We start from the raw sequence: 57,671 nt of genomic DNA, 5'->3' as shown, positions 1-57,671 counted from the left end.
GCCTGCCTGTACACTCCCGTTAACCGGGGTGGGTTGTGTTAAAAAAGTCGTGACAGAGCTTGCTGTATTGGATGTGACACCCGCCGGATTTAGGTTATTGGAAAGAGCACCTGGTGTTTCGGTGGAAGAAATTGTTCAGAAAACTGCAGGTCGGTTGGTGGTAGAAGGGGAAATCCCTGAAATGCGACTGGACTGATTGGACTCAATCAATCAGATTGTTTTTAACCGCGTAGAAAACGAGTCCGGCTGTATTTTTAGTGCCGAACTTTTCCATCAGGCGGTCTTTAATGGCTTCAACTGTACGTGGACTCACTTCCATTTTCTGAGCAATTTCCGATGCAGTGAATTCCATGCAGATATATTTGATAACATCCCGCTCTCTATCTGTAAGTGTTATCTCACTGCTCAGGCTGGGAATTACTTTTTGTTTGGCGTGTGATTTTTTTAGAAGGATGCGGTTGACGAAGTTATTCAGGTAATACCCCTTCTCAAATACTTCCATGATAGCTCTCCGGATTTCTGAGGGATCCGCACTTTTTAATAAATACCCATTAGCGCCGATTTCCATTAAATGACTCACAAATCGCTCATCCTCGAACATGGTGAGTACAACGATATGAATGTTGGGGTAGGTTTTAGCGATGTGTTTGGTTGTTTCGATTCCATCCTTTACCGGCATTCTGAGGTCCATCAAAATGACATCAGGGGCTGATTCAGCCAGTCCTTCAATCAATTCGTTACCGTTCTCGGCCTCCTGTACAAATTTGATATTGGTGAAGGGGCGAAGGGAAAGTATAACTCCTTTCCTGAAAATCTTATGGTCGTCAGCAATGGCTACTTTGATCACTCTCATAGGAATCTTGCACTATTCGCGAGTAGTAAAAATAAGCATTCCTCACTGATTATCCTCTCTGTTTAGCTCAATGGTAACCTTGTAATAGGTTTGGGATGCATCTTTTTCAAAGAATATCCTGCCGTGCAGCACTTTAAGGCGACTTTGGATGTTTTTTAATCCCAGTCCAGCTGCGCTTTTATTCATCCGTTCAAAGTCTGCCTGGGTGATGCCCTTTCCATCATGGTGCATCCGTATATAGAATTTATTCCCATTGGTATTTTGGGTCAGATGGATAAAACTGGCGTTGCTGTGTTTGAGAATATTATTGATCAATTCCTGGATCACCCTGAATACAATCAGTTCATTATCAGTTTGCAGGCGTTCTTTGTAATCATGAAAACGGCAGCTGGCATTGATGATTCCGGAGCTGCTGATCTTCTGAAACTGATCATTCACGGCGGATTCAAGCCCAAAGTTTTTCAGGGTAGGGGGCATCAGGCTATGAGAGATATTCCGGATCAGCTGGATGGTATCGTCAATGATTTGTTTGGCATTGTAGATACTCTGGAGCTGGGTCGTTTTGTCCAGGTTTACCAGGTTTTCATTCAGGTAAAGTCGGGCTGTGGCAAGGAGTGGTCCGGCATCGTCATGCAGGTCGGCAGCTATGCGTTGGCGTTCTTCTTCCTGCAGGCGGATGGAGGCATTCAGTAACATTTTCTGTTGTTCCTGTTCCATTTTTTGCAGGGTCATCTGGTATCGGATAACCTTTCGCTGGTGGAAAATGATGAAAACGATGAGTCCGATTGTTAATGCGAGCATCCCAATAGTGCCAAAAAAGAGCACTAGGGACACATTTGCACCTGAGGTATTTACCTGTAAAAGCAACATTTAGGGGGTAGGGTTAGCTGGTTGTTTTATTCTATTTTGTTTAAATAATAATCATCAACATTCGAAATTTGTTGATTCTCAGGTTTTAAGATAAACGATATTGAAAAGAAAATATTTTTCAGGATGAAGCAAATCATATTTATTATCCAAAATGATTTTTTATCGCTATCTGAAAGGTTCTCATATTGTAGAAATAGGAAAAAGGTTCCAGAGAAATAAATCATTATGCCCACAACAACCCAAAAGCTTGGTTTACTGTAAATAAAATCAATATCTGGGTTTTGAATTGATTCAAATAAGTAAACAATTGATTCGATTATCAAAATAATTGAACTAACAGCAATCAGAATAGTATCAACAGATTTGAAACTCTTGAAATTGTTTTCAAAGAAGTTATAAGCTGCAATTACAAAAAATATAACTGCGGTTATCAATAGAAATTTTTTTATTCTACTTTCTTTTAGAAATAAAAATAAATAAATGAATAGTAGTAGAAATTCAATGATTGTAAAAACATATAATAAAAAGTTGGAATCTATCCCAATTTTTGAGAGTATATGTTTTTCAGTCAAAATATCATTAGTAAGCGAGTATAAAATGTATGAGAATATAATAATAGAATTAGTATTCCTATTTCGATTTAAGAATATAAGGAATATTATAATTGTTATTATATATGTTATATATGTTATGTCTAATAAAAAAAACACAAAAGCATTGTTATATCAAATATAACAATGCTTTTGTTTAAAATTCAATCTTCAATTACTTGAACGTAGAATTTAAGACCACCAGTCCAGTCCTGTAGAAGTTTCAGTCGTTTTTACATTTCCCCAATTTTTTCTATCAGCAACAATTGCAGGGTATTTCGCAATATTTCCTGAAGGGTCGATAACAGTTATCTTATCTATAATATTACCTGTTGAGTCAATTCCTACTGAAACTAATGTTTTGTTACCATTTTCGTCCAAAGCATGATAAAATCTAATTCCAGAGCAATCTGGTTGATTAAGAATCTTTTGAATGATATCCTTCCCGCAAAAAAGCCATGGATTCTCATTGGGGAAAGCATCCTGGAAGTCCTTAACCATTTTGGCACCCAGCTCAGGACCGATGTCTTCTCCTACAGCTGCCAGGGAGGTGTTCAAAATTTCATTTTGCATCATAGTAGTAAGTTTTTAGTGAAGGGTTGGTTTAAGCCGTAATAACCTTTAAAAAAAAACTAGTGGCAATGGGGTGTTTCTTGCCCGATTTGTTATAAATTGGCTAAAATTCAAGCTGGTAGTAGGTTTACGAAAAATAAATTAGTTAAAATACTATTAAAAAAAGAGTAAAAATACTATACTTTTATAGTAAAAACCACAATTAAGTCATAGTTAATATACTAAGATAATTTACTTAAAATTGAGGATTTTAGAGAAGTGTATATTTATATGTTAAAAAAAATATACATGTATTATTTTAAATTAAAATTGAAATTCTTACTTGAGAATTCATATTAGAGAAATAAAATGTCGTAAAAAAAGAAAGTGTAATTACGTTTAATTAAAATAATTTGAGTGAAAGTACGATAATAACATTTGGATCGTTATTAGACTACTTTAACGAAATCCACAAACTCCCTAAAAACCATGAGTTCCGAGTTAAGCATAAAGGTTAGTATAGCAGATGACCATAAAATATTTCGGGATGGTATAAAGATGGCCCTGAAGAATAAAGAATACCTCAAAATTTTATGGGAGGCTGAAGATGGAAAAGATCTGATGCATAAGATGCAGCTAAAAAAGCCGGACGTGCTTTTAATGGATATTCGGATGCCTGAAATTGATGGAGTCAATGCCATTAATCTGTTGAGAAAAGAATATGATGACGTGAGAATCATTGTTCTCACAATGTATGATGATCAGGAAATGATTTCCAAAATGATGGAAATGGGGGCAAATGCCTATTTAACAAAAACAACTGATCCCGAGGAAATTTATCAGGCTATTTTGACCTGCATGAATGACGATTTCTATTTTAATGATTTGGTAAATAAGGCTGTATTATCAAAACTTCAGACCAAGAAGGCCGTAAAACAATTTTACCCTAATCCTGTAAAATTCTCAGAAAAAGAGGTTCGTATTCTTAAGCTGTTAGCTGAAGATAAGACTACAGAAGAAATATCAAAGGAAGTTTTTTTAAGTCCACGCACAATAGAAACCATTCGTCAAAATATGAAATCAAAGGTTGGTGCCAAAACAATCGCAGGCTTAATCATGTATGGAATGCGGAATAAAATTATTGATTAGTCCGAAGTTTTTTTATACTAATTTTTGTTCCCGAATTGATTTTTGATTCTATGGAAAAATCAGCATTTAAAATGGAAGCTCTGCGTTGCATGTTTTTTAGTCCTTGGTGAGAGCCTAACTTATTTTTTTCGATGAACTCATTGTTGTCTAGATTAAAGCCTTTTCCATTATCAGATATTTCAAAAATAAATTCGAAGTCATCAGTTTGTTTAAAATTAATATTTATGGAGTTTGCCTGGCCATGTATTATTGAGTTCCTTGTTCCTTCCTGGAAAATTCTATATAAAATTATTTGATCTTCTGTATTGATGTTGTTATTTTCAATGTTACTTTCAATTAAAATTGTTATATTTTTTATTTTCATTATCCTATAACATTCGATTTCTAAGCTTCGAATTATTCCAAGATCTTTAACCTGCTGTGAGCTGAGGCTATTTGATAAATTCGATAATTCATTTATTGCATTCGTAATAAGGTCCTTTGAAACATTTATCTTGTCGATCTTAATTTCGTTATTTAAATCGTTTAGGTTTAGTTTTGCTAAAGTCAGAATTTGATTAACATTATCATGTAATTCTTTAGATATTTTTTCAATAGTTTCTTCTTGAACATCAATTCTTGTCTTTAGTATTTCTTTCTCTTTTTCTAAATTTCTCAATTGTAATTGTGTATTAAATTCAATGTTTTTTTTATTATACAATGTAATTATATAATTTATGAATAAGATGAAAGGTAGGATCGTAAGTACTGAACTTAATATTGTCCAGAATAGGACTTCAGAAATTTTTTCTTGCATAAAAATGCTTTAATAAAAAAAAAGTACATTGTTACATTAAGTATAATAAATGTCGAATGAAATGTGCTTGAAATTTCAGAAAAAACTTCTATGGACTCGAATTTTATAATTAATACTTCAGAAAGATAATAAGGAATAGATCCTGTAAAGCATATACAAATGCCCATAATTATCCAATAATGGGGTGTATTCTTTAAATCTAGTTTTTCATTATTCCTAAATAACCATATAAAGTATTTACCTGAACAAAGGGTTATATATAGGTTGCTAAATAAATATATTAGGGTTGTAGGATTTTGAAAAAAGTAATTGGATATCATAAATGAAGTAAAACAAATTCCAATTTGAGTAACAATTTGTTTCTTGTTACCCATTATTGTTGATATGTAATTTGGAATAAGTAGAATTTCACTACATCCAGCAAAATACATTAATGCATATATGTAGGAATGAGAAGCATAAATTAAGTTTGCATGTGTTAATAAACACATGAGTATCGCACTAATAATGCAATACGGCAAAATATAACGTTTTTCCTTTTCACTTACATTTTTAGAAAATAGAAAACATATTATTGTTCCTGATGTTATTATAATTGTTTGAAAAATGTATAATGGTAGAAGTGGCGTCATATCCATCCTTTAAGCACCAAATTAACTTGTAAATCGGATAATCAAGAGGGTGTTTTCACCCTTTTTAACTGTCGGGTTTTTGAAAAGACCATTTTAACGCCCGATTAAAATAAAATTTGGAAATATACTATTTCAGAAGAGATCCGGAATGCCGTCAAAAAAATTACTGATTGTGTCAATTTTTATCTCTGCAACCCCTCCGAATAATTTTGTAAATCTACCTCCAACCCCATTACATCTACCAATCTCCCAATCACTTTTTCCACAATGGCATCCGGGCAGGAGGCACCACTTGTCAGCAGCACCTTAACAGGAGTTACAGAGCCCAGGAACCCTGCAATTTCTGATTCCGTTTTTGTATGAATATTGAAGCTCCGGATGAGAGATTCATCCAGAATATTTGAATCATCCTTGATAAAATAGGTGGGCAGTTTAGTTTCCAATATTTCAACCAGGTGAGTTGTATTGGAAGAGTTATATCCTCCCACTACAATCGCCAGATCAGCTTCTGTATCCAGCATACCTTTTACGGCAGTCTGATTATCATTGGTAGCATAACATAAAGTATCCCTGGTGTCTGCAAAACGATCCTGAACCGTTTCAGCGTTTAATCCAAACTGTTGGATCATTACTTCCTTCAGGTATTCGGCAATTGCCTGGGTGTCGGTGGCCAATTGAGTAGTCTGGTTGATGACACCAAATCGTTCCAGGTCTTTTTCAATATTGAAACCTTCCGAATACCGGCCTTTGAATTCCTCATAAAACTGATCTGCCGGTTTCTCATTTTTTATGTAAGCAGCCAATTGTATTGCCTCTTCCATATCATTAACAATCACAGCAGGAGCATTTGCCGCAGCATGTGAAAAAGTGGCCCTGGTTTCTTCGTGTTTGGGTTTACCGTGTATTACTATACTATATCCTTTTTTTGCTATCTGCTCCCCGCGATTCCAAACCTTTTCCACAAATGGACAGGTAGTATTGTATTTGTCAGTAGGAATTCCCTTTTCCTGCAACATGCGCTCAATGTCACGCGTTGTTCCAAATGCCGGAATTAATACCACATCCTCACGGGTTATGGTGTCAAAAGGAATTAATTGCCGTCCATAAGTATCCTGCAGAAACTGCACACCCGCTTCCTGCAGGTCCTGGTTAACCTGTGGATTATGAATCATTTCACTCAGCAGAAATATCCTCTTGCCAGGATTTTCATGCACCGTCCGAAAAGCAATTTCAATAGCATTCTCTACACCATAACAGAACCCAAAGTGCCGGGCCAGGTAAACATGCAGCTTGCCAAAATCCAACAGGGTAGGACTGAAATCTTTTTTCAGCCTGTCTTCCTGTTTTCTTTTTTGCTTAATTGCAGTTATCAACGGACTACGGTATTCTGCTGGAACCTCAAATTGCTTCATAGTGCAAATGTACTTAGTTTGATGAGCACGCCGCTAAAGGCATTTTTATCTTATTTTCACTAATAACCTCAGAAATCAACAACGGTTCAGTCAGGTATTTATTTATTAGAAAAAAGTTTCAAATGTCGAGATTGCCTTTTACGCCTTTTAGCTGGTCGAGAAACAGTAATGTTTATGAAGTGAATCTGCGTCAATATTCGCCTGAGGGTAATTTTGCAGGTTTTGCCAAAGCATTGCCCAGACTGAAAGATATGGGGGTAGAAGTGTTGTGGTTCATGCCTATTACACCTATCGCTCTAAAAGAACGAAAAGGAACCCTTGGTAGCTATTACGCCAGCAGCGATTTTTATTCTACCAATCCGGAATATGGAACCCTTGAAGATTTTAAGGCCCTGGTAGAAGAAGCCCATCAATACGGATTTAAAGTGATCATCGATTGGGTGGCCAATCATACCGGTTGGGACCATACCTGGACTGTTTCCAATCCGGAATACTATAAAAAAAATGCTGCCGGACATTTTTTTGATTCCAATGGCTGGGATGATGTGATCGACCTCGATTATTCCAACTCAGCCATGCGCTCCGCCATGATAAAGGCCATGCGCTTCTGGGTGCAGCAATGTAACATTGATGGTTTTCGTTGTGATATGGCGATGCTTGTTCCACTGGATTTCTGGGTGGAAGCAAGAACCATACTCGATAGAGAAAAGCCATTGTTTTGGCTGGCTGAATGTGAAGAACCTCATTATCACGAGGCTTTTGATGTTACCTATACCTGGGAATGGATGCATAAAACCAGTGATTTCATCAAGGGGCACACCGATATCAATGGCCTGGAAAATCAATTGTGGAAATACAATCATCAATTTCCAGCAGGGGCCATGCGACTTTATTTTACCAGTAATCACGATGAAAATAGCTGGAATGGTACTGAGTTCGAAAAATATGGTCCTGCTCACCAGGCACTGGCAGTATTCAGTGCCACCTGGAATGGCATGCCTCTTATATACAGCGGACAGGAATTGCCCAATAAAAAAAGACTCAAATTTTTCGACCGGGACCCTATTGAATGGACAGAACAACCCGAATACCATGAGTTTTACCGCAAACTGCTCAGGCTAAGAAAGGAATACAATTGCCTTCAGGCCGGATCTCAGGACAACTATACATTCAGGGTGAAAACAAGTGCCAATCAACATATTTTCGCCTTTCTGCGTACCTCGGAAAATGACCAGGTACTGGTTATGCTTAATCTATCTCCACATGACAATGTAGGCTTTGGGTTTCAGGATGCAGCTGTTGATGGCTCCTATGAAGATGTATTCGACGGAGGTAATTTTGTTTTTCACCCGGGATACCGCTATTTCCAGCTAGATGCCTGGGGTTACAAAGTTTTCGCCTTAAAACGTTAAGTAAAAAAAAGGGCGATCCAACCAGGATCGCCCGAATTAATTACCTTCTCCTTTTTTCCTTTCCTCCATTCCTCCTTCTTCCATTCCTCACTCCACTATCTTCATCGGATACCGGAACACGCCCTCATAACCAGGATACATTCCATCCAGCGTTACCGAATTACCCGCTTTTTCCAATTCTGCCCGGAACTGATCAATACTGCTCACTTCCTTTCCATTTACTTTCAGGATAACAAAACCAGCTTCCATCCGGGTCTTGCTAAAGGCGCCACTTTCGGAAATGCTTTTCACAATCACGCCACCACGAACTCCCATTTCCTTGGCCAGTTTCGCATCGATATTACCAAACTCAGCACCCAGTTTATCCAGTACACTTACTTTTACTATCTCAGTGGTTCCACTGCTGTTACGCAGGGTTACTTCCTTGATCATTTCTTTGCCATCGCGAACAAAACCAATTTTCACCCTGTCGCCAGGACGATATGTCGCAATCTGTCCTACCATTTCAGCACCAGATGTTACAGGAGCATTATTGATGCGGGTGATGATGTCCCCTTTTTTAATGCCGGATGCAGCAGCTGCTCCATCCTTCGTTACATCCAGTACATATACTCCATTACCACTGGTGATGCCTTCCTGCTTTTTCACTTCCTCGCTCAGGTTATCCGGTGCATAGTTAATACCCAAATAAGCTCTCTGAACGGTTCCGAATTTCATCAGGTCAGCTACAATTTTCTTTACCATGTTTACCGGAATCGTAAAAGAATAACCTGCATAGGATCCGGTAGGGGAGGCGATGGCTGAGTTAATACCAATCAGGTGACCGGCAGTATTTACCAGCGGACCACCACTGTTTCCAGGGTTCACTGCAGCATCTGTCTGAATAAAGGATTCTATTGGCGTATTACTCTGCCGGCGGTTGATTTCCAGCGTACGACTTTTCGCACTTACAATACCTGCAGTTACTGTGGTCTGAAGGTTCAACGGATAACCGATAGCCAGTACCCATTGTCCCACTTTTACATCGTCTGAATTTCCATACAGCAGGAAGGGCAGATTTTTAGCATCTATTTTCAGCACCGCCAGATCACTGCTTGGGTCCGCACCCACCAGCCGAGCTTTGTAGGTCTTCTTGTCACTCATGGTTACCGTAATTTCATCGGCACCGTCAATTACGTGGTTATTGGTAACAATATACCCGTCATCACTGATGATGGCTCCTGAACCAGATGCCATTTGCGGCATACTGCGAGGGGTCATTCCCTCATCCCAGTCAAACCCGAAAAGATCAAACAGGGGACTTCTCCTGGGCAGGTTATTACTCGCCGTTCGGGTAGCTTTGGTCTTGATGTGCACCGTAGCTGGAGTTGCTGCCTCTGCCGCCTGGCTGAAATCGGTGGGGGAATTGTTTACGCCATCAAAAAATCCGGCATAATTTGAGGGGATACGATTACTATCGGAGCTGTTATAAACCACTCTCTCCACACCTACATACTTGTTGTAGGCCCACATACTTCCTACCGATGTAACCGCGCTGATCAGGATTACGGGTACAATTTGCTGTAGTTTCATATGATTCTTCCTTTTTTTCTTTTTGTTCGTCAAAGCATATGCCTGACTCTTACAAAATAACGAAGCCGACACCTTTTCAGTTGCACGGCCTTCCAGTTTAACAGAAGTTTTACTAAGGTCTTCGTAGATCACTGGAACCTTGTCAGGACAGGCTTATAAAGTTACCAAAAATGTCATTGTGTCAATTCCGTCGGCATAATCTTTCCATCCGGGGCACTGCGCCTGGCCAAAAGCCGTGTGTCCATGTCCTACAACGCATTGTACACCCTGATTATTCTCAAGTTGCTGCTCAACCGCTGTTTTTTCCAGATAGAATTCATAATTCAGCTGGCTGATCGGTGAATACAGCGCCTGGTTTTCTGAGAGCAGGACCGATCCATTTGTCATATAGTACTGATTGTTTAACAGGTGTAGCGCCAACTGATAATCGTAGTTGTTTTTATACTTGGAATGGTCAAAAAAGTAACCGTACTTTCTCATGGATTCCAGTATGGGCTCAAAAGAATAGTCCTTTGGAACGTATAATTTGGTAACATTTCTGCAGCCCAATCCGAAATAGAGATGCGTGTCATCTGCCAGCAAATCCAATTCTTCTTTGATTTCTGAGCCATCCAGGATAGCTACCGAGGTTCGGTTCCGACGGATGATATGAGGATATTTATTGAAATAGTACTCAAAATAGCGGCCACTGTTATCAGATCCGGTAGCGATATAGGCATCACATCCTTTTAATAATTCAGCAAATTCTGTGGTGCCTTTGCACGCCGGGTCCCATTCATTCAGCTTTGTTATCAGAAAAGATAAGAGAATGGTATCCCTGGAAGATAATTTTACCCGGGCATTATGCCCCGCCAGATATACACATAACCAGTCGTGAAAGCCTACCAGTGGAATATTCCCGGCCATTACAATCCCGACCGTTTTGGGGTTGGCCGGTAAATCAGGTACTGAATATTCTGTTGCGATGGCTTCCAATACAGGGCGACTTAAAAACTGGGTGGCAATGGTATTCGAGGCCAACTCAATGAATTCAGGGATGAACCAGGCATTTGCAGCATGCGCACGTGCTTTTGCCTCCTGCCATTCCGGTGGATTGGCTAATATAAATGCCCCCAGCTGAACCAATAAATCAATCCGGTGTTGTAAATTCAACATGTACCTCTAAATTTGCGTGCAAAGTTAACTCATCTCGAACCCATTAATCTATAAAACATGGCAATCAAAATAACTGAAGAATGTATCAATTGCGGTGCCTGCGAACCGGAATGTCCCAATAATGCGATTTACGAAGGTGGCGTTGAATGGGCCCTTAGCGATGGCACTTCTGTAAAGGGAAGTTTTACCCTGATGGATGGATCTGTCCTGGATGCAGACCAGCGGAATTCTCCAATCAGCGTAGATACCTATTATATTGTTCCCAATAAGTGCACCGAATGCCAGGGCTTCCACGAAGAACCTCAGTGTGCTGCAGTTTGTCCGGTTGACTGCTGTGTTCCTGATGAAATGTACCAGGAAACCGTTGATGAACTGATGGCTAAAAAAGAACGCCTGCATCTCTAAAATTTATTTTCCTGTTTCAGAGTAATTTTCGAACTTAGAACTGAAAGCGTTTACTAGTAGCTATGCTACTTTTTATAGGTGGGTGATATTTCCCGCCAGGTAACGGGTGAAGGAAACAATCCTTCACCTTTTTATTAACATCCAACTGAAAAATTCATGAACACGCGACCTGTGATCGCATTTCTTACCGGTGGTTATTCCGGAGAAGCTGAAATTTCTTACAAATCTGCCCTCACAATTGAAAAGAATGTTGATACCGATAAATTTGATGTCTACCAGATAGATATCCGACCCGATGGCTGGTGGTATAAAACAGCAGCTGGCGTTGAAATTGCAATTGATAAAAATGATTTCACGATTCCTCTTGAAACCCAACGAATTCAATTTGATGCAGCCCTGATTGGTATCCATGGTACGCCTGGAGAAGATGGTAAACTGCAGGGTTATTTTGATATGCTGGGTATTCCCTATACAAGCTGTGATGCTGCCACTTCAGCTCTTACTTTCAACAAGCGTTATACAGTGGCTGTTGCCGCTTTTGCAGGAATTAAAGTGGCTAGATCACTGCACTTGTTCAGAGATCGTCCCATGGCTCCGGCCAGTATTGCAGCTCAGCTCCAGATGCCGGTTTTTGTTAAGCCAAACAATGGTGGAAGCAGTATCGGGATGAGTAAGGTAACAGATCCGGGAGACCTGGCTGATGCGCTCGAGAAAGCATTCCGGGAAGATGAGCAGGTATTGGTAGAAGAGTTTATCTCCGGCAGGGAATTCACAATTGGTGTATTTCGCCAAAAAGGTGAGATTGTAACCCTGCCCTTTACAGAAGTCATCACCAAAAAGGAGTTTTTTGATTTTGAAGCTAAATACCAGGGACTCAGTGAAGAAATCACACCTGCCCAGGTAGATGAAGACATTGCAGTTAAAATTCGTTCGGCTGCCCGCCGGGTTTATGAAGTTTTTAACTGCCGGGGAATTATCCGGATCGACTTCATTTACAATGAACTGGAAGCAGAACCTTATATGTTGGAAATTAATACGGTACCCGGACAAAGTGAGGCCAGTATTGTGCCCCAGCAGGTAAGGGCAATGGGTTGGACATTGCGCGACTTTTACTCGGCTCTCATTGAAGAAGCCTTGACAGATAAATAATTTTACTTTTCTTTGAATCCGATCCTTTAAAAAATATACTAATTCGTGTTCCAATCCATTACAAAAAAACCACTCTGGGTTAGCCTTTTAATAGCTTTTGCAATTGTTGCAGTAATCGTACTGGCATTTTTCAGTTCCCTTGATTTTTTTACCCGCCATGGTGAAGAGGTTGAGGTTCCCAATGTAACCGGGAAACTATTGGAGGAAGCAACTTCTTCTTTGGAGGCCGAAGGTTTTGAAGTGGTAATCCAGGACTCTATTTACAGAGACACTGTTAAGCCCCTGGCTGTAATCCGCCAGTTCCCGGAGTCTGAATCCAAAGTAAAATCCAATCGTACCATCTACCTCACTGTAAACCGGGCGGTACCTCCTGAAGTAGTGATGCCCAACCTGGTTGGGATGAGTATACGCAATGCTGCTATCGTGCTGAAACAATTTGGATTAAAGATGGGTGATACCAGCTATCGGCCGGATTTCGCCAAAAATTCCGTGCTGGTTCAGAAGTATGATGGAAAAGAGATTAAGGCAGGAACCAAACTGCCGATGGGTACGCCTATTTCATTGGTATTGGGCAGTGGACTTTCCAACGTGGATATGGCTGTTCCTGATTTATTTGGTTTAACTTATTCAGGTGCCCGGGATCTGCTGCAAACCAGCGGCATTAATTTTGGCGCCATTGTACTGGATCCGGATGTTAAGGATACTTCCACTGCTTTTGTGTACAGGCAAAGCCCGGATCGATTAACTGCCGACCGCAGAGCAAACAGAATCCGACCCGGACAAATGATTGATATCTGGCTGAGCACCAAAAAACCAGTGCGTGACACCACTGCAACAACTCCGCGAGTTGTGACTCCTGTAGAAAATAATTATTAAACTGTTGCCATATGGATATTATTACCGTTGAAGAATTGAAAGCAAGAATGGATGCAGGAGAGAAACTGCATATCATAGATGTTCGTGAGCCGGAAGAGTTTGAAGCCTTTAATATTGGAGCAAAACTTATTCCACTGGGACGTTTCCAGATGATGGATGTGGATGAGTTGATGCCGCTTAAAGATGAAGAAGTTATCCTGCATTGCAGGAGTGGTAAAAGAAGCATGACCGCCTGCCTGATTTTGGAATCGATGGGTTTCACCAATACCAAAAACCTGGAAGGCGGTATGCTGGCCTGGCAGGAAAAATTCGGCAGCTAGGCTTCACCGTTACTTTCCGGCTGCAAGACTGAACAGGATGTAAAAGATCAAAATGATCAATACATTGATTACAATGGTTTTTTTCATTAGATACGGAATTTGGCATTTAGCACTATCCTAAATAGTGCCAAATGCCAAATTTTTAAATAGGAAATATACCGGGATATTTACCTCGTACAACTCACAACCTGATATTTACGCCACCCATAAAGTTAATTCCCGCCATGGGGTATACGTAATTTTCCGTGATCAGTTCCTGGTTGAAGATATAACTGAAGGTATAACCATTTGGTTCATACAGTTTGTTGAACAGGTTATTGATCTGAAAGATCATGGTTAAATCCTTTACCGCTTTGCCTTTCACTGTATAGGACAACCGAAGATCCTGGGTGTAAAATGCATCCAGGCTCCTGTTCCTGTTGGATGTATTATCCAGGTATTGCCTTCCAACATATTTTCCGATCAGGGCGATCTCTCCATTTTTGATGGGAGTAAGAATGGCTGTTGCACTACCCATTAAAGCAGGTGAAAAAGAGATATCTGTTTTCTCATACTTTACTGATTTCTGCGTGCCTTCATCATAGTCGTCATAGAATTCTTCAAAGTCAAGCACTTTGTTTTCACTGAGCGTCAGATTCCCGGTGAGCTTCAACCAGGAACTTGCTTTGTAACTACCCTGCAATTCCAATCCCAGGCGATAACTCCTGTCAATATTGGTTCTTGCGTAAGCTCCCACATCATTGATTCTTCCGGTTAACACCAGTTGGTCGCGGTAATTCATGTAATACAACGTAGCACCCCAGCTATATCGGCCAGATGTTCTTTCCACTCCAATTTCCAGGTCCTGTAATCGCTCCGGTTTGGGTTGTTGTGTCAGCCCTGCTTCAAAATCATCCCGATTGGGTTCCTTATTGGCGATTGCATAAGAAGCAAATGCCTGCCAGCCCTGGTGAGCATAACTGATTCCGATTTTGGGATTAAAAAACTGGTAACTGTTATCCGTACTTAGGCCCGGATTATTTCTGAATCCACTGATCTTATACTCAACGGTGCGGCCCTGGATATCCAGGAAACTTTGCCATCTTTTACCCAGTTGCTGGGTCCACTTGGCATACATGTTAAAGTCAGTTTTCCGGGCATCATTGTTATACCACTCATGTCCGGGTGCGATGGCATTTTCAGCCCAGATAACCCTTCCATAATGATCTCCATCATACCGGGTAATGGCACCCCCAACAGTAATGCCGGTTCCTTTCTTTTTGTACTGAACCGAATAGATGCCTCCATAGAAATAATTATCCAACCAAAGCTGCCGGATGAGATCTGTACTGGTAACCGGACTCCCATTGATTATTGGGTAGTTCAGTCCATAATCCTCATAATCTTCTCCTGCTTTGTATTGCTCATAGTAACCCCGACCGCGGGTCAGAAAGGCAGCAGTATTAAAGGAAAGCTGCTCTGATACGGAGTGGTTAAAGAAGAGTTGATAATGATCCTGCTGGTAATTATCCGTTTCATTGTTGTAAGGGCTACCTGGCTTCTCAGTACCCGCACTGTTAAACCTACGGTTGGGACCTCTTGCCTCTGATTGAAGAATGCCATTCCAGGCCTGGTAGGTTTTCTCTTTACCAGAAAACACATTGAGTCGCAGACTTGATTTCTCCGTGAGATAGGCACCCGAAAGATAAAAGGATTGCAAATCGGTACTGGCCCGGTCTACATACCCATCGCTGTTGATCCGGGATAGGCGGGCATCTATCGTAAAATGATCTCCTATTAGTCCGGAACCCAGTTTCACCGTGTTTTTCCAGGTATTAAAAGAGCCGTAACTGTTGTTGATTTCTGCATATCGTTCCTCACGGAATTCATTGGTGCTCAGGTTCAGGGTGGCGCCAAATGCTCCGGCACCATTGCTGGAGGTACCAACCCCGCGCTGCACCTGGATGCTCCCAACGGAAGAAGCAAAATCAGGCAGGTTAACCAGGAACATGCCCTGGCTTTCGGCATCATTATACGGAATGCCATTCAGGGTCATATTGATGCGCGTGGCATCAGAACCGCGAATCCGGATTCCTGTATAACCCACGCCATTGCCGGCATCTGAACTGACTACCACAGAAGGAGTCTGGTTTAGGAGAAAGGGTAGGTCCTGTCCCAGGTTTTGTTTCGCCAGGTCTTTGGCAGATATATTCGTACGTGCAAAGGGGGCTTTGTCACCGGCCCTGAGGGCAGTTACTTCCACTGGCTCAAGAAAAAGATTCAGGGGCTCAAGAAAAATAGTATCACCACTAACTGGAAACTGTACAACTGCAGGCCGGTATCCCACACTGGAAATAACAGCAGAACCGGATGGTGCATTGAGGCTGATTTTGCCTTGTTCGTCACTAATCCTGCCGGACCCGTCGGGCCATTCCAGGCTGGCCCTGCCAAGGGGTTTACGGGTTTGCTGGTCGGCAATAACAATTGGTCTGATTTGAGCAAAAAGAGGGATACATAACATGGATGCGCATATCCCCAAAAACATTTTTTTCATTGTGTTTCATTAAGTTGAAAAAATGATTTGAGAGAAATGCTGCGAAAGCAAAAGGAGGAATAAATGCTATTCAACCACCTTCCCTGCGCAGGCATTACCCTGACCAGGTTCAACGGGTATTATCTCAGCCTTGGACCTTAAATCCTCAGCACCCCGGGAAACTGATATTTGACTACGGCCGTAATCAGGCTGCAAGTTAAGACCAAAAAAAATAAAATTGCTGTAACATTTTGGGGAACTGATCCGTCCTACTGAAAATACAACCATCATGCGTAAACTGATAAACCTTTTCCTGCTGCTTTTTGTCAGCACCAGCCTCCTGGCCCAAACTACTACCATTACCGATAACAATGCCCGCGAGCGTTCAGTGGGAGGTTTTACCGGTGTTAAAGTATCTACCGGCATTGAACTCTTGTTACAACAAGGAGATAAAGAGGCGGTAGCGGTGAGTTGCTCCAATCCTGAATATACCGACCGCATTAAAACGGTGGTAGACAACGGAGTGCTGAAAGTATATATTGATCATACCGATGGCAATTGGAAATGGAGGAAGAACCTCAAGTTTAAAGCCTATGTGTCGGTTCGGGAACTGACTGAATTAAGTGCTTCCTCCGGCGCCATCGCAAAAACAGCCAGCACTATTAAAGGATCTAAAATTAAATTGGATGCCAGTTCCGGCGCAATCATTGAAGCCAGCTTTACTGCTACAGAAATCAGTTCTGATAACAGTAGTGGCGCTATAACAGAAATTAGCGGTTCGGCAGAAAAACTCAACGTAGAAGCCAGCAGTGGCGCAATTTTCAAAGGATATGGATTAACCAGTAATTACTGTTCAGCAGATGTAAGCAGTGGTGGTGTAGTTGATATCACCGTTACCAAAGAATTAAATGCCGAAGCCAGCAGTGGTGGCGCAATTCATTACAAAGGTGGTGGATTGATCCGTAACTTACGAACTGGTAGTGGCGGAAGTGTAAAATCTCAAAGTAAATAAGTATATGAAAAAATACCTGCTTTTAATTGGACTGGTAATGAGTGTTGTTGCCGGTCGGGCTCAGAAATTTTTAATCAATGATGCGAATGCAGAACAACGATCCGTTGGCAGCTTTACTGCTATCGATGCAAGTAGCGCTATTGATATATACATTTCTCAGGGAGATGAATCCGGTGTGGCTGTTAGTTCCGTTGATAAAAAAGTAAATGACAGAATCCGGACCGAGGTGAAGGATGGGGTGCTGAAAATCTGGTTTGATGGAAAAGGATGGAACGACTGGAGAGGTGATAAGAAAATGAAAGCCTATGTTTCCATTAAGAACCTGACCATGATCAAGGCAAATGGAGCCTGTGATATTTCAATAATGGGGGTATTAAAACAGGATGTCCTGAATATTCAACTGGGAGGTGCCAGTGATATGAAAGGTGAACTGGAATGCCGGGAACTGACCATGAACCTGGGAGGTGCCAGTGATACCCGCCTGAAAGGCAAAATCGGGAAACTGGCAGCAAATGTAGGTGGAGCTAGTTCTGTAAAGGGCTGGGACCTGGTAACGGATTACTGTGAACTGGATGCCAGTGGTGCTTCCTCTATCAATGTGGTGGTTAATAAAGAAATTTCAGCCAAAGCAAGCGGCGCTTCGGATATCAGGATTAAAGGTGAAGGCCTGATCCGGGATATGAAAAGCAGTGGCGCCAGTTCCATTTCACGTAAGGATGGATGATTTTAAAAGAATTTTTTGGAAGGGAACAGTTATCGCTGTACATTTGCAATCCAAATCGCGAAGTAGAGCAGCGGTAGCTCGTCGGGCTCATAACCCGAAGGTCGGAGGTTCGATCCCTCCCTTCGCAACCAAAGCCAGCAAGGAGACTTGCTGGCTTTTTATTGTAGCTTTATACTCGTTTATTCTATGCGACCGGATGTTCGCGCTGGAATTTGATTACCTCCCTGATCTTCTTTAGCGTAAACTCCTGTCTTAAATGCTAAAGATGAAAGTTGGATTTGTAAATATTTTTGGTCGGCCTAATGCCGGTAAGAGCACTCTCTTAAATGCCCTGCTGGGCGAAAAACTGGCTATTGTTTCACCCAAAGTGCAAACCACCCGCCATCGTATCAAGGGCATTCTGACTGAACCCGGTTACCAGATTATCATTTCGGATACCCCCGGTATTATTGAACCCAGGTACAAGTTGCATGAGCGCATGATGCAGGCCGTTAAAAGCGCCCTGGAAGATGCGGATCTGGCTATTCTCCTGGTGGATGTTTCTGATAACCTGGAAGAGAGTGATGCCATTTTTACTGCCCTGCGATTAAAGGTTCCGGCGTTGTTGGTGCTCAATAAAATTGATGGTGTGCCTGAAGAAAAGCTAACAGCTGCCAAACAGTTTTTTGAGAACAAACCTTATGTACGGGAGATACTGATGGTTTCAGCTCTTAAGCAAACCGGTTTGCCTGCCTTATTGGAAAAAATCCTGAGTTATCTGCCGGAAGGTGAGCCCTTTTTCGATGAGGATAACCTAACGGATCTGCCTACCCGCTTTTTTGTGGGAGAACTGATTCGCGAGCAGATCTACCAGCTATACCAGGATGAAATTCCCTATCATGCTGCGGTTTTGGTGCAGGAATTCAAGGAGAAATCTACCCTGGTAAAAATCATGGCAGATATCATTGTTCACCGCGATACCCAAAAGGGAATCATCCTCGGGGAACGTGGTAAAATGATTCGGGAGCTGGGCACAAGGGCCCGCATAGAAATCGAAAAATTCCTCGGACAAAAAGTATTTCTCGAGCTGTTCGTAAAAGTGCGTCCGAAATGGAGGGATAATGATTTGTATTTGAGGGAGTATGGATACAAGTAAGTGAGACGTCAGACGTCAGAAGTGAGACGGAGGAAAACAAAACAAAAAATAAAAACAAAATAATCATAGAATAGAAGTCGATGTCGGGTTTTTTAAATTAGAGATCCCTAATTCATACTTCCAAATTCATAATTCATACTTCCCATGTCTGGATATACTGTAGCAATAGTTGGTAGGCCGAATGTTGGCAAGAGTACTTTTTTCAATCGGCTGCTGGAACAGCGAAAGGCAATCGTAGATGATGTGAGTGGCGTAACCCGCGACCGTCAATATGGTATTGCGGAATGGAATGGTAAAACCTTTAACGTGATTGATACCGGCGGTTTTGTACCTAAAAGCGATGATGTGTTTGAGCAGGAGATCAAAAAACAGGTACTGATTGCACTGGATGAAGCCGATGCCCTGATCTTTATGACGGATACCGCTACCGGTATCACAGACCTGGATGAAGCAATGGCAGATGTACTGCGTCGCACTACCAAACCAGTTTACCTGGTGGTAAACAAGGTGGATAACAACCAACGCATGCTGGAGGCGACAGAATTTTACAGTCTTGGTTTTGAAAAAATATTCTTTGTTTCTGCTATTAGTGGTAGTGGAACCGGTGAAATCCTCGATGCGGTGGTGGAAGCAATTCCCGAAGATCGCCTGGCGGATGATGAAACTGCTGACATCCCAAAGTTTGCTATCATCGGACAACCCAATGTTGGTAAATCCTCTTTGTTGAATGCGCTGGTTGGACAGGAGAGAACCATTGTGAGTGATATCGCCGGAACTACCAGAGATACCATTCATACTCACTACAATATGTTCCAGAAGGAATTTGTATTGATCGATACAGCGGGTATTCGTAGAAAACAAAAAGTGCATGAAGACCTCGAATTCTATTCTGTGATCCGTGCTATCAAAGCCATGGATGAAGCCGATGTCTGTTTACTGGTGCTGGATGCAGAAAAAGGTATTTCTGCCCAGGATCTCAGCATCTTCAGCCTGGCTGCGAGAAAAGGAAAGGGGATTGTTATCCTCGTAAACAAATGGGACCTGGTTGAAAAGCAAACCAATACGGCAAGGGATTATGAAAAGCAGTTGAAAGAGAGACTGGCGCCTTTCACAGATGTACCTGTTTTGTTTATTTCCGCCAAAGACAAATTGCGCATCTTCAAGGCAATTGAAATTGCTCTTGAGGTGGTAGAAAATAAAAAGAAAAAAATTCCAACTTCTCAACTCAACGATGTAATGCTGAAAGCCATCGCTGCTTACCATCCGCCGGTTGTTAGAGGTAATCCGGTTAGTATTAAATACGTAACCCAATTACCTACCCACGTCCCTTCCTTTGCATTTTTCTGTAATTACCCGGATGATATTAAAACTCCTTATCGTAATTATCTGGAAAACAAGCTGCGTGAAACCTTTGATTTCAAAGGGGTACCTGTTCGTATTTTCTTCCGTAAAAAATAAACCCTTTAGTATGAAAACGGTATTGCTTGTTATTGGACTAGCTGTTTGTATGATATCCTGTTCCAATAGTTCGGATTCTTCCGGAACCACTGTTGATAGTACTGCTATTGAAGCAGCTGCTGACTCCGCCGCCAAAGTTGCAAGAGATGCTGCCAAAGCAATCGATTCTACTGTGCAGGCAGCACTTGATTCAACTGCCGTTGATAGTGTTGCACAATAAAAACCGATACCGTTTTTTAACCCAATCGGCTACTTCGCGCTTTTTGTACAATCAGGTAACTGTAACTTGGTCGGGACAAAAAGTGAGTTATGAAATTGTGGTGTTGGGGTATTGTCTGGCTGCTTGTGGTCCCATGCAGTTATGCCCAAAAAAAATGGACCGGCAATGGTAATACAACCTTTTGGAATAATCCGCTCAACTGGGAAGGAGAAACAGTTCCTGACTCCCTGGATCATGTCTTGTTGGATAACAGCTTTCTTACAGCCAGTTATGAAGTGATTCTCCCCGATACAGGGGTTGTTGTACAATCGCTTGAGATTAGTCCAACCGGTTCCTCCTTCATTCGCATCTTACTCCCCGTTACCAATACAGTTACTAGTTCAAGCGGCTCTCCCTTGCCAAGAGGATTTTCGACTATGGGTATGGGTTATACGCTCCTGCTTCGGAAGAATGCAGCTTTCATCAATGCGTCAGGTAGCAGTAGTGGGTATGCGCTCCGCATTAGTGATTCCATCCGAATAGAAAATGGTGGCCGATATATTCATCAAAGCAGAACCGGCCATGCAGACCTGGTGAATCAACTGAGCAGGGCTGAAGGGACAGAGAACGGTGTGTTCAGAATGGAAAACACTGATGCTGCTTCTACTTTATCCATCAGTGGTAGGGTCTTCGGTAGCCTGGAATTGTCTTCCGTTGCGAGTCCGGCTGGTACTTGTACCTATTCTTCCTCCGGTACCAATTCCGCGCTGATCAGAGGTGATCTGGTTGTAGACAGCGGAACTGTTTTCAGTCTGCATTTCAGTGATACCATTCAGGTGAATGGTACGCTTCGACTCGATAAGGCCACTTTAAATATGTCAACTGGCAACAGGAGTTCCTGTCTGAAACTAATGGGAAATCTGGAAGAACTTAACTCCCGTATCCTGGAATCTAATCAATCCGGAGCTACCGGTTGCCTATTATTTGGAGGTGCTTCTTTACAACAAATTTATTCATCCGGGCAAGTACTGGATAGTATATGGTTCATGATAGACAATGCTGCCGGTTTGCAATTGTTATCAGATCTTGTCCTTCCTTATGATGTAAACCTTAAAAAGGGATTCCTTCGAACGATGGGGCATCAATTGGTCTTAACTGAAAAATCCCGGCTTACGCATGCTGTTGGTACAGGTATCGCAGGCACTATTCAAAAACGATTTAATTCACAGGATACCACCAGCTTTCCTCTCATTAACAAAGATGTTGTAAGCCTGGTTCAGGTTGCTAATTTTTCCGGGACTATGAAGCTTTCCTATCATCGTGATGATGCCAACATAGAAGGACAACAACTGGCACCCGGTATCAGCACGATTTCTTCTCTTGAGTTTTGGACTATTCTCAGTGTGCCCGATCTCAATTCACCTGATCCGGTTTTTGAGTTTAGTTATTCAGGAGCACATAGTGGAACCATTCTGGATACGGCAGCACTTAGTATAGCTGCTTTTGCTGATAATCAATGGAGCTCTATTAGGGATGGACTAACACCTGGTTCAAGTCCTGAACAAGGCAGGATCCGAACGATTGCACTGGACCGAAACCTATTGAGTGCTTCCAGGTTTACACTGGCCAATAAAACAGGTGGTGCGAATATTCTACCTGTGCTGGTGGAGTCCTTCTGGATCAGCAGAAATGCTGGTTATTGGAGCGTAAACTGGGAACTGGCTGGCGGAACAGAGCCAGCAGCTATGGAAGTGGAACTGGCAGAAAGAGGGGAGCCGTTTAAATCAGTTGCAACGCTACAGTACATACCCGGAAAACGAGTGTATTACTATAATTTACCAAACCGCCAAACCAGTGCTTTGTGCAGAGTTAAATTGATTGACGGCAATGGCGCCCAACAGTATTCAAAGGTTATTAGATTTCCAGGTACGATACTGCCATTGCAGAACCAGGTTCGTTTGAATGCAGCATCTTCCTCTATTCAAATTGATAGCAGGGAGGCGGGTCGCTATTTGCTGGAAGTATATACTGCAGCCGGACAACTATTATTGCGTCACCCAATCAATCAACCATCGGGAATAGCCAGTCATTGGATTCCTTTGCCTCGAAAAACAAACCAATGGCTCCTGTTTCGGCTTACTGATCAAAAAGGAACTCCTACTATTCTGAAACAAATCTGGTAGGCGGAATTATATCAACCCTTCCACTTTCTTTTTAAACTGACGGAATGCTTTCTGCTCATCCGAGATAAAACTGTTTTCCCTCAATTTACCTACTACTGTTTCCATTTCCGCTTCATTGTTATAAACCATCTGCCTGAATTCGTTTTGGTAATCCTTGGCCCGGCTTTCGAAAATCTTTTCGGTCATGAGTTGACGGGTACTGATGGCATTTTCCAGTAGTTGTCGAACCTCTGCTGAGGTTGAGGATAAATCCACCCCATGGCGTTGCTTATAAATTGCCAGTGCATGCTTTAGTTTTTGCAAAGCATATTGATCCGTTTCCTGCTGGTAGCGAGCATGCAGTTCTTCCCAGCTTTTTATTTTGCCCGACCGGATAGCTGATAGCCATTGGTCTTCTGTTGCTGCTTCCACCAACTGCCCACCGATATTGGTCCACCTGGACACCTTTTCTGCTTTGGGCAATTTTGCCACCATACGGTTCAGTGTACTCAATGGATTTCGCTCAAATGCAAGCAGAATCTCTTTGGCTGCATAATAATCCAGCAAACGGCTGAACCATTGATAGGCCATCGCCGCTTTTTTAATCAATACAGGACGTTGACTGTTTTCAGCCAGTTCCAATTCTATGGTAAGATCCTGTATTGCCATTTCCCCCTCCTCCAGCAACCCTCTTCCTTTTGTCCGCCACTGTCTTTCTGTTGCTTCTTTCCCCTGCTGCTGGTACCAGGCTTTTCCTGTTGCGAGCGTTAATATATCCAACGACTCCAGCATTTCATTTGCTGTGTCCGGTGCCAGAAAATCGTATTCAATTTGCTGTAGTTTTTCAATGCGCTGATCTCTCGCTACGTATTTCCAGGAGTTTCTTGCCAATGCATACATGTTGTATTCAAACCAGTAAGCCGGCATCACTATCAGTTGGTCATGCGTTACATCGTTGCTGATCAATGAAAAAGGTAGTCTGATATCTAATTCGGCAGGATAATCTCCTTTGGCCAGAATCGAAAAGGAGGCAAATCGTGAATTGTGCTTCAGGCTCACACACAAGCCAGGCCAGAAGCCTCTGCCTGCAATCAATTCTCCATCCGCTGCTCTTGAGTTATGATTGGATCCAATTGTTGCTCCTGCCGCCATATTGGATTGACCCATTACCAATGCAGCACATAAAAAGGAATTGTTGTGGTGCTGTTCATGCGCCGGAAAAATCAGGGAATTCAATACCTCACAACAGGAGATCGTTGCATTGTTTCCAAGATAAGAGTTAATAAGGCGAGCACCATATTTCAATTGTGAATGGCTTGCCATTATAAAACGCACTGCCTTAACGCCATAAAAGACCCTGCAGCCTTCTCCAATAATGCCATTCACCAACTCACAACCTTCACCTACCTGGCTGCGGGCATCCGGTTTGGAATGGATGGTTACATTTTTGATTTTATTCGCGCCTTTGATATAGGCATCACTTCCAATGTATACGTCTTTCAGTATCCTGGAATTCTTAATTACTGTCCTATCACCAATCTGACCATACTGCCCTCTGTCCTTGCTGAAACGATTATTCGTCATCTCCACAAAGCGCTGTTGCAACTGCTCGTCCTGCCTGTTCCGGCTCCACAAATACGCATCTCCCGGCAACATGCCATCAAAGGGCAATATTCTGCGGCCTCCGTTTTCATTGCAGACTTCCAGCCATATCCTCACTTTCTCTTCTTCGCCTTCCTTCAAAATCCCATTCCCGAATTTAGAGTGACTTGAAGTAGCCAGTTCATTGATGTTCACCAGCATCACTTCATTTCCAATAATAAAATGCGATAGATAATTCACATTATCCACTACCACATTGTCTCCAAAGTCAGAACTGATGATGGTGCTGTTATACAGTCCCACTGCCATCTTGAGGTTGTTAAACTCGAGGCAATACGGCTCGAGTTTGCCAATCCGCACCAGTCCGTAAAACTTACAGTTCTTTACTAACTCCGGATTAAAAGCATCGGATACCAGTAACTTATTCCAGTCGTCACTCTGGTTGCGGTTGCGCACCAATACTTCAATTTCATAAGCTGTGAGCTGCCGGTATTGGATGCCACTGTTGTTCTGGCGGTTTCTATGGAAATACTCATCCTTCCCTTCCTTGAGATATTGATTTTCTACAAATCCATATCCCAGGGATTGAAGGGGATTTTTTTTGATCAGATTCATAAGAGACAGTTATTCTACTGTTACGCTTTTGGCGAGATTTCGGGGTTTGTCTACATCCAGTCCTTTTGCTACACCAATGTAATAGGCGAGGAGCTGCATGGGAATCACATTGATAATGGGCGCGATCAGCTCATCCGCATAAGGAACAACGATCAAATCATCTACCAGCGCATTGGCTGCATCATCTCCTTCACTCACTACAGCAATTACTTTTCCTTTACGTGCTTTGATCTCCTGCATATTGCTCAGGACTTTCTCATGGAAACTGTCTTTTGTTGCCACAAAGAATACCGGCAGTTTGTCATCCACCAATGCAATGGGACCATGTTTCATTTCTGCAGCCGGATAACCCTCCGCATGGATATACGAAATCTCTTTCAGTTTCAGCGCGCCTTCTAATGCAACCGGGAAATTATAACCGCGACCCAGGTAGAGCGCATCAGATGCATCTTTGTATTTAAGCGCGATTTCATGGATGGCATCTTTCTGCAACAAGGCCGTTGCCACTTTTTCTGGTACATCATTCAGCTCATTCAGCAAATGCATATAGCGTTTTTCACTGATGCACCCCTTCATGTAACCTAATTTCAATGCCATCATGGTCAATACCGCTAACTGCGCTGTAAAGGCTTTGGTACTGGCTACTCCAATCTCCGGACCAGCATGCGTGTAGGCCCCGCCGTGAGAGGTACGGGCAATGGAGGATCCTACCACATTCACTACGCCCAATATGATGGCTCCTTTTTCTTTCGCACTCTCAATTGCTACCAGGGTATCTGCGGTTTCACCACTCTGTGAAATTGCAATGATCACATCTCCCTTATTGATAACCGGATTGCGGTACCGGAATTCTGAAGCATATTCCACTTCAACCGGTATCCGGGTCAGCTCTTCAAATATATATTCCGCAACAAGTCCCGCATGCCAGCTGGTTCCACAGGCTATCATGATGATGCGGTTGGCGGTCATCAGTTGCTCTGCATATTGCTGTATTCCACTCATTGTGATGGTTCCTGCACTGGCATCCAGTCTTCCGCGCAAACAATCAAATATGGTATGCGGTTGTTCAAAAATCTCCTTCAGCATGAAATGATCATAGCCGCCTTTTTCAATAGCTGCCAGTTCCATGTCCAGCTTGGTGATGAAGGGGGTGATCTTTTCATTACCCAGGTTTTTCAGGATCAGTTCATCCGGACGAATAATCGCCACTTCATAGTCATTTACATATACCACTTCCTTCGTGTATTCAATAATAGGAGAGGCATCCGATGCCAGGAAATGTTCTCCTTTGCCGATTCCGATTACAAGTGGTGATCCTTTTCTTGCGGCAATCAGGGTATCCGGATTGTCTTCATCCAGTAACACAATCACATAAGCACCCACCACCCGTTTCAATGCAATTCGTACCGCTTCTTCCAGGCTGCCTTCATTGTTCACATAAATGTCTTCAATGAATTTCAGCAGCACTTCCGTATCCGTGTCACTCTGGAACGTGTATCCTTTTTTGATAAGTTCTCCTTTGATCTGGGCATAGTTTTCAATGATCCCGTTATGTATCATGGATAACTTGCCATTTTTGGAGGTATGAGGGTGTGCATTCCGATCGCAGGGTTCACCATGTGTTGCCCAGCGGGTATGGCCAATTCCAATATTCGAATGCAGGTCTTTACCGATCAGTGTCTCTTCCAGGTCAGCAACCTTCCCCTGCTTTTTATACACTTTCATTCCATTGTTCAAGAGAGCCACCCCCGCACTGTCGTACCCCCTGTATTCTAACCTTTTCAGCCCTTTTAAAATGATTGGATAAGCTTCTCTATGTCCGATGTAAGCAACAATTCCACACATATTTATTATCTTTTTTTGTTATAAGGTGCCGGCAATAAAACGCAAACATAGTTAAATTATTTTTTAAGCAATCGTTTGCGTAAGCCGGTTAACTCAGAGCATGAGGCCCCGTAAAAAGAGATAGGCAACGCTGAAATAGAGGATCAACCCGGTTACATCAACCAATGTTGCAACAAAGGGTGCGGAGGATACGGCCGGATCAGCACCGGCTCTTTTTAAGAAGATGGGTAACATGGATCCGCTGATCGTACCCCATAATACTACTCCCATCAGGGATATTCCAACTGCAGCGCCCAACTGAATATAATAGATGCCATATACTTCCGGGAAAAACTGCGACCAAACAATTACTCTTGCAAATCCAATGATGCCCAGCACACTCCCCAACAACAATCCAGAAATGATTTCGCGCTTGAGCACCCTCCACCAATCCGATATGGTTATTTCTCCTACCGCCATTGCCTGGATGATCAGGGTGGAGGCCTGTGATCCACTATTACCTCCACTTGATATAATCAAGGGAACAAATAAGGCCAGCACTACCGCTTTCGCGATTTCATCTTCAAAATAACCCATCGCCGAAGCAGTCAGCATTTCTCCGATAAATAACACTACCATCCAGACAATACGCTTCTGGAACAATTTGAAGATGGGCATTTCAAGATATGGCTCATCCAATGCTTCCGTACCACCAATCCGCTGCATATCTTCACTGAATTCCTCATTGGCAACCCAGAGCACATCGTCAATGGTTACAATGCCCAGCAATATATTCTGATCATCCAGCACCGGTAGCGCCACCCGGTTATTCATCTTGAATGTCTGGTTGGCTACTTCCTGGTCATCATTTACATTCAATGCGATGTATCTGTAATCTATTATATCACTTACCACTTTATCCGGACTCGTCATGATCACATCCCGGATTCTCATGTCATCCACAAATTCTCCCTTATCATTCACTACGTAAATCACATCAATCGTTTCCGATTCACGTCCCACTTCCCGGATATGATCCAGTACTTCGGTCATGGTCCAATCTGCATTTACCGCGATATAATCCGGGGTCATCAATCGTCCCACACTGCCTTCAGGATACCCAAGCAGGGAGAGTGTGATTTTTCTTTCTTCCGGATCCAGTGTTTTGATCAGTTCTTTTACCACTTCACTGGGCAACTCTTCAAGAAAAGAGGTCCGGTCATCCGCAGGTAGTTCATTCAGTAGCTCGGCCGATTTTAACGGTGGCAACTCCTGGATGATTTGTTTCTGTACGGAAGTGTCCAGGATCTTGAATACACTGGCAGCCCGGTGCGTGCTCATATTGCCGATGATCTGGCTGGCAAATTCATCAAACTCATCCACCAGTTCAGCCACGTCGCTGATGTTCTGATTATTCAGAAACTCGCGTATGCGCAGCTTGTCTTCCAGGTGAATGATGGAAGCAAATTGTTCACTGATAGACGCAGGGGTTTCCAGATCTTCGGTCATGGGGTAAAAATACATTTTTATATTGCAGGATGATTTTACCCTGCCTGATAATTGCCCCAACTCCCTCCATGGGCAGAGGTGTGTTCACGCTCGAGCCACTGGAGGCCGATACCCTGGTAGAGATCAGTCCGGTTATTGTATTGTCTGAAACCGATCGCCTTCTGCTGGATAAAACCCTGCTGCACTATTATATTTTTGAATGGGGAGAGGATAATAAAGCCTGTTGCGTGGCACTTGGCTATGTGTCTTTGTACAACCACAGCTTCCAAAGCAATTGCGAATATGAAATGGATATGGAATCCCAAATGATCCGTATAAAAACTGTACGCCCAATCAATGCCGGAGAGGAATTATTCATTAATTACAATGGCGACTGGAACGATCCCAAACCTTTATGGTTTGATGCCCTCTGATTATTGCATCGGCAAGTTGGTGATGACAAGATTCACCTGTCCTTTTACCTGTGCCTGCACCTGCACATTGTCTTTGTTAATAACAAGGCCGGTTAACCGAAGCTCCTGGGTATTGCCTGTCATCTGGATTCCATCCATAATAACCCGGTTGAGCTGTGTATCAATTTTTACTTTATTTTTCAAATAGAGCTCGCGTACGTTGATCTTTGCCTGCTGCCGTAAACTCTCCAGGATCTGCCGGTTGAAGAAGGTTTTCCCAACTGCCAATACCAGGCTCGAGGAATTTAAGTCATATTCCAGATCCGGTACCTGTAATTGCTGCGTCTGTATATCGAGCTCTGGTGTTCCGGTTAGAAACAGCGTTCCTCTTTTGGTGCCCGTAAAATCAATCTTAAACCGAACTTTGTAATTGTCAAGTCCGGATACTTCAACACCTGAAATGCGAATCTTTTCACCTTTTACATCAAACTCTCTTCCTTTCAGTGTTCTCGTTAATAAGGTATCAATGGTACGGTAATCATAGATCGCATTGGTGGTCAGATTAAAACCATCTCCATTTACTGTACCACTTAAGGGAGGCAGGTGTTGCGTCACTGACGTATTGATGCTGTCGGAACTGATCTCCGGAAAGCAGGATAAGCCGGCAATAAATTTCAACGTATCACCAGTTAAGTTGATGGCACCCAGCTTAACCGAATTGGCATTTAATTTCATAAATCCATAGGTGCTAAGCGGAATTTTCTTTCCTGCTCTTTCTGCCACCGGATTTAATACTTCGTCAAACCGAAGGTTGCGCATATTCTGATCTACAGCTGCACCATAAAAATTAACCGCTGCCGCGATGCTGTCCATTACCTGCTGGGTAACATCATTATTGAAAATAGTTACAACACATTTATCAATTGCCTGCACTTTCTCCACCCGGGTGCTGGTTTGCAAGCGATAATCGGGCGTGAATCTCAAATCGGATACCAATTGAATATTCACTCTTCGCATCGGCTCTTCACCAAACCCACAACTTCCATTGATCCAGGGCGAAACCGATTGTCCCAATACACATACGGTTTTACTTCCGGCAATCTGGTACCGTCCATTCATGGTCATGGTTACCCGGTTGTTTACACAACTGAACTGAAAACCGGATCGAAGAAAGCGATACTTGTACCGGAAGTCGCAGCCACTCTGCAGATAAGCCGGCCATCCATCCGAAGTAATGGTAGTAGGGGCTAATTGTTCTGCCTGCTGTAAAAAGGGTTTGACTACAATTTTGACAGGTATATGTATCACCGATTCTGTGAGTGGTGGTAATGTTTTTACAACAGGGGGCGGTGCAGGTTTTGCTGCTTTCTTACTGCTTCCACAGGAAGCAAACAACGAAAAAAGGAAAATTGTGCCAACAAGAAGGATTCGGTTACGCATAGTTGTTATCAAAGGATTTCGTTTACATGGATACGGATATTCTCAGCTATTTTTTCTGTCGGTACATCATTGGCATCACCTCCAAATGGGTCTTCAATTTCCTCTGCGATCAATTCAAGGCTGGCAAGCACATAAAAGATAAAAGCTACTACGGGAATTACGAGATACCCCAAATTGAATACAAATCCAATCGGTAACGTAATTACATAAATGAAAATGAATTTTTTGATGAATACACTGTAGGAATATGGGATGGGTGTGTTTTTGATTCGTTCACAGGCACCACAGATATCGGTAAATGATAACAGTTCTGCATTGATGGTAATGAGCTGATCTCCTGTAATCACATTCTTTCGGTAGAGCTCCTGAACTCTTCGCATCATCAAGGCTGCTACCTGGTTGGGCAGGTGCCTGGATTGATCCACCGCCAACTCCGGATGATCAATTTCATCCAAGGCCAGCCTTGTTTTCTCTGAGCGAAGATGATCTCTGAGCATGCTGGCATATAAGGCAATGGACTTACGGAAAAAATTCCGGGTCACATGATCATCCACAGCTAACATACTATCCAGCTTTAATGCAAGGTTTCTGGAATTGTTCGTCAGTGCTCCCCATAGTTTTCTTCCTTCCCACCAGCGATCATAAGCAGTATTGGTGCGAAATACAAGCAACATGGAAATCGCAAAACCGAGCAGGCTATGCATGATCGATACTTGCTTCAAATGGCTGTTCTGCGACAATTTCAAAACTTCTACTTCCACATAAGCAACACCCCAGGAGTACAGTGATATCAAGGCGATTAAAGGTAGTAACTGCCGGATGGTATCAGCCTTGTGTAACTTAAACAGTACAGATAGCCAGTCTTTGGTATTATATGATATCATTGTTTAGTTGGATTGGGTGGTAAAACGATAGCCTCGTAAAAAATCCTGGATACCCATTCTTTTTTTGCCCTGCAATTGCACTTCTTCCAGGTGAATATAGCCATCCGGCGCTGCAAATTTCAGGTAGGTGGATTGGTCGGTTTCAAATTGTCCGGGTGCAATTGCCGGTTGGGTTTTTTCTTTTTTTGTTTTAAATACTTTCAGCGTCTTGCCTTCCAATGAAGTAAAGGCAGCAGGGTAGGGAGATAATCCCCTTACCAGGTTATGAATAGCATCTACATGCTGAAACCAGTTGATATGGCAGGTTTCTGTAAAAATCTTGGGTGCGTGTTTGGGTGGGTGTGTAGAATCCACGAGCCTGCCTTGCGGTATCTCCTTGATGCTTTCATTCGCAAGTCCCTCAACAGTTTTCACCAATAACTGAGCTCCCAATTCTTTCATCCGGTCATGTACGGAACCTGCATCTTCATCTTCACTTATTGGTAAGCGTTCCTGCAATAAAATATTGCCGGTATCAATTTCATGCTGCAATTTAAAGGTGGTTACTCCGGTTTCTTTTTCTCCATTGATCACAGCCCAGTTGATGGGAGCTGCTCCTCGATAATTGGGAAGTAAGGAACCATGTACATTAATCGTTCCCATTGGTGGGCGGTTCCATACCATCTCAGGTAACATCCGGAAAGCTACTACCACCTGCAGATCCGCTTTCCACTGATCAAGTGCTTCGAGGAAATGTGGATCGCGTAATTTTTCGGGTTGTAATACAGGGATATGATGAGCGAGCGCAAATGTTTTCACGGCGCTGTGTTGTAATTGCAATCCTCTGCCAGCCGGACGATCAGGTGCTGTTACAACTCCAACAATGTTACAACCCGCATGTACCAATGCATCAAGCGATGCAACTGCAAATTCCGGCGTTCCCATAAAAACAATTCGCAAAGAGCGATAATCCATAGTGTGAATTTAGTAAGAAGGGTTAGGGGTAAATCAGGTAACGGGCGCGAATTTTTTTGAAGTTTTCCAATCCCGGTTGCCAGGATGCCCTGATCTCTTCCATGGTTTTTCCTTCTTTGATCTGTTGCATCAATTGACTGTTACCCGCCAGTTTATTAAAGAAATAGGCGGTTGGTTCAGCATTCGGCTTACCCAGGAAAAAACTGGCTTTATCCGGAAAAAGGCGATAGGCTTCCAGCAGATACTCCAGTTGCAGTTGGTTTCCAATTTTTGATAACACAACAGTTGGTTCAGCAGCCAGGTTCCAACCATAACAGAGCTGATCTTTTAACTTAGGATTTTTAGCGCCTTCTTTGGAACGCGGGGTAAAGGAATATAAATTTTTTGGAAGAGCAGGATGGCCAAATACCTGGAAGGGGTGGTCGGTTCCGCGGCCTTCACTTAATACCGTTCCTTCAAAAAAACAGGTAGAGGCATACCAGTAAATGGATGACATATCCGGCAGGTTGGGAGAAGGTTTTACCGGTAATTGATACTTGCTCTCGTGTGTATAATTTTTACAGGGGATCACCATGAGTTGGAATCCTTCTGTAGACAGATTGGTGTTCAGCCATTTTTCACCCAGCAGCATTTTGGCATATTCTCCAATGGTCATGCCATATACTACAGGTACCGGCTGCATGCCCACAAAAGAGCGATAGGGTTTTTCAAGAATGGGGCCATCAATATAAAATCCATTTGGGTTGGGACGGTCAAGCACCAGCAACGGTTTTTTTGCTGCAATCGCTGCTTCCATAAATTCTTCCAACGAAGAAATGTATGTGTAAAATCGAACACCAACATCCTGAATATCAAATATCAGGATATCAACTGCGTCCAGGTCTTCTTTTTTGGGAATCCGGTTTTTGCCATAGAGAGAAATCACTGGGATGCCGGTTTTAGGGTCAACCGTATTGCCTACTTTTTCTCCTGCATCAGCAGTGCCGCGGAATCCATGTTCGGGTGAAAAGAGCCGCGTGATGCGAACCCCTTTTTGTTTGAGTGCATCAACCAAGTGAAGGGTATCATAAACAACAGTGGTCTGATTGGCAAAAATTCCTACTCTTAATCCGGATAATTTGGGAAGGTATTGATTGAACTGTTCAGCTCCTGGTTCAATCCGCTGGGCAAAAATATCTACGACACTAAATAGGCCGCAAAGCAATACAAAAAAAATCCTTTTCATGGCTCAAATATAACGGATTGGTAGCAGGCGCTCTGCCGCTTTTCCCTTACCTTGTGCCCTGATTTGATCAATTTAAATTTTTTTTATGCAACAAGTACAGTCTGGCGATACCGTAAAGGTTCATTACCATGGTCGCCTTACCGATGGAACCACTTTCGATAGTTCAGAAGGTCGGGATCCCTTGGAATTTCAGGTGGGAAGCCAAATGGTAATCGCTGGTTTCGACAACGGTGTGATGGGGATGATTGTGGGAGACAAGAAAACCGTGCATATTCCTGTTGATGATGCGTATGGTCCCAAGAATCCTGATATGATTATCGAATTCCCGAAAGAGCAGGTTCCTGCTGATATGCCACTCGAAGTGGGTATGCGCCTGAATCTGAATAATAGCCAGGGCCAGGTGGTTCCTGTTGTTATTACTGAGATCCAGGAAACTGCAATCCTGCTGGATGCCAATCATCCGCTGGCGGGTGAAGACCTGGTTTTCGATATCGAACTGGTTGAGATTGTTGGTGCGCCTTCCCGTATCATCATGCCCTAATCAAGCTTGATTCAAATGAATAAAAGTGGTTGTCCCTAGGGCAACCATTTTTTGTTATGTTGCTTTCCGTACACCCAAAATAAGACAGCCGTTACCAGCAAACATAATATAGTGTTGAGTAAGGAGGCTTCAAATCCAAACTTTCCTCCTGTCCAAAGTTCAGCGCCCTGCTGGTATTGACTTAAGACGGATGGCAGACTCAATCCGCTCACACCAAATCCCAATACGGGTCCCTGTAAAAAATTCCAGGTAAAATGCAAGCCGATACCAAACCAGAGGTTACGCGTATAGAGATAATTCACACCTAAAAGCAACCCGGCAAGGAATACATTGATAGTGCCCAATAAGGATCCATTCGGATTGGTGCCATGAAAAAATGCAAAGATCAGCGCCGTGATTACCAAGGCTTTCAAAGGATGTATACTTTCCATCAGGTTCTGCTGGATATAACCCCGGAAAGCCAGTTCTTCATAAACAGCTACTACTATCATCAAGAGCAGGGAGGAAAAAAACGAGCTACTGTTCCATTCTACCCCGGCCCATTCTATTGCTCCTGTCACCAGCAGCAAACAAGTGCCTGTTCCCAATATCGCAATCGCAACCAAATTGCCTACCATGAAATCAATTTCAAATCCTTTCCATTGCCAGCCCATGGAAAGGATGCTTTCCCGGTCTACGAGTTTTCGCATACCAAAGGCAAGCAGGGTGGATAGTACCCCGAGGAAAATGGTAGTGGTATAGATGTCCAGTCCCAACAGGGTGCCGATCCATCCACCACCTATTAATACGCTCAAAAAGAGGAAGATAAAAATGATTGCTCTCCAATGCTTTGCCATCAATACAGTAATTTGAGCCGAAATTTAACCAATCATGCCGGAAATGGTTCGAACACAAGTAAAAGAACGCTTGCTTCGATATGTTCAGATAGATACGCAAAGTGATCCGCTTAGTACTACCCAGCCCAGTACTGAAAAGCAAAAGGACTTATCCCGCCTGCTGGTGCAGGAACTGCAGGATATGGGTATTAAAGACGCCCACCTGGATGATTACGGTTATGTATACGCGACAATACCAGCCACCAGTACCCGAAAAGTTCCGGTGATCTGTTTTTGCTCACATGTGGATACCGCCCCGGATTGCAGTGGTACAGGCGTACAGCCAATTGTGCATGCGGCATTTACAGGTGAACCAATCGTATTACCTCAGGATACCTCCCAGGTAATTACCATTGAAGAGCATCCCTATCTGAAAGAAAAAATCGGGGACGATATCATTACTGCCTCTGGTACTACCTTATTAGGTGCAGATGACAAAGCAGGTGTAGCCATCATCATGGAACTGGCGGCTTACCTTTCATCTAACCCTCAAATTCAACATGGAGCCATTAAAATCCTCTTTACCCCGGATGAAGAAATCGGCAGGGGAGTAGATAAAGTGGATTTGAAAATACTGGGTGCTGATATCGCTTATACAATGGATGCCGGTGAACTCGGCAGCCTGGAAGACGAGAACTTCTCCGCAGATGGTATGACGATTTATTTCCATGGTATCGCGGCTCATCCCGGATCGGCGAAAGGTAAATTAATCAATGCTATCAAACTGGCAGGAGAATTTGTTGCGTCGCTGCCCAAAGAAAAATTGGCTCCAGAGGTTACTGAAGGAAGAGCAGGCTTTGTGCATCCGGTTCGTATCACGGGCTCAGCTGAATTAGCGCAGGTGGATTTTATCATCCGCGACTTTGATACCCCAAAATTAGGCGAATATGAATTTCTGCTGCAACACCTGGCCGATGAAATCGTATTGAACTATCCCGGAGCCCGTACTACCTATGAGGTGAAAGAACAATACCGAAATATGAAGGAAGTATTACAACACCATCCCAAAGTGACCGCCCTGGCGGAACAGGCCATGCTCAACTGTGGTATCCGGCCCCGGAAATTTCCGATCCGGGGTGGTACGGATGGTGCGCGGCTTTCCTTTATGGGACTTCCCTGCCCGAATTTGTTCACAGGAGAAATGTCGCTCCATAGCAAACAGGAATATGTAAGTGTGCAGGATATGGAAAAATCATTCGCGGTATTGGTAGAATTGGTGCAGCTTTGGGAAAAGAACGCGGCAGAATAAGTATTTTAAAGTCAAAATTCGAATATGTTAGATCTCCTTACTTCCAGTTGGTGGATTCTCATTGTAATCCTCGTCGTATTTGCCGGCTTAAAAACCATTAACCAGGGTACGATTGGGGTGGTTACAATGTTTGGTAAGTACCGGCGTATCCTATTACCCGGACTTAATTTCATCATTCCTTTTATTGAACAGATCTCAAAAAGGGTATCGGTGCAGAACCGATCCGTGGAACTGGAGTTCCAGGCGGTTACAGCAGATCAGGCCAATGTGTATTTTAAAAACATGTTGCTGTATGCTGTTCAGAATGAACAGGAAGACACCATCAAAAAAGTAGCTTTTAAATTCATCAGTGATCGCGATCTGATGCAGGCCTTGAGTCGCACCATTGAAGGTACCATTCGTTCCTTTGTAGCCACCAAACGCCAGGCGGAGATTTTGGCCCTCAGAAAAGAAATCGTGGAGTACGTAAAAGACCAGATCGATCAGCTGCTGGAAGAATGGGGTTATCACCTGCTCGATCTACAGATCAATGATATCACCTTTGATCAGGTAATTATGGATTCCATGAGCCGGGTGGTGGCTTCGCATAACCTGAAAGCAGCTGCTGAAAACGAGGGACAGGCTTTGCTGATCACCAAAACCAAAGGGGCGGAAGCAGAAGGTAATGCCATCAAAATTGCTGCAGAAGCAGAAAGAGAAGCCGCCCGCCTGAGAGGCCAGGGTGTGGCACTCTTCAGAGAGGAAGTGGCCAAGGGGATGAGTGAGGCAGCCGATCGCATGCGTCAGGCCAACCTGGATACCAATGTTATTCTCTTCAGTATGTGGACAGAAGCCGTGAAAAACTTTGCTGAATATGGTAAAGGGAATGTTATTTTCCTCGATGGAAGTGCCGAAGGAATGGAGAAAACCATGAAGCAAATACAGGCCATGATGGTAAAGCAGGTAGGTGCCTGATCCGGTGATGGTAGAATCTTTAGAATTCCTTAGCAAATAATAGCCTTATTTTCACACCCGACAAAAGAATAAACCAACCAGATGAATTTGTTTCTTCTTCAGATTGCAGATACGGCCCAACAGATAGCCAATGCTGCCCAGGCTGCTACCAATGAAAACAAAGATCTCAGTATGATCAATCTGCTCTTCCAGGGCGGCCCGCTGATGATTCCCCTGTTTTTATTACTGATAATTGCCATGTATTTCTTTTTCGAACGTTACCTGGCCATCAATAAAGCCAGTAAGATCGATGAGAATTTCATGAGCATCATTAAGGATCATATTCTGAGTGGTAATGTGGCTGCAGCCCGGTCATTGGCCAAGAATACCAATAACCCGGTAGCGCGCATCATTGATAAAGGCATTCAGCGTATTGGCAAACCTATTGATGCCATTGAAAAAAGCATGGAGAATGTAGGGCGATTGGAAATGTACAAACTGGAAAGAAATCTTTCTGTGTTATCGCTGGTTTCCGGCATTGCACCCATGTTTGGATTCCTTGGTACCATTGTAGGAATGGTGCAATTGTTCTATGGCATTTCTTCTACCGGCGAATATACCCTCAGCACTATTGCCAGTGGTATTTATGTGAAGATGATTACCTCCGCAACCGGATTGATCATTGGTTTGCTGGCTTATGTGGGACATAGTTTCTTAAATGCCCAGGTGGATAAAACTGTTAACCGGATGGAAGTTGCCAGCTCAGATTTTATTGATACCCTTCAGGAACCTACCAGATAAGCGAACATGAATTTAAAACGTCGATTAAGAGGACATGCCGAAGTTCATACCGGAGCACTGAATGATATCCTGTTCATTCTGTTGCTCTTCTTCCTGATTGTATCCACGCTGGCCAATCCCAATGTGATCAAACTTTCACAACCGAAAGCCAAGAGTGATACCAAGGCCAAACAAACGGTGGTGGTATCCATTGACGCGAATAACCAGTTTTATGTTGGTACCTCCAAAGTAAGCCTGGAAGAACTGAAAGCAAAACTGCAACCCATCCTGGCAAAAGAAACCGACCAGCCTTCCGTGGTGATCAATGCCGATAAAAATGTACCGGTGGAGAATGTGGTGGCGGTGATGCGGGTTGCCAGGGAATTAGGTGCCCGATCCGTTTTGGCGGTGGATAAAAATGGGGTGCAGTAATCAGGATCGGATTGCTTTGATCATACGCTCCTTGCCCTGCATATCTCTACGAATCTCAATTGTCTGAATACCTTTTTGCTGAAGCGCTTGTTGCACACCCGCGGCAAGCGCTTCATGTATTTCAAGGTAGATCAAAGTGCCGGCCTGGCATCTTGATTGCGCAAAGTTTGCGATGGCTTTGTAAAAAAGAAAGGGATCTTCATCCGGTACAAAAAGTGCAATACCTGGTTCATACTTCACAACATGGGCACTCATTTCTTCAGCCCCTGCTTTTGGTATGTAAGGCGGGTTACTGACAATGCATGTAGGCACTGGCAATTGCTCCCAGTAGCGTTCATCCAGAAAATCAATTTCATGCCATTGTACGATCGATTGTAAATGTGCTGCGTTCAATTGCGCCACCGATAAGGCAGCACTGCTGATATCACAACTGTGCACTTCCGCGGTTGGCAGTTTTTTAGCCAGGCTGATTGGAATACAGCCGCTGCCGGAACCAATATCTAAAAGGATGGGAGCGGCTGCTGTTCTGAAGTCTTTTACTACCCATTCCACTAACTCTTCTGTTTCGGGACGGGGGATGAGTACCCGCTCATCTACATAGAAAGGCATTTCCTGGAACCAGGCTTCGTTGATTACATATTGAACCGGCCGGTGCTGTTCTAACTGCAGCAGCATTTCCTCCAGCAGTAACTGTTGTTTATCAGATAGATTGGCCGCCTGCAGGTTTCTGGTTTCCTGTTTGGGGAGTCCGGTTAACTTTTCCAGCACCATGTCTGCTATATAACCGGCCTCTGTATTTCCGTAAATGGGCTCCAGTTGCCGGATGATATGTATTCTTGGTGTAGGCAATTTTATTGTTATCAATGCCAAAGGTAAAGCCGGCTGGCGCATTTTTTTTGTAACTTATCGTATGAGTGAGAAAAAATTAAAAGGCCAGATCGCCCTGGTTACCGGGGCTAGTTCTGGCATCGGGAAAGCCATCGCGATCGCTCTGGGCGAAGCCGGTGCCGCGGTTATCGTGAATTATTATTCCGGCGCAGAAGCAGCGGATGAAGTTGTCAATACGATCCGGCAAAATGGATCAGATGCCATTGCCATTAAGGCGGATGTCAGTAAGGAAGAGGATGTATTCTCCATGTTTGGGGAAATAATTCAACAATATGGCACAATCGATATTTTGATCAATAATGCAGGTCTGCAGCAGGATGCTCCGTTTCATGAAATGACGTTACAGCAGTGGCAGAAAGTGATCGATGTAAACCTGACCGGACAGTTTCTCTGTGCCCGGGAAGCGATCCGGGAGTTTTTGCGAAGGGGGCATCAACCCGAGCGCTCCAAAGCCTGCGGAAAAATTATCTGTATGAGCTCTGTGCATGAACTGATTCCCTGGGCCGGACATGTAAATTACGCCGCCTCAAAAGGAGCCATCAAGATGCTGATGCAGAGTCTGGCGCAGGAATACGGCCCGCAGCAGATCCGGGTGAATAGTATTTGTCCGGGTGCCATTCGTACTCCCATCAATCGCGAAGCCTGGGAAACTAAAGCAGCCTATGAGTCGCTCATGAGCCTGATTCCCTACAATCGGATTGGTGAGCCGGAGGATGTGGGCAAACTCGCGGTATTCCTGGCTTCCGACGATTCTGACTATATAACGGGTACCAGTATTTTCATCGACGGTGGTATGGCCGTTTATGAAAGTTTTGCTGATGGCGGATAAAAAGCCGACCTTTATAATTCATCAAATACATCGCTTATGGCTAGGTCGAGGGATTCGTTCAATAAAAAGGAAATGGAGAAAAAGCGGGCGAAAAAGAAGCAGGAGAAGGAAGAACGCAAGGAAGAAAGAAAGAATGATGCAAAAAAAGGCAGGTCCCTCGAGGATATGATGGCTTATATTGATGCCGATGGCAACATTGTAAGCTCACCCCCTGATCCTTCTACCATGGTGGAAGTGAATCTGGAAGATATCCAGATCGGGGTTCCCAAACAGGCAGAACCCTCACCTGAGGATCTGATTCGTTCCGGTATTATCTCCTTTATGAATGAGGCAAAAGGGTTTGGTTTTATCCGTGATTTACAAAGCCAGGAAAGCATTTTCGTACATGTAAACGAGATGCAAACCCGGCTGGTAGAGAATGATAAAGTAAATTTTGAAGTAGTAAGCGGACCAAAAGGGTATAGTGCGATCAACGTAAGAAAAATGAAATAAGCGCGGGTACCGGTCTATGCTGAAAAAGAGAGTCAAAAGAACACTACGCTACACCAGATACATTTATTACAGAGAAACCTTAGTAAACCGGGAAGAGAAGTTCTGGTCCTTCCTGGGCTCTTTCATCGGAATTGGTCTGATTGCTTTCTGGCAAAGTTTTTTACTTAAAGATTCTGATAGTCTATTTTTAATTGGATCCTTCGGGGCATCCAGTGTGCTGGTTTTTGGCCTGATTCAAAGTCCGCTGGCACAACCCCGTAATTTAATAGGAGGTCATCTTGTTTCTGCATTTGTGGGAGTTAGTGTGCAGTCGCTGCTTCCTGAAATCATTTGGCTGACTGCACCCCTGGCGGTATCACTTTCTATCATTGCGATGCAGTTCACCAAGACCCTGCACCCTCCTGGAGGTGCAACTGCATTATTAGCGGTAATCGGGTCGGAAAAAATCAAGTTATTAGGATATTATTACATCCTGTTCCCTGTATTAAGCGGCGCGCTCGTACTTTTGTTGGTGGCGCTGATATTTAATAATATTACCCCGAATCGAAAATATCCTGTGAGCAACAACTACAAAAAGAGATTGAAGCGTCTCTTTTTTATCCGGCAGAGGAACTGATAGTTTGAATCATTTAAATCTCAGGTATGAATCATGTGAAAAAGATATTACTGTTATTGACCCTGTTTTTTACAGTAGAAGGAACTTTGCAGGCACAAGCGCCGGATAAAGCAGCTATCAAACGACAAAGAGAGATGGCTAAGCAGCATAGGAAAACGCAGAAGCAGGCGAAAAAAGCGAAGAAACAACAAAAGAGGCTGAAGAAGTCGCAGAAGAAATTGAATAAACAACAAAAACAGCACAAGAAGCAGTTGAAGCGGCAGGAGAAAGAAAAAAAACGCCAGGAGAAAGAATTACTCCGCCAGCAGAAAGCCCTGCAGAATTCAGTAGGGGAATAATAAGTCAATAAATAATTACCCGCGGATAGTTTTTCTAAGCATTGCCAGATCTATTTTTGATTAGGTAATTCTATACTTTATGAATCAGCACCTGGCGCATATTGCAATTGTTGTAGATGATTATGACAAAGCAATTGCGTTTTACACACAAAAACTGCATTTTACTTTAGTAGAAGATACTATTCTTTCCGACACCAAGCGATGGGTTTTGGTGAGACCCCAGGGAGCAACCGAATGCTCTTTATTGTTAGTAAAAGCGGCAACAGAAGAACAAAAAAACAGGATCGGAAATCAGACAGGCGGACGTGTATTTCTTTTTTTGAGCACCGATAATTTCAAAAGAGATTACCAGAACCTGCTTGACAATGAGATTAAGATAGTTCGGCAGCCGAGTGATGAAGCCTACGGGACTGTAGCCGTTTTCGAAGATTTGTATGGTAACCTGTGGGATTTGATTGAGTATGGAAGAAGTGAAAAGTGAAAGGTGAAAAGTGAAAATTGTGAAAGGGTAAAGGTGAAAGGTTCATTATCGGATCATGGGTGGTAGTGGGTCGAAGCTGGGCTAGTTCAATGCCGTAGGAAGACGTAGGATGACGAAGGATTAGGGAGGATCAGAGGTTGTAATTTGTATAAAAGTCCATTTAAAGATCAGAAAATCAATGAATTAAGTTTTTTCCTATTGGCTCAATCCTCCTGGGAATTGGCTCATTTTACCCTCGAATAGGCTCATTTTTGCCCATAATTGGCTCATAAAACCCTATAATTGGCTCATGATTTTGCTGAATTGGCTCATGCCCGGAATGTTTTGATTTTCAGCCAGTATTTACTACTTTGATCCCCTAAACTCAGACCTATGGCAATATTTAAGTCCGGAAACCCGGCTCTTTCTGAAAAACGTTTTGAAGCTTCTTTAACCGGTGCGGGTACAGAAACCATGACCGAAAGAGGCACGATGAACAAGTTTATTTTTCTCTTCTTTCTCCTGATGGCTTCGGCCCTGCTCACCTGGAAAGCACATTTCGAAGGGGTTAATGTATGGCCCTGGGTAATAGGTTCAGCTATTGTGGGGTTGATTCTCGCATTGGTAACCAGTTTTCGTCCTCAATACGGACAGTACACCGTGCCTGCCTATGGTCTGGTGGAAGGTGTTTTTGTGGGCGGAATTTCTGCCGTATATGCTGATGCATTCTCAGAAGTAGCACCCGGCCTTGTTATGCAGGCAGTAGCACTGACTTTCGGAACTGTTATCGCCATGTATGTTTTATACCGCACTGGGGTTATTAAAGCCACCCAACGATTTAAATCTATAGTATTCACTGCAACTGCTGGTATCGCTGTGTTTTATCTCATCGCGCTGGTTTTACGATTGTTTGGTGTGGAGCTGGCATTTCTGCATGAAGGTAGCCTGCTGGGTATAGGTTTCTCACTATTTGTGGTTGCTATCGCAGCACTCAACCTCATCCTCGATTTTGATATGATTGAAACCGGGGTTAGTATGGGCGCTCCAAAATACATGGAATGGTTTGGTGCCTTCGGATTGATGGTTACCATCATCTGGCTCTATATTGAAATGCTGCGTTTATTGAGTAAACTTAGCAGTCGTGATTAATAACTTATAACTGCAGCAGCCCCGCCTTGTGCAGGTTGCTGATCGGCTTATTATCCCAGAAAAGTTCGAAATCTGGTAAGCCCGCAGCTTCATATGAAGTTTTCAATTCCTGCCGGGTCATCGTTTTGGGAGCATCTAATTGCAGTTGAGGGAGTATGGATACCAACCATACTCCCTCTTCTTTTGAGAGGCGAATGGTTAGGTCGGATTGCAGGGTTTCAAATGACAACTCCATGGATTCCCACTGCTGTCCTTTTTTTGATTTCACCACAATCTCAGCGGTCGGAAGGTTGCCTATGAATACTATTTTGGTTGTGGGTTTGGTCGCAGAAAAATCTTCTTCCTGCAAAATTCGTTCAATATAATCCGGAGCAATGCTTGTCTTCGGTACTTTAAAATCAAACCATTTGTGCAAAGGGAAATCCAGGCAGGCTCCATGCATGAAATTCAGTAAGGATTTTTTCAACCCATATCCATAGGCCGCATGATCCGCACCGGTTGGGTCTTCGTGTTCTACATCATTGTCGGCAAATAAAATTTCAGCCGGACGAAGCGCATTCACCTTGAATTTTTCAGGTTTCAGTCCAACCGGACTATGAGCCGTCATTGTAAACTGATGCCAGAAGGCACTCTGTAATACCCCCGCTGCAAATAACTGTCGAACCATCTCCAGGGAGTCAATTGTTTCCTGATCCGTTTGGGTTGGAAACCCATACATGAGGTATGCATGTACCATGATGCCTGCCTCTGTAAAATGTTTATTCACCCGCGCTACCTGTGCTACTGTGATGCCTTTATCAATCAATGCCAGCAAACGGTCCGATGCAACTTCCAGTCCGCCTGATACGCCAATACAACCGGATGCTTTCAACAACAAACAGAGATCCCGTGTGAAACTTTTTTCAAAACGAATATTGGTCCACCAACTCACTATGAGTTTACGCTTAAGAATCTCCAATGCTACCGCGCGCATCAGGGCAGGAGGGGCTGCTTCATCCACGAAATGAAAACCATTGTTACCGAATTGTTGAATGATGGTTTCCATCCGGTCAACAATCAGGGATGCTGCAACAGGTTCGTATAACCGAATATAATCCAGGCTGATATCACAGAAGGTACATTTACCCCAATAGCAACCATGCGCCATCGTTAGTTTGTTCCATCGGCCATCACTCCATAAGGAATGCATGGGATTGATGATCTCAATAGCCTGTATGTATTCATCCAGTCGAAGACCAGTATAATCCGGGGTACCCAACTCTGCCTGTTTATAATCGCGGCAGCCTTTGTTTTCAATATAGGTAAGTGACCCTTTTTCCAGTAGAAAGGTTCTTTTCAAATCAGCTGCATCAATCTCTTTTCTTACATAGGCCAGTAATTGTTCAATGGGCGCTTCTCCATCATCCAGCGTGATGAAATCAAGGAATTCAAAGATGCGGGTATCTTTTAAGGAGCGCAGTTCAGTATTGGCAAATCCTCCACCCATCGCAATTTTTATAGCAGGATGATGTTGCTTTATATATTGTCCGCAGCGCAATGCGGCAAACAGGTTGCCGGGAAAGGGAACTGAAAATGCAAGCAACGAAGGTTGATATCGCTGTATATATTTTTCCAGCAGGGCCGTCATTTTCTGATCAATAAAACCGGGTGCTTGCTGCAATGCTGCATACAATTCATCAAAACGATTCGCAGAACGTGCCAGCTTTTCTGCGTAGCGGCTGAAGCCAAAATGTTCATCCACATTTTCCTTTATGAAATCAGAGAGATCCTCCAGGTATAAGGTGGCCAGGTGTTTGGCTTTGTCCTGGGTTCCCATTTTACCGAAAGCCCAGACCAGGTCATCCAATTGAGCAAATCGGCTTGCTTCAGGCAGAAAATTTCTTCCCGCAATACGATGCGCCAGGGTAGGTTCATTTCCCTGTAAAAAGCGGATGACTTCATCGATGGTTTCTATGTACTGGTTGCGCAACCGGTAGATGCGTTTGGAGTTGGGACTTTCAATGGAACCAGCCTCCACCGTATTAAAAATCTCTTCCAATCCTTGTTTACTGAACAAAGCCAGTGTCAGATCAATACCAAGGTCGGCCTGTTCGGATGCGATTGCTTTGGTGTTCAGGAATCCTTTCAGGTAAGCAGTGGCCGGATAGGGCGTGTTCAACTGTGTAAAAGGAGGTGTTACAAGAAATACCGGTGTGCTCAAAGATTCCAGTTTAGCGGGCAAATTTACCGCATAGCAGCCAGTATCAGAAATATCGTCCAAGTAAGGGGTGGTCGATCAGCAGGGTTTTCATCGCATCCGGGTCTATCGTGCCCTGTTTGGCATATACAATCTTACCTCCGGGCTCTACCACCAGGGTATAAGGAAGGGCTCCCTGCCAGTTGGGATCGATGGCTTCAATCAGGGCATATTTATCGCTGGAATTGAAAATATAATTCTTGCCGGATGCCTGTTGTTGTTGCAGAAACTCCAATGCATTGGCCCTTTTCTCCGGATCATCGGCACTGATACTGATGAACTCAAATGCCCGTCCGCGATACATTCGATGGATGGTGATAAAATCAGAAAATTCCCGGGTACATGGACCGCACCAGGTGGCCCATACATTGATGAGGCGCAGTTTTTTGGAATCATTTTGCAATAGCTTGCGTATACCCGTAGAATCGATCGTTTCCAGTGTTACTTTTTCTGCTGCCCATTCTTTCATGGCTTTCTCCCGCCAGTCCTGCTTCTCCGCCCATTTAATAGAACACCCGAAAACCTTGGTGGTAGGGTTGGCAACCGGTTCATTTTTTAGCAAAGCGTCTAACGCTGCTCTTGTATCCTGAATGGTTGGTTGGCCGGATGGCTTCTCTACATTGTCAATGCGCCCCTGGAACCGCAGTTTGCGATCCTGGTCGAAGATGAAAACATGTGGCGTAGCCACTGGACCATATGCTTTTGATACCTGTTGCTTATCACCGTCATATAAATAGGGAAAGTTGAATTGTTTTCTTTCCGCCCTGATTTTCATCTCTTCATAACTATCGTTCAGGTCAGTATAATCCAATTCATTGAGGCGGATGGCTTTTGGATCGTTCGGAGAAATCGCAAGTACGGTTACTCCTTTGGGTTGGTAATCGCGCGTGAGCTGGATGAGGCGGTCTTCATATGCCTGTGCAGTGGGACAATGATTACAGGTAAACACCACTACCAGCAACTTGCTTTTTTTATAGTCGCTCAGGCGATGTTGTTTGCCATCCACACCAGGTAAGGAAAAATCAGGCGCGCTGGCACCGATCGCTAATGTCGAAGCTTGCTGCGGACCAAATGAAAAGACCAGGCAAAGCAGGTAAAGCAAACTTTTCATTCAATATGATTTTAACAGAAGGTATCAAAAAATTGACAATTCTACAAGGTGGATTTAAAATAACATAACTTCCGCTTTACCAATTGATCAACGAATCTGCATGTTATGGATCGACGACAGGTTATCAGGCATTTTTTAGTAGTAGGAGCGGGACTGGCCTTCATGCCCTCCTGTGTTTATAAAGAAGGAAAGGTTTCTATTCAACTGAAATCTATTCAAATCAACCCCGACCAGGAAAGCTTTTTAAAAAACCTTGCTGATGCCATTATTCCACCAACCGATACACCTGGGGCTGCCGAGTTAGGCAGCCATCTGTTTGCACTAAAAATGGTGGACGACTGTTTTGAAAAACAGGAGCAGTCGACATTCATGGCAGGATTGAAAAAGCTGCAGGGAAAAGAACCTGATCCGGCTGCCCTCATGAGTGCCGCAGAGCAGGAAAAGGACGAGGATGCGCTTGCCTTTATGAAAGCCTATCGCCGCCTGGTAATTCAAGGTTATACGCAATCAGAATATGTAATGACCAATCTATTGCCATATCAACTGGTGCCCGGAAAATATTACGGATGTGTGCCTGTTGACAATACTACTTCAAAATCATAAGTATGGGTTATCTGAATACAAAAGGAGTGGATCAAAATACCTTTGATGTTATTGTGATTGGATCCGGCATCAGTGGCGGTTGGGCAGCTAAAGAGTTTACTGAAAAAGGATTGAATACCCTGGTACTGGAAAGAGGCCGGGATGTGAAACATCAGAAAGATTATCCTACTACCAATAAAATGCCCTGGGAGTTTGAACATCGCGGACAGCTAACGCGTCAGCTGATTGAAGAGAACCCGGTGGTGAGTAAATGTTATGCATTCCGTGAAGACGCCCTGCATTTTTTCGTGAAGGATAAAGAGCATCCATATGTGCAGGATAAACCATTTGACTGGATCCGCGGATACCAGGTAGGAGGAAAGTCGCTTTTATGGGCCCGGCAAACCCAGCGCTGGAGTGAATATGATTTTGAAGGTCCGGCTCGTGATGGCTTTGCAGTAGACTGGCCGATCCGTTATAAGGATATTGCTCCCTGGTACAGTTATGTGGAGAAATTTGCGGGCATATCAGGTAATAAAGATGGCTTGGACATTCTGCCCGATGGCGAGTTTCTACCAGCTATGGAAATGAATTGTGTGGAAGATTATTTCTCTAAAAAAATGGCAGCTTCTTATAATGGAAACAGACCGGTAATTATAGGAAGAGCTGCACATATTACTTCGCCCCAACAAATTCATCTCGACCAGGGCAGGGCACAATGTCAGAATCGAAATTTATGTCAGCGTGGTTGCCCGTTTGGAGGGTATTTCAGCAGTAACTCTTCCACCATTCCCTGGGCGATGAAAACAGGGAAGCTTACTTTAAAGCCCAATTCAGTTGTGCATTCCGTTATTTATGATGATGCTAAACAGAAAGCAACCGGTGTTCGGGTGATCGATGCCGTTAGCAAGCAGGCTACCGAGTATTTTGCCAAAGTGATTTTTGTAAATGCGGCGGCTTTAAATACGAATCTGATTCTGCTGAATTCTACATCTAATCGCTTCCCGAATGGGCTTGGTAACGACAGTGGGTTGCTGGGTAAATATGTTGCCTTCCACAACTACCGGGCAAGGATATCCGCCGTTCATGAAGGGCATCTGGATAAAAACAGTTCCGGTGGCAGAAGACCCAACAGTGGTTATATACCAAGATTCCGGAATGTCAAAAAACAGGAGACGAATTTCTTACGGGGATATGCAGCCGGCTTTGGCGCGTCCCGCTACAACCAGGGTGCAGAAGGCTGGGGTGAGGACCTGAAAAAGAGCCTGTTGAATCCAACCCTGGGGCCCTGGTATGTAGGCTCTCATATGATGGGAGAAACCATCCCCAAAGAAAGCGGACAAGTAAGCCTGGATGCCAGCAAGAAAGATGAATGGGGTATTCCGTTACTGCATGTTAAAGTAGACTATGACGACAATGATGAAAAAATGGTCAAGGATTACCTGGAGCAGCTCACTGAAATGTTTACCGTAGCTGGATTCAAGAATATTGAAACAGTAGATTCCAAACAGGCACCCGGACTCGACATTCACGAAATGGGTGGGGTACGCATGGGGCATGATCCTAAAACCTCCTTGCTGAATAAATGGAATCAATTGCATCATTGTAAAAATGTATTTGTAACAGATGGGGCCTGTATGACCTCTACGGCCACGCAGAATCCCAGTCTGACTTATATGGCCCTGACTGCCCGTGCGGCGGATTATGCATTCAACGCGCTAAAAACCGGAGATTTGTAGGAAATTGCCTGCATGCAGGGATACGATCAGGACATTCAAAGAGAATTATGGGTATGGCAGCAGGAGATGCAGTCGTCTCCTGGTTTCTTTAATCGCCTTTCCAAATCCTGGCAGAACAAAGTAAACTCCTGGATACCTGAAAAAGTACACCAGGTAGTTACCACTACTATCAAACAAATGATTCGTGCAGTACTGTTTGGTGCGAAATACACCAGCGCACCGCCCCTGCAATCGGAATCCTTCTGGGCAAGAGAAATGGCGGTGAAAGAACGCATTGATTTTTACCAGAAAACAGCTTCTTTGGAAGGCGCAGTAACCGGGGCGGGCGGGTTGCTCTTAGGACTTGCAGACTTCCCGATATTATTAGGCTTGAAACTGAAACTGCTGTTTGATATTGCCAGTCTATATGGCTTTGATGTAAAAGACTACAAAGAGCGGGTTTATATTCTGCATATTTTGGAGCTCGCCTTTTCCAGCCAGGAACACCGCAACCAGGTATACCAGAAAATGGTGAACTGGAAAGAAAAAGCAGCACTCCTGCCGGATGATATCCATCAATTCGACTGGCGCCGGTTCCAGCAGGAATACCGCGATTACCTGGATATTGCCAAGTTGGCTCAATTGATCCCAATCATTGGTGCACCAGTTGGGTTGGTTGTGAATTACCGGCTGGTACGCAAACTTGGAGTAACTGCCATGAATGCCTATCGCATGCGGATTCTACCTTAATTTAGCAGCCCCATGCACAGAGATAATTTATACATGAAACGTTGCCTGCAACTAGCAGCATTGGGTGCAGGTAAGGTAGCTCCTAATCCAATGGTTGGGTCGGTATTGGTGTACCAGGACCGGATTATTGGAGAGGGTTATCATGAGCAATACGGACAGGCGCATGCGGAAGTGAATTGTTTAAACTCCGTAAAAGAAGAAGATCGGTTATACATTCCAGATAGCACCTTGTATGTTTCTCTGGAACCCTGTGCCCATTATGGGAAAACACCACCTTGTGCAGACCTGATCATCAAAAGCGGAATTCGGAAAGTGGTAGTGGCAATCCGTGATCCCTTTGATGCGGTGGATGGAAAGGGAATTGAAAAATTGGAGCAGGCAGGAGTGGAAGTGCTTTTAGGTGTTGAGCAGGAAGCGGCCCGTGAACTCAATCAACGCTTTTTACAGTTTCATGAAACCCATCGCCCTTATATTATTTTAAAATGGGCGGAATCAGTAAATGGAGCCATAGCTACTAAAGATAAAAAACCCGTTTCTATCAGTTCTGCCCAAACCAACCGGCTGGTTCACCAATGGCGGGCGGAAGAAGCTGCCATCCTGGTAGGCGCAACTACTGCGCTTATGGATGACCCCTCATTAACGGTACGGTTGGTTGCAGGAAAAAACCCGGTTCGCCTGCTCTTAGATCCTGAATTAAAAGTGCCACGCACCAATCGCTTGTTTTCTGGAGAAGCACCTACTATAATATATAATTACCAGCAAGCCTGCAAGGAAGCAGGAATTGAATGGGTACAACTGGACCGGCAGTCTCCTTTGCTCGACCAGTTATTAAAAGATATATGCCAACGCAAACTCCTTTCCCTCCTGGTGGAAGGCGGTACCAAAACCCACCAGGCATTTATGGCTGCGGGCTACTGGAATGAGATCCGCAGGATTCAATCCAGGTCGATTGTGCTGGAGGGAGGTTATCCCGCCCCTGTTATCACGGATGCCAGGGAGGTGAAGACCTGCTCCCTTGGAACGGACCAGTTGATTTATTATCGCCCCTGATCTCCCCGGTAAAGCTGTACCTTTGCGCGCTGTTTCCAGTGTACACTATGGACAATAAGACTTTTTATACTACCATCGAAAAATCAGGTACGGCCGAATTCCGCGACAGAGGCAGCCGCTTTATCGGTTATGCATTTCCGGCTGGTTCGGTGGAGCAATTCAAAAAAGAGCTGGAACAGATTAAAAAAGAACATCCCAAAGCCACGCATCACTGTTTTGCCTACCGGATCGGCCTGGATGGAAACAGTTTCCGGGTGAACGATGATGGAGAACCCTCCGGATCTGCAGGTAAGCCCATCCTTGGACAGATCGACAGCAAGGAACTGGTCAATGTGGGAGTTGTTGTAGTTCGGTATTTCGGAGGAACCATGCTGGGCGTTCCGGGTTTGATCAATGCGTATAAAACCACCGCCAGCGTGGTCTTGCAGACCATCCCCTTTGTTCAGAAAACGATTGAACGTTCCTATCAACTGCAGTTTGATTATACCATGATCAATGAAATAATGATGATCATCAAACAATGCAATTGCACCCTGCTGAAGCAGGAGGTTCAATTATTCTGTTTGTATAAAATCGGAGTTCCCCTGAACCGCGAGGAAGAAGTATTATATAGGTTGAAGCAATTACATACGGTAGAAGTCAAAGCCTGCTGACCAAATAACCAACCACTTCTTTATTCAAACGATTCCATTTGTCAAGCAATGAAAAGTCTGGCCATAGCCAATCATACCATTGCTGAAAACCGTTGATCACTTCATAGTTGGCACAGTGCCTGGTTGTCTTGATTCCAACTTTGTTAAATTCTGCTTCACATCTGCGCATATGCATCGCAGAGGTTACTAAAATAAAAGGTCCCTTCATTCCCAGGCTGTCAATCAATGACTTAGTAAAGATTGCGTTCTCCTTTGTATTTCGACTTCTATTTTCTGCAAAAATGAGGACTGGTGAAATTCCATTATGGATTAATTCCGCTTTAACAAAATCCGCTTCCGGCGGGAGTTTCCGGTTCAAAAAACCATTTCCACCGGTCACAATTACCTTTTCTGCCACACCGCTATGCACCAGCTTTGCGGCCTGAATGAATCGATCCGCAGCCTGTCCGAAATAACCCTGACCATTTTTATCATAGCTGGAAAGTCCACCTGGCAGTATAACCGCCTCAAATTTTCCGGTAGCCGGCACAAAAACCGGTTGCCAGGATTGAAGGCATAAATAAAAGAGGCCGGGATTGGTGAAGAGAATAGTGATCGTGACCAGGACAAGGCCATATCGACGTTTCCAATTTCCGGGTTTCCCTATTAAAAACAACAGTGCTACAACCAATATCCAGTTGGCGGGTGAAAGGAAGAACGTGACAATTTTCGAGAGCAGTTGAAGCATGAAAAAAGTAATAATTGTTAAAGTTATCTAAAACACAGGATCCCTACCCAACGGTTTTGAAACCACCAGGGGTATAGTCTTTAAACAAAACAATATACAATCATGAAACAGATCTTCAACCTTTTCCTTTTGAGTATTCTTTTTCTCACCGCCTGTCAGAAAGATGATGAGGTAATCATTCCTTCCAAACCGGGACCAACAGACCCCGTTGCAGTTAAAGATTCCGGTATTTTTCAGCTGGAGCTGGGATTGCAGGAATTACATGCAGAAGACAGCCTCGATGCCTATATCACTGTGGTGAATGATAAACGCCAGCCTGTACTGCAGAACAAACCAATCAAGATTGGCAAAATTGGTCCGCAGGCTTACCAGTGGAGATCACAGGAGATAATTCTTGATAAAGGAACTTACTCCATGACGCAATTAGTAGTTAAAAAGGAGAATAAAGCCTTGTATGCTACCCCGCTGTCTACATCCCGGCTGGCTCAAAACATCCAGATCGGATTGCCACAACAGCAGGTACTAACGAATGTAGCTACTGTTTTTCGTCCGCAGTTGCTGATTACGGATGAAACAGTTGGTCCGGAAGATTTCGGCTACTCCAAAGGTGCATTTCAGCGGAATGGCATCCTGGTAAATGTGCAGGCAGCAATCACCATCGGTGGTGTTGTGTATGATGCACCGGTTTTAAAATTCAACCTTACTTCAACCTTTAGCAATGGAGAAACTGTAACCCGTACCATTGAGCGCAGCAGCCTGGAAGAAGAGATTCATTTCAGTGAGAAAGCTGTTAAGTTTGAGGTTTCCGGAAATATCTGGAATACACCGGTGAAAAAAATAGTGACCCGCGAAGAAGTAGAGGGTGAAAATCTTATCATCCTGGAAGGACAGAAAAGCCGCAAATGGTTACAGCAGGAAGAAACCTTTTTGGAAGTTATGGGTAACTGGCAGAAACAATCGCTTACGCTTTATCAGCAAAGAACCGATGGCCAGTTGAAAGAAGTAAACTACTACCAGAAAAAACCTCAAAGCCAGGATCTGCAATACATTTTCACTGATAAAGGAGTTTACCAGGGTTCAACATTGATTGGTGTAGATCGCATCGATCCATCAGAAAAAAGAGTAGGAGAAACCCGTTATGAGTTGGACGCCAATGGCCAGGTAACGCATATCATTGAAAATATGTATGATCGCACAACTACCAGTGTGCTTGAAAATGGCATTTCAACCGAAGGCGGCGTAACAGATGTATATATGATTCTGGACAATGGACATACAGTTCATTATGCAGCAACGTTCTCAGGTGGTAACAAAGTAAGTTACACAGCTGCTACTTCAACAGGCGGTCGTGAAGGGGGTAAATTCCAGTATGATCAGATGATCAACCCAAGATTTACCAACAAACTTTTCCCGGATATGTATCTGTCGCACGTTTCCAAGAATAATGTTGTAGGAAGAAATTCAGGCTATTCCGGTGCAATTCCTTCCTCTGTTCCGTACAAATATGAATATGAGTACAATGCAGACGGATACCCGGTAGTATTGTATACCTATTACAAATCTTATCAGAGCGATGCTGATATGTACCGCATGAAAACTGTTTATACCTATAGTAATTAATATCTTTAATAAACTTCTTTATGAAATATCTGATACTGTTCGGTTGGGTGTTGCTGTTATCCTGCAGTGCTGCTAAAGTGGCTGTACCCGGTGAGTTTGAAAAGGCTGCAACAGCTATGAAAGTGAAAGGTGTAAATGGATGGATGATCAACCAGACCCTGACTTTTGGCGAATATGAAACCAGTCCCGTTAAGCGGGGCTGGGATTTCAGTTCGGTTTGGCAGGCCAGCCGGATCAGTTTTCGCCCGGAAGACCAGATCCTGAAAGTGTTCGATATCAATACCGACAATCGTAGCCTAAAGGAGAGAAGCAAACTACAGTTCACCATTGAAAATGGTAAAGAAAAAGCAGCTGTATTTGCGTTGGAGAAATTAAGTGAAAAACAATTGGTATTTAAAAACCGTAATCCTCGCTGGGGTGAGGTAGCCGCTACTACCAATTTACAATATGCTTTTTCAGCGGCCATCATGCTGGTATCTGAAAAACAACCCGAGCCCTGGCAATTGGTTATGGTACACAAAGAGGGCAGAGGAGAAATGGTTGAGGAACAGGGATACCTTACCAATGGGGATGTTCAGTTTACTATTGAAACCTTAAGAATTGGTTCCTATACCAATAAAAAAGGGAAAGAGCAGAAAGTACTGGGCGGTCCCACTTTTGCCGGATATGAAATTCGTTTTGAAGATGGAGTGGTGGGTGTTGTGGATCTGCTGGACAACCAGGTATGGATGGTTAATGATCTGGATCCTGCCTACAAAATGATATTGGCAGCTGCTTCCTCTTCCTTACTTTTAAAGCAGCAAAAAGATTTGAGCAGTCGTTGACCGAAACCCTGGACATACAGGTAGTAATTGATGGTTGTATTGCCAACAACCGGAAAGCACAGGAATACCTGTACAGGCAATACTATTCCTATGCGATGGTGATTGCCCAACGTTACTCCAGGGATGATGCAGACGCTGCCGATATTGTGAGCCAGGCCTTCGTTAAAGTATTCAAGAGTATAAAATCCTTTGATTCTTCCATTGCCAGTTTCCAAACCTGGTTGCGCAGAATCGTCATTAACGAAGGCCTGGATCATATTAAGGCAAGATCAAAGTTCAGTCAGGAAATGGAGCTGGAATATGAAACAGTTGCAGCCCCCAATATCAATAATGCCGCGATAGAGCAACTGAATGCAAAGGAACTGATGACCATGATTCAGCAGTTGCCACCAGCTACGCATGCGGTTTTTGTCTTATACGCAGTGGATGGTTATAACCATCGGGAGATAGCTGAAAAATTAGCTATCAGCGAGGGTACCAGTAAATGGCACCTCAGCGAAGCAAGAAAATTCCTCATTCAAAAATTACAGCAGGTGCATCTATCATGAATGCCTCCTTTCCATACGAAGAGCTGATCGCCCGTAAACTCGGTGAACTTCCTCCTTTACCGGAAATGGCTGATTCCATCTGGCAGCGCATTAGCACAGAGCTGGACAGAGAACTGCCTACAGATGATAATGATTTCGGCGGTGATCCGGGTCCACAGGGTGGCAGTCCGGTTGCAGGCTGGAAAGGCTGGAGCTGGCTCCTCTTATTGGCAGTTATTGCTGCTGTATTGATTTACCTAATAAAAAAACCTGAGCTTCCTGTTGAACAAATTGTTCCGGTTACTAACCAGCCGGTTGATTCTACTGAATTATTACCAACTGCACCGGGACTATCTCCTCCAGGGCCCTCTTCTCCTGAGTCCTCGTCTCCCGTAATAACTGACAGTAATAAGAGTACTAGCCCTGATCCTGGTGCTGTACAAAGCCCATTGCCGGACTCTGCTGCTGTTTTGCAACCACCACCAGTGCTGGATGCTGCTGCACCTGAAGTGAAAGCAACTAAGCCCGAGATAATTGCAGAACCAACTATAAAGCAACCTGATAACCTGCGGCCCGATTCAGCAGGGGGTAGAAAACGTCCATCCGGTATCAAAGGAATTCGTCCCGATGATTACCGGATTGTGCCGCCAAAAGAGAAAAAGGATAGTACTTAATACACCAACACACTCAATGCAGAAAGTTCAAGCATTTCAACTTCTTTCGGCTGGATAGACTTGGACGTTTTTGTTATGCAACGTTGGTTACCTGAACAATCCGACTTGACCCCGGCTGTAACCCCGGTAGCCAGTAGGATTGTTAGTAGAAGACTTGCAGCGGTAACCGGTTTCATGATCAAAGGTTTAATGATATCCTGGTAAATAATTAGAATGTAAAATTGGTGGGAAACCACCCAATAAACAAGGCAAATCCGACTAATCGCTTAAATTCCCGCATGAAACAGCAGAAATGGCGATTAAATCGCAACAGGAATCAGTAAACTGTATAAATCAGGGTCTGAATCGTGGATGAACCACCAATTCTTTGGAACCGGGTGTATAGAGATAAAACCCTTCTCCGGACTTTACCCCCAGTTTTTTAGCCGTTACCATATTGGTCAGCAGGGGACAGGGAGCATATTTGGGATTTCCGAGTCCCTCGTGTAGCACCTGCAAAATGCTGTGACAGGTATCCAAACCGATAAAATCTGCCAGTTGCAGGGGACCCATTGGATGGGCCATACCTAATTTCATGATGGTGTCAATTTCTTCCACCCCGGCTACGCCTTCATATAAACTATAGATTGCTTCATTTATCATGGGCATAAGAATCCGGTTGGCAATAAATCCCGGGTAATCATTTACAACTGCCGGAACCTTTCCCAGCTTTTTACTAAGCTCCACAATTTGTTCAGTAATCTTCTTTTCGGTGGAATATCCATTAATTACCTCCACCAGTTTCATAACCGGAACCGGGTTCATGAAATGCATACCAATCACCTTTTCTGGTCTGCTGGTCGCACTCGCTATTTTGGTGATGGAAATAGAAGAAGTGTTGGTGGCCAATACTGCATTCGCAGGAGCCAGTTTATCAAGCTCGCTGAAAATGGATAGCTTCAACTGAATATTTTCTGTAGCTGCTTCAATGATGAGATCTGCCCTGTTGACGCCTTCTCCCAATCCGGATGTAGTGGTGATGTTATTGATTGCCTGCTGACTATCTGCTTCTGAAAGGATTCCTTTGGCTACCTGCCTTTCGAGATTTTTACGGATCGTTGCAAGCGCTTTTTCCAATTGTTCTGGATTGAGATCTACCAGGTTTACCTTAAATCCATGTTGCGCAAAAACATGTGCAATACCATTTCCCATGGTGCCTGCACCAATGACAGCAATCTGATTAAACATACACGCTAGTTTTTTCGTTTGAAATCACCCCTTTTCCAGGATTTGATAAATTCAGCCCAGGCCATCGGATTCATCAGGTTGATGGGAGGCGTAGTTCCCTGGTAGGAATAGCGGGTTGCCTGCTGACGCAAAGCATAGTTCGCGGCTTCTTTACCATCTGCAGGTAAAATGTTCATTAAAGCCCTGCGGGTTTGTTCATTGGTATTTTTCCTTGCGATCTCCAGGTCATCATCCGGTACCTGCATATTGACGAAGTCTCTTTCAAATTGTTCCCGGGTTGGCCTTGGCCGGATGATGGTGGCAGGCAGGTATTGCGTATCAACTACCATTAACTGAACGATGCTAAATTGATTGCCTTCCAGGTTTCTTGGAATCTCCACTATTTTGGGTTTGTATCCCACACTGGTGAATTCAATAATATTTCCTTTTAATGCAACGATGGAAAACACACCCTGGTCATTGGTGATAGTACCGCGACCGCTTCCTTTGATGCTGACACTCACTGCCGGAATACCATCCAGGCTATCAGCCGTCATCACAACTCCATACAGCATCACTACAGAGTCTTTCATCGTTTCAAACTGCGCGGAAGCCTGCTTACAGATGCAAAAAAAACTTATTATGACAAGTGGTAGAATTCGCTTCATTATGCCAAATATAGGATATCAATATATCAGCTTCAACAATTTACCGACCGCATTGGTTAATTTTGCACTAAAATTCCCAATCAATACATATAAATAATGACGCAAGAAGACATATTAAAAGCGCTTGGAAATGTGCAGGAGCCTGATCTGGGCAGTGATATCGTGAGTCTGAACATGGTTAAAGATGTGCAGATCAATGGAAATGAGGTAAGTTTTACAATTGTGCTCACCACCCCGGCTTGTCCGATGAAGGATCTGATGCGCAATGCAGCCATTAATGCGGTTCGTTTGCTGGTGAATAAAGAGGCCAATGTGCAGGTGAATTTTACTGCCAATACCAACAGTAAAAGAAC

General features: G+C 43.6%; 59 protein-coding genes, 1 tRNA gene and 1 riboswitch (2 of these 61 only partly in view). Of the genes, 36 read left to right on the top strand and 24 right to left on the bottom strand.

Annotated elements, in window-relative coordinates; all coding sequences use genetic code 11:
• Positions 1-196, top strand: the end of a protein-coding gene (locus MD536_RS09215; RefSeq protein ID WP_239598111.1) for a 3-oxoacid CoA-transferase subunit B. It extends 464 nt beyond the left edge of the window; only the last 196 of its 660 coding nucleotides appear in the window; its start codon lies beyond the left edge, outside the window; its stop codon occupies positions 194-196.
• Between the two features lie 6 nt (positions 197-202).
• On the opposite strand, the gene MD536_RS09210 is transcribed toward MD536_RS09215, so the two are convergent.
• The 4 genes from MD536_RS09210 to MD536_RS09195 all read right to left on the bottom strand — a co-directional run bounded on the left by MD536_RS09210 (position 203) and on the right by MD536_RS09195 (position 2,889).
• Positions 203-853, bottom strand: coding sequence for a response regulator transcription factor (locus MD536_RS09210; RefSeq protein WP_239598110.1), 651 nt, complete (start codon positions 851-853; stop codon positions 203-205).
• A 42-nt stretch (positions 854-895) separates the two neighbouring features.
• The gene (locus tag MD536_RS09205; RefSeq protein ID WP_234864548.1) at positions 896-1,723 is read right to left on the bottom strand and encodes a sensor histidine kinase; all 828 of its coding nucleotides are present in this window, start codon (positions 1,721-1,723) and stop codon (positions 896-898) included.
• A gap of 26 nt (positions 1,724-1,749) precedes the next feature.
• Positions 1,750-2,295, bottom strand: coding sequence for a hypothetical protein (locus MD536_RS09200; protein ID WP_239598108.1), 546 nt, complete (start codon positions 2,293-2,295; stop codon positions 1,750-1,752).
• Positions 2,296-2,505: 210 nt separating this feature from the next.
• On the bottom strand, positions 2,506-2,889 hold the full coding sequence (locus MD536_RS09195) for a hypothetical protein (RefSeq protein ID WP_239598107.1): 384 nt from the start codon (positions 2,887-2,889) through the stop codon (positions 2,506-2,508).
• A 465-nt stretch (positions 2,890-3,354) separates the two neighbouring features.
• Here MD536_RS09195 and MD536_RS09190 point away from each other — a divergent pair, with 465 nt between their 5' ends.
• Entirely contained in the window at positions 3,355-4,014 is a 660-nt protein-coding gene (locus MD536_RS09190; RefSeq protein ID WP_234864545.1) for a response regulator transcription factor, read from the top strand.
• On the opposite strand, the gene MD536_RS09185 is transcribed toward MD536_RS09190, so the two are convergent.
• Together MD536_RS09185 and MD536_RS09180 are read right to left on the bottom strand one after the other, a co-directional pair.
• On the bottom strand, positions 4,004-4,810 hold the full coding sequence (locus MD536_RS09185; RefSeq protein ID WP_239598105.1) for a sensor histidine kinase: 807 nt from the start codon (positions 4,808-4,810) through the stop codon (positions 4,004-4,006). The genes MD536_RS09190 and MD536_RS09185 overlap by 11 nt on opposite strands.
• Positions 4,811-5,624: 814 nt before the next feature.
• Positions 5,625-6,854, bottom strand: a complete 1,230-nt coding sequence (locus MD536_RS09180) for a 4-hydroxy-3-methylbut-2-enyl diphosphate reductase (protein WP_239598103.1) — start codon at positions 6,852-6,854, stop codon at positions 5,625-5,627.
• A gap of 122 nt (positions 6,855-6,976) precedes the next feature.
• Here MD536_RS09180 and MD536_RS09175 point away from each other — a divergent pair, with 122 nt between their 5' ends.
• A complete protein-coding gene (locus MD536_RS09175; protein WP_239598101.1) occupies positions 6,977-8,266 on the top strand; it encodes an alpha-amylase family glycosyl hydrolase in 1,290 nt (429 codons plus the stop codon).
• A gap of 87 nt (positions 8,267-8,353) precedes the next feature.
• On the opposite strand, the gene MD536_RS09170 is transcribed toward MD536_RS09175, so the two are convergent.
• Positions 8,354-9,838, bottom strand: coding sequence for a trypsin-like peptidase domain-containing protein (locus tag MD536_RS09170; RefSeq protein WP_239598099.1), 1,485 nt, complete (start codon positions 9,836-9,838; stop codon positions 8,354-8,356).
• 153 nt (positions 9,839-9,991) lie between these two features.
• Positions 9,992-10,993 carry an aldehyde dehydrogenase family protein gene (locus MD536_RS09165; protein WP_239598097.1) on the bottom strand — a complete coding sequence of 334 codons (1,002 nt, stop codon included), beginning with the start codon at positions 10,991-10,993 and terminating at the stop codon, positions 9,992-9,994.
• Between the two features lie 57 nt (positions 10,994-11,050).
• On the opposite strand from MD536_RS09165, the gene MD536_RS09160 reads away from it, so the two are divergent.
• The 4 genes from MD536_RS09160 to MD536_RS09145 all read left to right on the top strand — a co-directional run bounded on the left by MD536_RS09160 (position 11,051) and on the right by MD536_RS09145 (position 13,743).
• Positions 11,051-11,398 carry a 4Fe-4S dicluster domain-containing protein gene (locus tag MD536_RS09160; protein WP_239598096.1) on the top strand — a complete coding sequence of 116 codons (348 nt, stop codon included), beginning with the start codon at positions 11,051-11,053 and terminating at the stop codon, positions 11,396-11,398.
• Between the two features lie 156 nt (positions 11,399-11,554).
• A complete protein-coding gene (locus tag MD536_RS09155; RefSeq protein WP_239598094.1) occupies positions 11,555-12,547 on the top strand; it encodes a D-alanine--D-alanine ligase in 993 nt (330 codons plus the stop codon).
• Positions 12,548-12,592: 45 nt separating this feature from the next.
• Positions 12,593-13,423, top strand: coding sequence for a PASTA domain-containing protein (locus MD536_RS09150; protein WP_239598092.1), 831 nt, complete (start codon positions 12,593-12,595; stop codon positions 13,421-13,423).
• A gap of 11 nt (positions 13,424-13,434) precedes the next feature.
• Positions 13,435-13,743, top strand: coding sequence for a rhodanese-like domain-containing protein (locus MD536_RS09145; RefSeq protein WP_239598090.1), 309 nt, complete (start codon positions 13,435-13,437; stop codon positions 13,741-13,743).
• A gap of 181 nt (positions 13,744-13,924) precedes the next feature.
• On the opposite strand, the gene MD536_RS09140 is transcribed toward MD536_RS09145, so the two are convergent.
• A complete protein-coding gene (locus tag MD536_RS09140; protein ID WP_239598088.1) occupies positions 13,925-16,276 on the bottom strand; it encodes a TonB-dependent receptor in 2,352 nt (783 codons plus the stop codon).
• Between the two features lie 62 nt (positions 16,277-16,338).
• Positions 16,339-16,442: riboswitch (TPP riboswitch) on the bottom strand.
• 102 nt (positions 16,443-16,544) lie between these two features.
• On the opposite strand from MD536_RS09140, the gene MD536_RS09135 reads away from it, so the two are divergent.
• The 7 genes from MD536_RS09135 to MD536_RS09105 all read left to right on the top strand — a co-directional run bounded on the left by MD536_RS09135 (position 16,545) and on the right by MD536_RS09105 (position 22,966).
• The gene (locus tag MD536_RS09135; protein WP_239598087.1) at positions 16,545-17,267 is read left to right on the top strand and encodes a head GIN domain-containing protein; all 723 of its coding nucleotides are present in this window, start codon (positions 16,545-16,547) and stop codon (positions 17,265-17,267) included.
• Between the two features lie 4 nt (positions 17,268-17,271).
• Positions 17,272-17,991, top strand: a complete 720-nt coding sequence (locus MD536_RS09130; RefSeq protein ID WP_239598085.1) for a head GIN domain-containing protein — start codon at positions 17,272-17,274, stop codon at positions 17,989-17,991.
• Between the two features lie 56 nt (positions 17,992-18,047).
• Positions 18,048-18,122, top strand: a tRNA-Met gene (locus tag MD536_RS09125).
• A gap of 134 nt (positions 18,123-18,256) precedes the next feature.
• Positions 18,257-19,126 carry a GTPase Era gene (gene era, locus MD536_RS09120; protein ID WP_239598084.1) on the top strand — a complete coding sequence of 290 codons (870 nt, stop codon included), beginning with the start codon at positions 18,257-18,259 and terminating at the stop codon, positions 19,124-19,126.
• Between the two features lie 144 nt (positions 19,127-19,270).
• The gene (gene der / locus MD536_RS09115) at positions 19,271-20,584 is read left to right on the top strand and encodes a ribosome biogenesis GTPase Der (protein WP_234864531.1); all 1,314 of its coding nucleotides are present in this window, start codon (positions 19,271-19,273) and stop codon (positions 20,582-20,584) included.
• 10 nt (positions 20,585-20,594) lie between these two features.
• Positions 20,595-20,804 (top strand): hypothetical protein, encoded by a 210-nt coding sequence (locus tag MD536_RS09110; protein WP_239598082.1) that lies wholly within the window; start codon positions 20,595-20,597, stop codon positions 20,802-20,804.
• Positions 20,805-20,893: 89 nt separating this feature from the next.
• On the top strand, positions 20,894-22,966 hold the full coding sequence (locus MD536_RS09105; RefSeq protein WP_239598081.1) for a hypothetical protein: 2,073 nt from the start codon (positions 20,894-20,896) through the stop codon (positions 22,964-22,966).
• A 6-nt stretch (positions 22,967-22,972) separates the two neighbouring features.
• Here the strand turns inward: MD536_RS09105 and MD536_RS09100 are convergent, their stop codons facing one another.
• From MD536_RS09100 to mgtE, 3 genes are all read right to left on the bottom strand, one after another.
• Positions 22,973-25,162, bottom strand: coding sequence for a DUF4954 family protein (locus tag MD536_RS09100; RefSeq protein ID WP_239598079.1), 2,190 nt, complete (start codon positions 25,160-25,162; stop codon positions 22,973-22,975).
• Between the two features lie 9 nt (positions 25,163-25,171).
• Positions 25,172-27,007 carry a glutamine--fructose-6-phosphate transaminase (isomerizing) gene (gene glmS, locus MD536_RS09095; protein ID WP_239598077.1) on the bottom strand — a complete coding sequence of 612 codons (1,836 nt, stop codon included), beginning with the start codon at positions 27,005-27,007 and terminating at the stop codon, positions 25,172-25,174.
• A gap of 93 nt (positions 27,008-27,100) precedes the next feature.
• Complete coding sequence (mgtE, locus tag MD536_RS09090) at positions 27,101-28,495, bottom strand: magnesium transporter (RefSeq protein WP_239598075.1); 1,395 nt, start codon at positions 28,493-28,495, stop codon at positions 27,101-27,103.
• Positions 28,496-28,524: 29 nt separating this feature from the next.
• On the opposite strand from mgtE, the gene MD536_RS09085 reads away from it, so the two are divergent.
• Positions 28,525-28,908: an SET domain-containing protein gene (locus MD536_RS09085; RefSeq protein WP_239598073.1), complete on the top strand. Its 384-nt coding sequence runs from the start codon at positions 28,525-28,527 to the stop codon at positions 28,906-28,908.
• Here MD536_RS09085 and MD536_RS09080 read toward each other — a convergent pair whose 3' ends face one another.
• Genes MD536_RS09080 through MD536_RS09065 form a run of 4 tightly spaced genes read right to left on the bottom strand, consistent with a single transcriptional unit; the run spans position 28,909 to position 33,390 of the window.
• Positions 28,909-30,327, bottom strand: coding sequence for a DUF4403 family protein (locus MD536_RS09080; RefSeq protein WP_239598071.1), 1,419 nt, complete (start codon positions 30,325-30,327; stop codon positions 28,909-28,911).
• A gap of 8 nt (positions 30,328-30,335) precedes the next feature.
• Positions 30,336-31,211: a bestrophin family protein gene (locus tag MD536_RS09075; protein WP_239598056.1), complete on the bottom strand. Its 876-nt coding sequence runs from the start codon at positions 31,209-31,211 to the stop codon at positions 30,336-30,338.
• A gap of 3 nt (positions 31,212-31,214) precedes the next feature.
• Entirely contained in the window at positions 31,215-32,165 is a 951-nt protein-coding gene (gene fmt, locus MD536_RS09070) for a methionyl-tRNA formyltransferase (protein ID WP_239598055.1), read from the bottom strand.
• A gap of 22 nt (positions 32,166-32,187) precedes the next feature.
• On the bottom strand, positions 32,188-33,390 hold the full coding sequence (locus tag MD536_RS09065) for an exo-beta-N-acetylmuramidase NamZ family protein (RefSeq protein ID WP_239598053.1): 1,203 nt from the start codon (positions 33,388-33,390) through the stop codon (positions 32,188-32,190).
• Between the two features lie 85 nt (positions 33,391-33,475).
• Here MD536_RS09065 and MD536_RS09060 point away from each other — a divergent pair, with 85 nt between their 5' ends.
• Positions 33,476-33,931, top strand: a complete 456-nt coding sequence (locus MD536_RS09060) for an FKBP-type peptidyl-prolyl cis-trans isomerase (protein WP_239598051.1) — start codon at positions 33,476-33,478, stop codon at positions 33,929-33,931.
• A 35-nt stretch (positions 33,932-33,966) separates the two neighbouring features.
• Here the strand turns inward: MD536_RS09060 and MD536_RS09055 are convergent, their stop codons facing one another.
• Positions 33,967-34,767, bottom strand: a complete 801-nt coding sequence (locus MD536_RS09055) for a CPBP family intramembrane glutamic endopeptidase (protein ID WP_239598050.1) — start codon at positions 34,765-34,767, stop codon at positions 33,967-33,969.
• 43 nt (positions 34,768-34,810) lie between these two features.
• On the opposite strand from MD536_RS09055, the gene pepT reads away from it, so the two are divergent.
• The 4 genes from pepT (at position 34,811) to MD536_RS09035 (ending at position 38,200) form a co-directional block, all read left to right on the top strand.
• Positions 34,811-36,055 carry a peptidase T gene (pepT, locus tag MD536_RS09050; protein ID WP_239598048.1) on the top strand — a complete coding sequence of 415 codons (1,245 nt, stop codon included), beginning with the start codon at positions 34,811-34,813 and terminating at the stop codon, positions 36,053-36,055.
• 24 nt (positions 36,056-36,079) lie between these two features.
• A complete protein-coding gene (locus MD536_RS09045) occupies positions 36,080-37,009 on the top strand; it encodes an SPFH domain-containing protein (protein WP_239598046.1) in 930 nt (309 codons plus the stop codon).
• An 81-nt stretch (positions 37,010-37,090) separates the two neighbouring features.
• Positions 37,091-37,789: a MotA/TolQ/ExbB proton channel family protein gene (locus tag MD536_RS09040; RefSeq protein ID WP_239598045.1), complete on the top strand. Its 699-nt coding sequence runs from the start codon at positions 37,091-37,093 to the stop codon at positions 37,787-37,789.
• A gap of 6 nt (positions 37,790-37,795) precedes the next feature.
• Positions 37,796-38,200, top strand: a complete 405-nt coding sequence (locus MD536_RS09035) for an ExbD/TolR family protein (RefSeq protein ID WP_234864515.1) — start codon at positions 37,796-37,798, stop codon at positions 38,198-38,200.
• Here the strand turns inward: MD536_RS09035 and prmC are convergent, their stop codons facing one another.
• Positions 38,201-39,064 (bottom strand): peptide chain release factor N(5)-glutamine methyltransferase, encoded by an 864-nt coding sequence (gene prmC / locus MD536_RS09030; protein WP_239598043.1) that lies wholly within the window; start codon positions 39,062-39,064, stop codon positions 38,201-38,203.
• A gap of 46 nt (positions 39,065-39,110) precedes the next feature.
• Between prmC and MD536_RS09025 the strand changes: the two genes are divergently transcribed.
• The 6 genes from MD536_RS09025 (at position 39,111) to MD536_RS09000 (ending at position 42,972) form a co-directional block, all read left to right on the top strand.
• Positions 39,111-39,917, top strand: coding sequence for an SDR family oxidoreductase (locus MD536_RS09025; RefSeq protein WP_239598042.1), 807 nt, complete (start codon positions 39,111-39,113; stop codon positions 39,915-39,917).
• A gap of 36 nt (positions 39,918-39,953) precedes the next feature.
• Complete coding sequence (locus MD536_RS09020) at positions 39,954-40,409, top strand: cold-shock protein (RefSeq protein WP_239598039.1); 456 nt, start codon at positions 39,954-39,956, stop codon at positions 40,407-40,409.
• 16 nt (positions 40,410-40,425) lie between these two features.
• Complete coding sequence (locus tag MD536_RS09015) at positions 40,426-41,025, top strand: HPP family protein (protein ID WP_239598029.1); 600 nt, start codon at positions 40,426-40,428, stop codon at positions 41,023-41,025.
• Between the two features lie 26 nt (positions 41,026-41,051).
• Positions 41,052-41,363 (top strand): hypothetical protein, encoded by a 312-nt coding sequence (locus MD536_RS09010; protein WP_239598027.1) that lies wholly within the window; start codon positions 41,052-41,054, stop codon positions 41,361-41,363.
• Between the two features lie 79 nt (positions 41,364-41,442).
• Positions 41,443-41,844, top strand: a complete 402-nt coding sequence (locus MD536_RS09005; RefSeq protein ID WP_239598024.1) for a VOC family protein — start codon at positions 41,443-41,445, stop codon at positions 41,842-41,844.
• Positions 41,845-42,216: 372 nt separating this feature from the next.
• A complete protein-coding gene (locus tag MD536_RS09000; RefSeq protein WP_239598022.1) occupies positions 42,217-42,972 on the top strand; it encodes a Bax inhibitor-1/YccA family protein in 756 nt (251 codons plus the stop codon).
• A gap of 4 nt (positions 42,973-42,976) precedes the next feature.
• Here MD536_RS09000 and MD536_RS08995 read toward each other — a convergent pair whose 3' ends face one another.
• Together MD536_RS08995 and MD536_RS08990 are read right to left on the bottom strand one after the other, a co-directional pair.
• The gene (locus MD536_RS08995) at positions 42,977-45,172 is read right to left on the bottom strand and encodes a B12-binding domain-containing radical SAM protein (RefSeq protein WP_239598021.1); all 2,196 of its coding nucleotides are present in this window, start codon (positions 45,170-45,172) and stop codon (positions 42,977-42,979) included.
• Between the two features lie 43 nt (positions 45,173-45,215).
• A complete protein-coding gene (locus MD536_RS08990) occupies positions 45,216-46,319 on the bottom strand; it encodes a redoxin domain-containing protein (protein WP_239598013.1) in 1,104 nt (367 codons plus the stop codon).
• Between the two features lie 105 nt (positions 46,320-46,424).
• Between MD536_RS08990 and MD536_RS08985 the strand changes: the two genes are divergently transcribed.
• The 5 genes from MD536_RS08985 to MD536_RS08965 are packed head-to-tail and all read left to right on the top strand — an operon-like array spanning position 46,425 to position 51,072.
• Positions 46,425-46,922, top strand: coding sequence for a gluconate 2-dehydrogenase subunit 3 family protein (locus MD536_RS08985; protein WP_239598010.1), 498 nt, complete (start codon positions 46,425-46,427; stop codon positions 46,920-46,922).
• A gap of 2 nt (positions 46,923-46,924) precedes the next feature.
• Complete coding sequence (locus MD536_RS08980) at positions 46,925-48,640, top strand: GMC oxidoreductase (RefSeq protein ID WP_239598007.1); 1,716 nt, start codon at positions 46,925-46,927, stop codon at positions 48,638-48,640.
• Positions 48,641-48,652: 12 nt separating this feature from the next.
• Positions 48,653-49,369: an EcsC family protein gene (locus MD536_RS08975; RefSeq protein ID WP_239598005.1), complete on the top strand. Its 717-nt coding sequence runs from the start codon at positions 48,653-48,655 to the stop codon at positions 49,367-49,369.
• Positions 49,370-49,381: 12 nt separating this feature from the next.
• Complete coding sequence (ribD, locus tag MD536_RS08970) at positions 49,382-50,419, top strand: bifunctional diaminohydroxyphosphoribosylaminopyrimidine deaminase/5-amino-6-(5-phosphoribosylamino)uracil reductase RibD (RefSeq protein ID WP_239598003.1); 1,038 nt, start codon at positions 49,382-49,384, stop codon at positions 50,417-50,419.
• A gap of 47 nt (positions 50,420-50,466) precedes the next feature.
• Positions 50,467-51,072: an IMPACT family protein gene (locus MD536_RS08965; protein ID WP_239597996.1), complete on the top strand. Its 606-nt coding sequence runs from the start codon at positions 50,467-50,469 to the stop codon at positions 51,070-51,072.
• Here the strand turns inward: MD536_RS08965 and MD536_RS08960 are convergent.
• Entirely contained in the window at positions 51,059-51,799 is a 741-nt protein-coding gene (locus tag MD536_RS08960; RefSeq protein ID WP_239597994.1) for a YdcF family protein, read from the bottom strand. The two genes, MD536_RS08965 and MD536_RS08960, sit on opposite strands and share 14 nt — an antisense overlap.
• 102 nt (positions 51,800-51,901) lie before the next feature.
• On the opposite strand from MD536_RS08960, the gene MD536_RS08955 reads away from it, so the two are divergent.
• From MD536_RS08955 to MD536_RS08940, 4 genes are read left to right on the top strand one after another with little or no spacing between them, the layout of a single operon-like run.
• Positions 51,902-53,419, top strand: coding sequence for a hypothetical protein (locus MD536_RS08955; protein ID WP_239597992.1), 1,518 nt, complete (start codon positions 51,902-51,904; stop codon positions 53,417-53,419).
• 20 nt (positions 53,420-53,439) lie between these two features.
• Positions 53,440-54,243 (top strand): hypothetical protein, encoded by an 804-nt coding sequence (locus tag MD536_RS08950; protein WP_239597989.1) that lies wholly within the window; start codon positions 53,440-53,442, stop codon positions 54,241-54,243.
• Positions 54,240-54,791: an RNA polymerase sigma factor gene (locus MD536_RS08945; RefSeq protein WP_239597978.1), complete on the top strand. Its 552-nt coding sequence runs from the start codon at positions 54,240-54,242 to the stop codon at positions 54,789-54,791. The genes MD536_RS08950 and MD536_RS08945 overlap by 4 nt, the downstream gene beginning before the upstream one ends.
• The gene (locus tag MD536_RS08940; RefSeq protein WP_239597976.1) at positions 54,728-55,444 is read left to right on the top strand and encodes a hypothetical protein; all 717 of its coding nucleotides are present in this window, start codon (positions 54,728-54,730) and stop codon (positions 55,442-55,444) included. The genes MD536_RS08945 and MD536_RS08940 overlap by 64 nt, the downstream gene beginning before the upstream one ends.
• Here the strand turns inward: MD536_RS08940 and MD536_RS08935 are convergent.
• The 3 genes from MD536_RS08935 to MD536_RS08925 form a co-directional block, all read right to left on the bottom strand.
• The gene (locus tag MD536_RS08935; protein ID WP_239597975.1) at positions 55,441-55,620 is read right to left on the bottom strand and encodes a hypothetical protein; all 180 of its coding nucleotides are present in this window, start codon (positions 55,618-55,620) and stop codon (positions 55,441-55,443) included. The two genes, MD536_RS08940 and MD536_RS08935, sit on opposite strands and share 4 nt — an antisense overlap.
• A gap of 157 nt (positions 55,621-55,777) precedes the next feature.
• Complete coding sequence (locus MD536_RS08930) at positions 55,778-56,671, bottom strand: 3-hydroxyacyl-CoA dehydrogenase family protein (RefSeq protein ID WP_239597973.1); 894 nt, start codon at positions 56,669-56,671, stop codon at positions 55,778-55,780.
• A gap of 5 nt (positions 56,672-56,676) precedes the next feature.
• Positions 56,677-57,318 (bottom strand): carboxypeptidase-like regulatory domain-containing protein, encoded by a 642-nt coding sequence (locus tag MD536_RS08925; protein ID WP_234864491.1) that lies wholly within the window; start codon positions 57,316-57,318, stop codon positions 56,677-56,679.
• A 96-nt stretch (positions 57,319-57,414) separates the two neighbouring features.
• On the opposite strand from MD536_RS08925, the gene MD536_RS08920 reads away from it, so the two are divergent.
• On the top strand, positions 57,415-57,671 hold the start of the coding sequence (locus MD536_RS08920; RefSeq protein ID WP_239597971.1) for an Mrp/NBP35 family ATP-binding protein. It continues 838 nt past the right edge of the window; 257 of the gene's 1,095 nt are visible here — the first part of the coding sequence; its start codon is at positions 57,415-57,417; its stop codon lies off the right edge, out of view.

Origin of the sequence: Flavihumibacter cheonanensis, assembly GCF_022352215.1 — a bacterium.
GTDB lineage: Bacteria > Bacteroidota > Bacteroidia > Chitinophagales > Chitinophagaceae > Flavihumibacter > Flavihumibacter cheonanensis.
Note: the sequence above shows the minus strand (reverse complement) of the source record. Positions and strands in the feature narration are given on the sequence as shown.

Coding starts and splice junctions, on each gene's coding strand:
- MD536_RS09190 (WP_234864545.1), top strand. CDS start 3,355: ATGAGTTCCGAGTTAAGCATAAAGGTTAGTATAGCAGATGACCATAAA.
- MD536_RS08955 (WP_239597992.1), top strand. CDS start 51,902: ATGAAACAGATCTTCAACCTTTTCCTTTTGAGTATTCTTTTTCTCACC.
- MD536_RS09000 (WP_239598022.1), top strand. CDS start 42,217: ATGGCAATATTTAAGTCCGGAAACCCGGCTCTTTCTGAAAAACGTTTT.
- MD536_RS09110 (WP_239598082.1), top strand. CDS start 20,595: ATGAAAACGGTATTGCTTGTTATTGGACTAGCTGTTTGTATGATATCC.
- MD536_RS08990 (WP_239598013.1), bottom strand. CDS start 46,319: ATGAAAAGTTTGCTTTACCTGCTTTGCCTGGTCTTTTCATTTGGTCCG.
- MD536_RS09145 (WP_239598090.1), top strand. CDS start 13,435: ATGGATATTATTACCGTTGAAGAATTGAAAGCAAGAATGGATGCAGGA.
- MD536_RS08940 (WP_239597976.1), top strand. CDS start 54,728: ATGGCACCTCAGCGAAGCAAGAAAATTCCTCATTCAAAAATTACAGCA.
- ribD (WP_239598003.1), top strand. CDS start 49,382: ATGCACAGAGATAATTTATACATGAAACGTTGCCTGCAACTAGCAGCA.
- MD536_RS08930 (WP_239597973.1), bottom strand. CDS start 56,671: ATGTTTAATCAGATTGCTGTCATTGGTGCAGGCACCATGGGAAATGGT.
- MD536_RS09135 (WP_239598087.1), top strand. CDS start 16,545: ATGCGTAAACTGATAAACCTTTTCCTGCTGCTTTTTGTCAGCACCAGC.
- MD536_RS09180 (WP_239598103.1), bottom strand. CDS start 6,854: ATGAAGCAATTTGAGGTTCCAGCAGAATACCGTAGTCCGTTGATAACT.
- MD536_RS09085 (WP_239598073.1), top strand. CDS start 28,525: ATGATTTTACCCTGCCTGATAATTGCCCCAACTCCCTCCATGGGCAGA.
- MD536_RS09210 (WP_239598110.1), bottom strand. CDS start 853: ATGAGAGTGATCAAAGTAGCCATTGCTGACGACCATAAGATTTTCAGG.
- MD536_RS09040 (WP_239598045.1), top strand. CDS start 37,091: ATGAATTTGTTTCTTCTTCAGATTGCAGATACGGCCCAACAGATAGCC.
- MD536_RS09015 (WP_239598029.1), top strand. CDS start 40,426: ATGCTGAAAAAGAGAGTCAAAAGAACACTACGCTACACCAGATACATT.
- MD536_RS09130 (WP_239598085.1), top strand. CDS start 17,272: ATGAAAAAATACCTGCTTTTAATTGGACTGGTAATGAGTGTTGTTGCC.
- der (WP_234864531.1), top strand. CDS start 19,271: ATGTCTGGATATACTGTAGCAATAGTTGGTAGGCCGAATGTTGGCAAG.
- MD536_RS08960 (WP_239597994.1), bottom strand. CDS start 51,799: ATGCTTCAACTGCTCTCGAAAATTGTCACGTTCTTCCTTTCACCCGCC.
- MD536_RS09065 (WP_239598053.1), bottom strand. CDS start 33,390: ATGAAAAGGATTTTTTTTGTATTGCTTTGCGGCCTATTTAGTGTCGTA.
- MD536_RS09020 (WP_239598039.1), top strand. CDS start 39,954: ATGGCTAGGTCGAGGGATTCGTTCAATAAAAAGGAAATGGAGAAAAAG.
- MD536_RS09045 (WP_239598046.1), top strand. CDS start 36,080: ATGTTAGATCTCCTTACTTCCAGTTGGTGGATTCTCATTGTAATCCTC.
- MD536_RS09195 (WP_239598107.1), bottom strand. CDS start 2,889: ATGATGCAAAATGAAATTTTGAACACCTCCCTGGCAGCTGTAGGAGAA.
- MD536_RS08935 (WP_239597975.1), bottom strand. CDS start 55,620: ATGAAACCGGTTACCGCTGCAAGTCTTCTACTAACAATCCTACTGGCT.
- MD536_RS08950 (WP_239597989.1), top strand. CDS start 53,440: ATGAAATATCTGATACTGTTCGGTTGGGTGTTGCTGTTATCCTGCAGT.
- MD536_RS09140 (WP_239598088.1), bottom strand. CDS start 16,276: ATGAAAAAAATGTTTTTGGGGATATGCGCATCCATGTTATGTATCCCT.
- MD536_RS08980 (WP_239598007.1), top strand. CDS start 46,925: ATGGGTTATCTGAATACAAAAGGAGTGGATCAAAATACCTTTGATGTT.
- MD536_RS09005 (WP_239598024.1), top strand. CDS start 41,443: ATGAATCAGCACCTGGCGCATATTGCAATTGTTGTAGATGATTATGAC.
- fmt (WP_239598055.1), bottom strand. CDS start 32,165: ATGGATTATCGCTCTTTGCGAATTGTTTTTATGGGAACGCCGGAATTT.
- MD536_RS08985 (WP_239598010.1), top strand. CDS start 46,425: ATGGATCGACGACAGGTTATCAGGCATTTTTTAGTAGTAGGAGCGGGA.
- MD536_RS09205 (WP_234864548.1), bottom strand. CDS start 1,723: ATGTTGCTTTTACAGGTAAATACCTCAGGTGCAAATGTGTCCCTAGTG.
- MD536_RS09010 (WP_239598027.1), top strand. CDS start 41,052: ATGAATCATGTGAAAAAGATATTACTGTTATTGACCCTGTTTTTTACA.
- MD536_RS09055 (WP_239598050.1), bottom strand. CDS start 34,767: ATGGCAAAGCATTGGAGAGCAATCATTTTTATCTTCCTCTTTTTGAGC.
- MD536_RS08975 (WP_239598005.1), top strand. CDS start 48,653: ATGCAGGGATACGATCAGGACATTCAAAGAGAATTATGGGTATGGCAG.
- era (WP_239598084.1), top strand. CDS start 18,257: ATGAAAGTTGGATTTGTAAATATTTTTGGTCGGCCTAATGCCGGTAAG.
- MD536_RS08965 (WP_239597996.1), top strand. CDS start 50,467: ATGGACAATAAGACTTTTTATACTACCATCGAAAAATCAGGTACGGCC.
- MD536_RS09035 (WP_234864515.1), top strand. CDS start 37,796: ATGAATTTAAAACGTCGATTAAGAGGACATGCCGAAGTTCATACCGGA.
- MD536_RS09100 (WP_239598079.1), bottom strand. CDS start 25,162: ATGAATCTGATCAAAAAAAATCCCCTTCAATCCCTGGGATATGGATTT.
- mgtE (WP_239598075.1), bottom strand. CDS start 28,495: ATGACCGAAGATCTGGAAACCCCTGCGTCTATCAGTGAACAATTTGCT.
- MD536_RS09080 (WP_239598071.1), bottom strand. CDS start 30,327: ATGCGTAACCGAATCCTTCTTGTTGGCACAATTTTCCTTTTTTCGTTG.
- MD536_RS08925 (WP_234864491.1), bottom strand. CDS start 57,318: ATGAAGCGAATTCTACCACTTGTCATAATAAGTTTTTTTTGCATCTGT.
- MD536_RS09175 (WP_239598101.1), top strand. CDS start 6,977: ATGTCGAGATTGCCTTTTACGCCTTTTAGCTGGTCGAGAAACAGTAAT.
- MD536_RS09160 (WP_239598096.1), top strand. CDS start 11,051: ATGGCAATCAAAATAACTGAAGAATGTATCAATTGCGGTGCCTGCGAA.
- MD536_RS09060 (WP_239598051.1), top strand. CDS start 33,476: ATGCAACAAGTACAGTCTGGCGATACCGTAAAGGTTCATTACCATGGT.
- MD536_RS09165 (WP_239598097.1), bottom strand. CDS start 10,993: ATGTTGAATTTACAACACCGGATTGATTTATTGGTTCAGCTGGGGGCA.
- pepT (WP_239598048.1), top strand. CDS start 34,811: ATGGTTCGAACACAAGTAAAAGAACGCTTGCTTCGATATGTTCAGATA.
- MD536_RS09025 (WP_239598042.1), top strand. CDS start 39,111: ATGAGTGAGAAAAAATTAAAAGGCCAGATCGCCCTGGTTACCGGGGCT.
- MD536_RS09170 (WP_239598099.1), bottom strand. CDS start 9,838: ATGAAACTACAGCAAATTGTACCCGTAATCCTGATCAGCGCGGTTACA.
- glmS (WP_239598077.1), bottom strand. CDS start 27,007: ATGTGTGGAATTGTTGCTTACATCGGACATAGAGAAGCTTATCCAATC.
- MD536_RS09185 (WP_239598105.1), bottom strand. CDS start 4,810: ATGCAAGAAAAAATTTCTGAAGTCCTATTCTGGACAATATTAAGTTCA.
- MD536_RS09105 (WP_239598081.1), top strand. CDS start 20,894: ATGAAATTGTGGTGTTGGGGTATTGTCTGGCTGCTTGTGGTCCCATGC.
- MD536_RS09075 (WP_239598056.1), bottom strand. CDS start 31,211: ATGATATCATATAATACCAAAGACTGGCTATCTGTACTGTTTAAGTTA.
- MD536_RS09155 (WP_239598094.1), top strand. CDS start 11,555: ATGAACACGCGACCTGTGATCGCATTTCTTACCGGTGGTTATTCCGGA.